This window comes from Vibrio sp. Isolate30 (assembly GCF_022397975.1).
In the GTDB taxonomy this organism is placed as follows: Bacteria; Pseudomonadota; Gammaproteobacteria; order Enterobacterales; family Vibrionaceae; genus Vibrio; species Vibrio fortis.
On sequence record NZ_JAKEUS010000001.1, the window covers coordinates 1326030 to 1383700 of the forward strand.

A 57671-nucleotide genomic window follows, 5' to 3' on the forward strand; every position below is an offset into this window, starting at 1 on the left:
TGATATAAAATTAAAAACAACAAACGCCAATATTTCCCCCCGACGAATTCAAAAAACGCTGCTAAATTTAGCAGCGTTTTTTCGTTGTATCGTCATCAATTCTGATAGATAAAAAACTACTTGGGTAGATTCTCTATCGACTCAACCATCGTCATTAGCTTCTCTAAAATACGTTCACCGTCAGCTCTAATGCCATTATGCTCGTATTCATTAGTGATCCAGGCTTTTGAATTCGGAATCTTCGCGAGTGTTTCACGGCTATAGTCGAGTTCAACATACATGTCGTCCGCATACACAGCACACGCCATCGGTACCTTATTCTCGTTCAGTTGTTTAGGTTCGTACAAGCGATCCCAGTCAGATTTCTCAGCCAATAGGTCAGCCGCTTGCTTCAATGGCTTCAATGTTTCTAATTGATCAAACATCCATGGATAAACCATTTCACCCGTAAACCAGAACTCTTCACCCGTTTGATAATTAAAATGCGGATACTCATCACGAACACGATGTGCAGACCATTTTGATGCCGTACCTTGGCAATAGATCGACTCATGCAAAATAGCGTAAATAGGATTGGTGAGGTAAGCCTGCTCTTGCTGCATCTGGTTTAGGAAGCTGTAACTCAGTTGCTTTTCTCCAGCTACATCAACAAAGGCATTTTCCAGAGTGAAGTACATTGGTAAGTTAGCTTCGCCACCACCAAGATTAATGCCGATCAATTGGAACTGTTCAACCGTGAAGATCTGGCCGTTTGGCAAACGTACTTCGTTAGCAAGCAGGTGGTCTGCAATCTCTCGACACAGAGCCTGTGCTTGTGGGAACTGAGCGAAGAGCGCCCTATTCTTATCCTCTACACGCTTATAAGTCGCTCGATATACGTCATCGGCTTCGCGCTCAATCGATGGGATACCACCGGTTACATAGCAACGTAACAGACTTTGAGGAAACAGAGACAAATACGTCAGTGTGCAAAAACCACCAAAGCTTTGACCAATCGTCGCCCACTGCTTAACACCAAAATGTTCACGAATAGCCTCAGCATCGCGCACTATGTTGTCTGCACGGAAATGAGACAAATACTCTGCCTGCTCATCTGAACTCAAATGCGACAATGTTTGATGGCTGATCACCGAGCTATTGCCCGTTCCACGCTGGTCTAGTAAAAGCACACGATATTGTTGTAATGCACGCTTAACCCAACCAGATTCACCACTCATTCTTGGCGAAGGAAAACCGGGACCGCCTTGAAAGTAGACAAGCCAAGGTAGCTCTTGATTATCTTTTTCTAGATCCACCAGCTCGCGAGCAAAAACTTGAATTTGCTCCCCTTGTGGATTCTGATAATTGAGAGGAAGTTGAAAACTATGTTGACTGTAGAGCGTCGTTCCATCAATGAATTGTGCCTGCACGCAAGTATCCTTTATCTGTGACTAGGGCGTGTTGATCTTTCGTAGTTAATTTACGTTCGAAAGATCAACACGCCTGAATATTTATCATTCTATTTATCAGTGAGCCAATGCTGACTCACCTTTTCAAGATACTCGCAAGCTACCTTATAGGAAACTGTAAATCGTCAATATTCGTAAAAATCTTTTACAACCGTATAGTTAGATCTTAAAAGTAACATCCACTCGCCACCCTTCAGGCGACTGCTGAGTTTGATAAGTCCATCCATATTGAGCAATAAGCCTTTGAGTGAGTTCCAGCCCTAAACCAAATCCGAGATCATCACTTCCTACTCTAGGCTCTACATCACGATTCACGATAGATAAGGTATCTACTGACTGAGTAATCTCGACATGACCGTTTTCAGTGTGCTGAAAAGCATTACGAATCAGGTTTGAGATAACGATTCGACACAAACCTTCAGGCAATTGCAGTGTGGTTTGATCAACCGTGGTCGTCACTTCAACTGATTTACCCTGTAGCAAGTAACCAAGCTCTCCAACAATTTGCTCAATACTCTTTCCCAGCGAGACTGGAAAGCTAGGCAATGATTTACCTTCTTGGCGGTTCAACCAAAGCAGCGTTTCAGTCAAGTCGGTCATCGTAAACCCAGCGCGCTCTATTCGATCGAGCACTTCTAACTGTTTCTCTTCTGGAATCTGCTTAGTGATCATCTTACGCAGCAGTTCAGAGTTGGTTCGCGTCACCGCAATCGGCGTCCGTAGCTCATGACTGGCATACCCAAGGAAGCGTTGCTCTCGTTCCAAGCTCTCTTGTACCGAGCTTAAGCTAGATTTAATCAACTCACCCAACGTATTGAGCTCGCTGTAGTGAAAATTAGGTACTGGTTTCGTCAGCTGTTCTTTATCCAACCCTTTTGCCCAGTCTTTTAGCTCTTCTACCGGAGAGGCTATTTTTCTCTGAACCAGAATGAGTGCGACAAGAAAAAAGACGATGGCTCCCAAGCCAATAAAGATGATGTAGATAAACGGTGGCGGCTCGTTTTCAAACTTATCACTCATATCCATTTGCTTAAGCAGCAACGAGATATAACGAGTTTTCCCATCTACGACGACCTTCATTGCGAAATAGCCAGCCTCAGGCTCAGATATGACAGGCACGCCGTCAATCCGTTTTAGGAGTTCATTTGGGATCAATTCATCAGGATTAAGGTTTTGTTGAATCTCTATCGGCAAATCTTCCCACTTAGCCGCTAACGTCACATCATCAAATTGAACTGGCTCGTCATTTTCACCCAGTGGAAGCTCAGTCGCTTGTGCTCGCATGAACTCGGTCATTGCGGTATCAAGCCCAGCGAAAAAATAGTGAATGCCCGTGATGGTTAAAACGCCAATGGTGGCGCTACCAACAAACAGCATGGCAACGAGAAAATAGAGCCTGATACTCGGGCGGATTTTCATTTAGGCTTCCTCATTCAACTTAAAGGAAAAGCCATAGCCCGTAACGGTTTGAATGAGCTTGGTGTCGTTTGTACCATCGACGGCTTTTCTTAGATTGAACATATGAACCTTCAAGCTATTACTGTCGGGCTGTTCATCGCCCCACACCGCTTGCATCAGCTTTTCACGAGACACGGCATTTGGGCTCTCTCGCATCAAGCACTCTAAGAGTTTGAATCCTGTCGGAGACACTTTGAGTGCTTTTCCTTGGCGTGTGACACTTTTGTCTTGGAGATCTAACTCAACACCTTCAATGCACAACTTATGAATTTGTCCACTGCGACGTCGCGAAAGAACTTGTGTCCGAACAATTAACTCCTCCATCGCAAAAGGCTTCACAAGATAGTCATCCGCACCTTTAGAAAAGCCTTTCAGTTTGTCATCGAGGGTGTCTCGCGCGGTTAGCATCAGTATGGGCACATCAATGCCTTGTGAGCGAATCTTCTCGCACACCTCTAAGCCATTGAGTTTTGGTAAATTGAGGTCAAGGATAACGGCATCGTAATGATTGGATTCAATCAAGTTATAACCAGAAAGGCCATTCGCTGCGTGGTCACAGGATATATCTTCGAGATCTAGGTAGTCGATGACCGCCTTGGCCAAATCAAGATCATCTTCAACCAATAGAAGTTGCAAATTATCCACCTATTCTCCTTCGTCCAAACACAGCCCCATAAGCATCCTTATGGGGCTCGATAATCACATCATATAATTGTAACTTATTACGCTAAGTCTAACTGTCTACTTGAGCTAAGAAACTTATGTTTTACTTTGTTAATCAGAGTATTGATGTCGTTATGAATCAACAGCAGTGACGGCGTTAATACTAGTGTGATGACAGTAGCAAACAAAATGCCGTAACCAAGCGCCGCTGCAGCTGGAATCAGAAACTGTGCCTGCATCGAGGTCTCGCTCAACAACGGTGCCAAACCTGCAAACGTGGTGACAGAGGTCAGCAATACCGCTCGCAAGCGTCCAGTACATGCTTGTTGGATCGCATCTTTAATGGTCAATGACTTATCTTTTACCAACTCATTGAACCGAGACACTAACAATAGGCTGTCGTTCACTACAACACCGCTCAGAGCCAAAATACCATTTAGAGATAAGATGCTGAGAGTCAGATCATTTAACCAGTGCCCTAAAATAGCGCCAACAATACCAAATGGTATCGCGACCATAATGATCAAAGGCTGTACGTACGATTTCAACGGAATAGCCAGCAGTGCAAAGATCATGATCAGCGCCAAAACAAACGTCGATTGCATGGAATCTGTTGACTCTTGTTGCTGCTCTGCTTCACCCGTAAAGTCGATTTTCACCGTCGGGTAGTCAGCATTTAGCTCTTTCACAATACTGTTTTTTAATTGGGCGACAAGTTCATTCGATGCGACCTGATCTTTATCTACCACAGCAGTAATGTATACCGCGCGCTGGTTATCAATACGAGTGATTTCAGACTGCTGATAGTCGGAATAAACCTTAGCGACTGTCGTTAACGGCACAACCGTACCATCAGGGGTTCTTACCTTTGACGCACCAATATCCGCCAAGGTTTGACGATCATTTTCTGGATAACGCACACGAACTTTCACTTCGTCTTTGCCACGCTGAAAACGCTGAACAATGTCACCACCAAAAGATTGCAGCACTTGTTGGGCCAGTGTTGCCGTATCCATTCCAAGGGCGCGGCCTTGGTCTGTTAATTCGAAGCGGTATTGAGGTTCACCTAGATCCAGGTTATCGTCAATTCCGCTCACCCCAGCGACCGTTTGCAACTCTGCCTTAAGCTTATTCGCCGCTTCTTTCAATAACTCTTCATCATTGGCTTTCAATTCCGCTTTAAAGGCGTCCACCATCTCCATCATCGACAACACTTTAAGCTTTTTGACGCCTTCCATGTTTTCTGAGTTTGCTAACCAAACATCGGCAAATTGGTTGGAGTCATAAGTCGCCTCATCACTAAGCTCAATCGTCACTTTGCCCGATTTATCTTCCTCTGCGATTACCTGTACACTTGAAATGCCCGATTCACCACCATGAATCGCTCGTAACTGTTTATCAACTTCTAGTGCGTTCGCCTCTAACTGCAACAAGTTAGTTTGAGTTTGACCAAAACTGCTGTCGTTATACATGCTAATTTCAGCGGTTACGGTATCGCCAGCGATGTCTGGGAAAAAGGCCACTCGGACACTTCCGGTAAATGGCATCCCGATAACCAAAATAAACAGTGAGATAAAGCCAAGAACGACCGCGTATCGGAAGTTTAATGCCTGCTTAATCAGTCTTGTGTAGATCTTATTGTTAACCCACTCTAAACCGTTATCTGCCCCTTGCTGAATGCGATTCCAGATGCCTTTTTTATCAGAGCGTTGCGTATTCACGTGTGCTAAATGCGACGGCAATATCAGTTTTGATTCCACTAAAGAGAGCATCAAACAGATAGCAACGACCGTGGCAAACTGAGCATAGATCTGCCCCATTTTGCCTTCCACCATCGCGATCGAGACAAACGCCACCACAGTAGTTAGCACACCAAATATGGTTGGTGCTGCGACCTTATGCGTGCCTATGATCGTACTCTTTAGAGTGTCACCTTCTGCTCTGCGTGTTGAATAAATGCTCTCACCGACAACCACCGCGTCATCGACCACAATACCCAGCGCCATAATGAAACCAAATGTGGTCATCTCATTAATCGTGAGCCCCATAAACGAATCAGTCATGAAGAACAGTGTGCCGCAGAATACAAACGGTAGGCTCGCTGCTACCCAGAACGCTACTCGAATATTAAGGAACAGAGCCAATACGATGAATACCAAGGCTATACCTGTCAGCGCGTTCTTCGCCAATAGAGACAGTCGCTCCTTAATGAGCGTACTTTTGTCGTACCAGCTTTCAATTTCGACATTCTCTGGCAGTAAATTACTCGATTTCCATGTTTCTACGACTTGTTCGGCCTGTTCAACAATGCTGATGACATCACTGTATTCATCCATCACAATCTGGATGCCCATCGAATTTTGTTGGTTGTAACGCGACAAACTAAAGGTATCTTCTTCAAACACATCGCTGACGTTCGCGATATCGCCAAGGACGATTTGACCACCATTGGTTGTGTTCAAAATTGGGATTGCTCTAAAGTCTTCCAACTCATAAGCCTGCTCCGACACTTTTAGGCGAACCGTCTTATCACCATTACGCAAACTGGTTGCGATACTGGTCGACGATTCTGCGTTTATCGCGTTGGACACATCCGTCAGTGTGAGGTTGTAAGCTTGCAGCTTGGCCTCATCAACCTCGACTGAGATCATCGGATCAATCTTAGCCTTAACTTCCAGATCACGAATCTGACTTTGGCTCAGTAGGTCAGCCTTTAACTGCTCAGCTAGGTCTTGCAAAGTCGCGCGGTCTGTATCGCCATAAAGCTGCACCCACAGCGCGTGCTCTTGCATTCGTGCTTTGTCGATAACAGGATTATCCGCTTCGACAGGTAAGTTATTAATCGCATCAACCTTGGTTTTCACATCATCCAACAAGGTATCCAGATCATAGTTCGTCTCTTTTTCGATAGAGACATGACTGCCTGATGAATCAGAAATGGATGTAATATGCTTAATGCCAGATACCGTTTCTAACGCTTCCTCTATCTTCATTGCGATCCCCTCTTCCGCCTGAACGGGATCGCCACTATCGTAAGTGACAGACACTGTGACGATGTCAGGTTCCAGACTTGGGAATGCCTCTTTACGTAAGCCATCTACAGAGAACAAGCCCACCAGAATCACACCAAACATGAGTAGATTGGCGGCGACTGAATTTTGAGCAAACCAAGCAATAATACCTTTCGGCTGGTAAGAGGGTTGCTGATTTGTTGAAGGTAACAAACTCATGTTAGCCCTCCTCTGACATCGCATTTTCTGCGATATGTTGAACAACGCTGACTTTACTTACTGCTTGCGACACGGCTGGACTCACTTTCATACCGACTTTGAAGTTGCTCAATGGACGCATCACCACTTTTACTGCAGCTTCACTTTGCGTGGGTTCAACGTAAATGTGATCATCTCGCTCAAACAGTGTGGTTGCTTGCGATTTCGTTAACATGCCTTGCGAGTCCACCGTCCAAATCTCACCTTGTTGCGACAATGCCGATGCTGGCAACTGCCACAAGTTATCCACTTCTGCACCCGAAATCGTCGCTGTCACAAAGGTGCCAGGGAAAAGTGGCTGAGCTTGATCAAGCGGGTTATCGACAACTAATACAACAGAGCGCTGACGCGTATTCTGGGCGACATATTGATAGCTACGTTCTACCTGAGCTTGCCATTCGACAGACCCCGTACTGTCAGTAATGGTCGCCTTCCAAGTGATGTCGCCTTGCTGCGTTGATTTAGGTAGGTTCGCCCACTGCTGTTCCGATAACGGGATTTCTATCTCAATGCGATCGGTGCTGTATAGTGTTGCGATGCTGCCCCCTGCGTTTAAGTAGCTGCCAGGCTGGATATCACGGCTTACCACAACACTATCAAATGGCGCTCTTACCTCTGTATTGGTCAAATCTTGCTGCGCTTTTACTAACGCTTGCTTGGCGTTCTCTAGCTTAGCTTTCGCACTGGCAAGTTGAGGTTCACGAAGCACAAGTGGAGAGCTCGGTTCTCCGGATAAACCAGATCGTTCCCATTCAGAGCGAGCCTGTTCGCCTTGTCTCTGCTCTTCTAATAACTCTTGAGTTGCGGTCGCAACATCCGACTTCGCTTGAGTAACCGCTTGCTCGTATGTCGTAGTATCGATCTTCGCAAGTAACTCACCTTTTCTTACGGTAGAACCGGCATCAAAGCTGCTAGACAACCACTCGACACGACCGCTTACTTCACTGGCAAAAGCAAGCTCGTAACGCGGTTTTGTCTCACCAAAACCAACAACCTCTGCACGATAGCTAGCCGCGTCTGTAACCTGAACAGCAACTTGTGGAAGTGAGCGCATATCTAACGCTTGTTCACCTGCCATCTCGACCTTAGTTTGCGGTTTTGCTTGAGCCGCTTGTGCCATTTGGCTACCGTTATAAGCGACGACGGCAAAAATAGAACCTGCTGCGGCTAAGGTAATAGCGAACGTAATTGCATTCTTTTTTAATGTGCTTTTCATGCTTTGTTTCCTAGATTTTCGACACCTAGGCCCAGTGCTAAGCCTAAATCAATTCGGTTAAGTAAACGTTGGTATGTGGTATTGGTGAGTTGAGACTCGACGTCATAGGCCTGCTGTTGAACCGTCAATAAGTCGAAGATGTCCACTAGTCCTTGGCGATATTTCTCTTCATAACTGACCACACTACGTTTGGCACTCACTAGTGAAGCCTTTAGATACAGTTGCTGATCAGCTAATGAATCTTCTTGTCCAATCGCGTTTTCCACTTCATTCACCGCAGTCAGTAGCGTTTCTTGATATGCCCAATAGCTTTGCTCTGTTGTTAACTCGGCAATCTCGGCGTTGGTTTTTAAGCGACCACCTTGGAATAGTGGCGCAGATATCTGACCAAGCGCATTCCACAAAGGGTTGGCAAACAAGGCTTCACTCGGCGTTTCCGCCATATCCTTTAAACTTGCCGAGAGACTAAAAGATGGCAGCATCGCCTTATAAGCGGCATCCGTTCTCAAGCTCTCAGCTTCGATATTAAAAAACGCTTGTTGTAGGTCGGGCCGACCCGCAAGGTTTTGCACGGACATGTTGTCAAGAGGGTTTAAGACTTCAGGAAACGCTTGAGCGACGTTGACGTTAGTCACCTTGGTATTGAACTCCCCAGTCAGAAGTAGCAAGCTTCGCTTACTCTTTGACACGTTCTCTTGATATTGCGCGACAGTTGCACGAGTGGACGCGGTACTCGTCTTGGCGTTATCTAGCTCTTCAAGCGTACCTAAACCCACCTGATAGCGGTCTAATACCAATGTTTCGTTGTTTTCAAGAATCGATAAACGGCGCTGTTCTATATCCAGAAGCTGTTGATTGACACTGATCTCTAACCAGCCACGCATAATATTTGCAGCAAGAAGGTTGGTGGCGTTTTGTAGGCTTGCTTGAGATGCAGCAACGTCTTTTCTAGAAGCGGCTGTGACGTCTGCTAAGCGCTGCCACAGGTCGATTTCCCAACTCACGGTAACATCAGCCGTGTAACTCTCGTCACTGCCTTCCGTTTTCTCTCCTGAAAAATTAGCATTCGCCGTTGGTAGTTGGTCAGCGAAACTTAAACCCTCTTGGGCATACGTGATCTTAAGCGCCACGATACTCTGCTGAAGGCTTGGATTAGCGCTTAGCGCTGTCGATAGGTACTCGTCAAGCTCTGGTACATTGACAAGGTCGGTAATTAGAGTCGTTGGTTGTTCTGTTTGATCTTTCTCAGCCGTTTCTACTCGATTGAGTAGCTGCTGAATAGACTCATTTTGTTGCTCTGTTGCCTGCATTGAATAATCGGCTTCACTGGTTGTTGCACAACCCATAAGACCAGATAGCATTAGCGCAAGCACTGAATATCGAAACGTCATTGGTGCTCTCTCCCCACTTAGATGCGGCAAAGATAGAGCAAGCAGGGTTAAGGAGGGGTTAACGCCTCAATATATTCAGCAACAAAATGATTGGTTGAAAGAATTATTACCACTAGAAAGGAAAAAGAGCCTAATGCTGAGAGGGGACATTAAGCTCTTTGGTTATCAATCAGACAACATCAAGTGACAGCGTCACTCAGTGTTAATTGTATCTATGAGTGGCATGTTGTTTGGGAATAGCTTATCGCTCTAGATCGTCTCCGGCTCCAACTCACCTGCGCCTTGAACGGATCTTTGGCTATTTTCCACCAAAATTGCCGTAGCTGTTTCTTTCAATATGCTCCACTCTTTCTCATCGACCTCGATACCATTTTGCCAAGCATTACTTTGGCTCTCATGGAGTGATGAAGAAGTAACGTGTTGTTCATACCCTTGTGATAGTGTGCTCACATCAAAATCCTCAACCGACAGTTCAATTGTCATATTGTGGAAATGCTCAGTGTGAGTTTCTACATCATCCGACAAGAACAGCTCTGGAGCTACGCAGCCTCGGTTAAGAACATACAAGGTGCGCTTAGGGTTTGATCCGTTAACCCAACTTGCACTGCACGCGATGCCCTTTGATGCCAGTTTTACGAGCTCGCTGTAAGCCAACCAGCGGTTATGGCAATTAATGAGCTCAATTTTTAGTGCCTTATTGCCTACCATTTTTTCTATGGCGTAATCCATAATCACGGGTAGATGACACGCAACGCTGCTTTTGTGTAGATCCACTTGAACCGTATTGTCACTGGTTATTGAAATGGCCACAGGCGTATCAGACTCTAGCCCGATGTAGTTGCTCGCATTATTGAAGTGGCGCACGCCGTCTAAACCAACCATTTGCAAGTCCGCCACCATGTTGGCAACCACATCCGCTTCGCCACAGCAGCGGCGCATACCAAGAAAGGCTTTGTTTACAGCCGCGACAAGTTCATTGTGAGAAACGATCATCATTACTTATCCCCTTCAAAGTGAGTGTGGTTAGCGGCGTTGACGCTATGTTGTATTGGTGAAGACACCTGCTCAGGTAACAACGGGAACAACGGGAACAACCACTCATCTTCATGGATTTCGTCTAATAGTGGTGCTCCTTGGAAGAAGGTAACGCGAACCCAACGGTCTGAACGTGGGTCGAACTTAGTCGCACCAAAAATCGCTAACTTACAACGCAACAAGTGCATCGGCAGTGACGATTTATGGAGTACGTTCATTTGAATGTCTCCCATCGCACTTTGACCTAGTGACCATACTCTTCTTGAAATCGCACGATATTGCGGGTTTTGCACTAAGAACTCAGCCAAGGATAGTTCTGGCGGGAACTGAAGCAGTGCATGATACAAACGGTACGCCTGACGACCGATGTCCAACGGCAGCTCACGCTCTTCTCCTGGCTCTTCTCCACGAATCCCAAGTCTTGGCTCTTCTTTGTCTTGCGAGCGATACCAGAACCAATAGTTATTTTCTTCCTTGGTGAAATCGGTCGTAATTGCCCAGCGATATTTGGCTTCTAACAGCACTAAAATATCCTGAACTTTTTTCCCACTTGGGAGTGACAGCATCTCGCTACAGTTCATCTCGTCTTGATGTGCATCCACTAAATCAGGGTATAACTCCATCAAGCAGGAAATGAGTATTTCTTGGGCTTCGAGACTCATTGTTTGAGACTGAGTAACGAGTTGCTGCCATGTTCCGCATTTAGCCACGTTGGTGCTCAACGAAGCATTAAACTGTTTCAAGTCTTCAACAGCCTGTTGGTTTAAACCTTGTTGATGATCGTTAATCGTGATCACCTGCTCTAAATGGCAAATGGCTTTATTCAATAGCTGTTCAAGCGGAGAGATTTTGTCTTCAGAGACAGGTTGAGCTAATACACCGGCTAGCGCATGCTCACGCGTCGTCATCCATTGATCAACAATACATGGGTGATTGATTAGGTAAGGTGCCATACCTAAGCCTGTAGCATTACCAACCCCGAGATATCTCTGCAGACCTCGGTCTAGCTTCACCGCAGTATCGCCACCTGTTTGCTGAGCAAGGTAGTGAACCCAATCCAAGCTGAACTCACGTAGCAGATACACCGCACACATTTGCGCGCTAAACGACTGATTAAAATCTGGATTATTTTCAAGCACTTTAAAATCAGCAATACCAAATTTACCGTTGCCGTATACAGCCGTCGTTCTTAGTATGTAGCCCACTTCTGCCAACTCAGCGGGTGTAGGTTGTTTACCTTGCGCTAGGTGACTCACGATGTGTTCAAATACTCTGACACTCTTGTTGGCACGCGCTAAAACGATCACGTTATTTGGGTTACGCCCCGCTTCCTGCAATGGAACATTCGCTCGCAGTCTTTCAAGAAGTGCTTGGTCGACATCACCAACAACCAGTGCAAATGTTACGTCCCACTTTTCAGCGATCACTCTGTCATTGCGCTCGTCATCTGCAATCTCATCGCAAAAGACAACCAAATGATAAACATGGGTTGGCGTCGCCAATTTATAGATCACATGACCAAAGCCTCTTGGGCACAATTGCCAATCATGCTTAGTGACCTGCCATTGCTGTTGTGCCATTTTTCGAATCAGCGTTCTCACAAAGCTGATACGAGTTTGGTGCATTGCGCCTAGCCTTTCTGGCGCCATAACATTCTCTGCATTACGTAGTTCGGATTCAGTGTAGGTTGAACGATGTGCATCCATTTTGCTCACCACCTTTATAGTTATTTAGTATCACTAACCGTTCCCAGCCGAGGGTTAGTTTTCACGTTATTGAATGAAATGGGGCGAGCTTTCCGCCCCTGATTATTATTATTTTGTTTATAAGCCCTGCTCTTTTGCCATCTTGATTGCGATTTGTGGTGCATTCCAAAGTGACGGTAAAAGAATCAAAGAAACCGGTACTGCTGTTATTACGATGAACGATTGCAGTGCAGATATCCCACCCGAGCCCAAAGAGATGAGGATCAAGGCGGTCACACCCATTGCAACACCCCAGAATGTACGAATGATGGCATTTGGCTCTGTCTCACCACTGATCACAACACTGATCGTGTAAGTCATTGAGTCACCCGTTGTAACAATGAAGATAGTGGTTAGAATCAGGAACAAGATTGACACTAACATCGGCATTGGTAGCTGCTGCGTTACAGCCAACAGAGCGCCCGGCAAGTTAAACCCTTCAAATGCCTTACTCACACTACCTGGGTCAGCAATTTCAAACGCTAGACCAGAGCCGCCTACGATAGTGAACCAGAAGCAGGTAACTAGCGGCGCAACAACACTAATCGTCGTCACAATCTGGCGAATGTTTCTGCCACGTGAGATACGTGCAATGAAGATAGCCATCATTGGGCCGTAACCTAGGAACCAACCCCAGAAGAATACCGTCCACCAGCTTAGCCAACCTTCATCACCACGATATGTCGCCATTGGGATGAAGTTGTCCAACATGCTACCAACGCCTTGGATGTAGCCGTTGAAAATGAAGTTGGTTGGGCCAAACAGTAGGATGTAAACCATCAGCGCCATCGCAAGAATCACGTTGTAGCGACTTAACATTTGCATACCACGGTTCAGACCACTCAGCGCAGACAACGTATACAGAGCAATAGCAAACAAGATGATAATAAGTTGAGTTGTAAAGCCATCAGGTATCTCGAACAAAGCATTCAATGCGTAGCTCACTTGTAGCCCTAAGAAGCCAATAGGACCAATGGTTCCCGCCGCAACCGCAACAATACAACAAGCATCAATCAGTGCGCCTGTATGTCCTTTTAGTGCGCGCTCGCCAAGCACAGGATAAAGCAAGATACGTGGTTTCAGTGGCAAGCCTTTGTCATAATGAAGATGCATCACGACAATCGAAGTCAAGCTACCAACAATCGCCCAAGCTAAGAAACCCCAGTGCATGAAAGATTGTGACAATGCGTTCACCGCCCCTTGTTGAGCGCTCTCTTGTGCGCCATACAAAGGTGGTGGGCTTACATAGTGTGCGATAGGCTCTGCCGCTGCCCAGAACACGCCGCCACCCGCAAGCAGTGTACAGAAGATGATCGCCATCCAACGGAAGCCATCCATTTCAGGCTTATCTGTTCCACCAAGAACTACCTTGCCTGTTCGCCCTGCCGCCAAGCCAAGACCAATAAGAAAAGTAAGCAAAAGAAGCAGCTGCCAATATGGACCAAAGACTTTCACTGACCATGCAAAGCCGCTATTTACTAGGCTAGATAAGAGTTCGCCATCATAAAGTGCTAGGGCAACAAACAGTGCGATGAACCCGCCGCTGTACCATAGAGCTGGGTTACTCAGTCCCAGTTTGTCGTTATTTACGTCCTTAGTATTATTCGCTGTATTCGAATCTGACTTCTGTTTGTCCTTCTTCGACGATGCATTCATGCTCGCGGCTTCCAGACCATTCGGTTTCACGCTATTGGTTAAATCAGACATACTCTGACTCCAGAGGTTTCTTTGCAGCTGTCATAACAATGATGACTGCAAGCGGTGTATTTAACACCTGCCCTGTTATTGTTGTCTTGGGCAGGCTAGTCCATGTTTAGGTCTATCTGGTATAAGGTTTCCTTTTGTTTCGTCCTACCTTTTAGCAAGTGGCTCTAAGCCGTCTTGTAAAAAGTTAAACCAGTTTTCACCTAGTATTTTTCCAGCCTCTGCTTCACTGAAGCCGTGGCTTATCAAACCGTTATAAATATTTTCCATGCCAGCACTTCCACAGAACCATGGCAGTGCATCTGGCCATCCTGAGTTGCTCGCTGACCCTTCTCCATAATCCATCGCTTTAGACCAGCGACCATTACGCATCCACTCCAATACCGATTGAGGTTGGTTCAGGCACAAATCGCTACCAATGCCTAGGTGCTCAACGCCGACCATATCTGCTGTTTTTGCAACCATCTGGCAAAAGTCTTCAAGGGTACATTGGCTGCCGTTTGGCAGATGGAATGGGTATAAACTGAAGCCAATCAAGCCACCACGTGCGGTTAGCGCTTTGATCACCTCATTAGATTTGTTTCGCAATGCATCATGCGCAAAGGTTGGGTTAGCATGGCTAATACAGATTGGACGTGAAGAGAGGTCAATCGCTTCAAGTGTTGAACGTTCTGCACTGTGCGACATGTCGATGATCATGCCGACCCGGTTCATCTCTTCTATCGCTTGCTTACCAAAGCGAGTAACACCCGTATCGTGCTGCTCATAACAACCTGTCGCTAAAAGGCTTTGGTTGTTGTAAGTCAGCTGCATGATCAAAAGCCCTTGCTGACGCATCACTTCGATCAAACCAATCTCATCATCAATTGGAGAGCAGTTTTGTGCACCCATGAAGACGCCCACTTTGCCTAGCTGTTTGGCTTTTTCGACATCTGCCATTGAGTGGATTGGCATTATAAGGTCCGTGTTTTGCTCAAACCTTAGGTTCCATTCAGCAAAGCGAGTCAGAGTTTCACGTGCATTTTCGTGATAGACAATCGTTGCGTGTACTGCCGTAATGCCGCTGGCTTTCAATGTTTGAAAATATTCGCGATCCCAATTGCAGTACTGTAATCCATCGATAACTATTCGTTGCTGGTACATAACCACTCCTGTTGAATAACTCAAAATCGAACGTTTGATTCAGCCCGAGCTACACTCGGGCTTGATCCTTGTTCAGTGACAAAGGTGTTAGTAAGGACGCTGGTAGGCAGTTTTAACCACGGTATAGAACTCTTTCGCGTATTGGCCTTGTTCACGAGGACCAAAGCTAGACTCTTTACGTCCACCAAATGGCACGTGGTAATCCGTCCCCGCGGTTGGAAGATTCACCATTACACACCCGGTTTGTGCTTGTTCTTTGAACATTGCGCTAGTGCGTAAGCTTTGAGTGATAATGCCGCCAGTTAAGCCAAAGCGTGTGTCATTGGTCGTCGCGATCGCTTCTTCTAAATCAGCCACGCGAATGACACTAGCCATCGGAGCAAACACTTCTTCTTGGTTCACTTCCCAGCTATTTTGAGTGTTCAAGAAAAGCGTTGGTGACATGTAGTAGCCTTCATGTTCTAAGTTCAGGCGCTCACCACCAAACGCAAGCTCTGCACCACTTTGACGAGCCTTCTCAATCCAATCGAAGTTCGCTTCCAGCTGCTTACCGTCAACCACTGGCCCCATGAAGATGCCATCTTGCAGTGCATGCCCTACTTTGAGTTCGCTCATGCGTTTAATTAGCGCTTCAACGTATTGATCGTGGATGCTATCCATTACTACCAAACGAGACGAAGCCGTACACTTCTGACCAGCGCCAGAGAACGAACCAGCAATTGTTGCTTCAACCGCGGTTTGGATATCGGCATCATCAGCAATAACCAACGCATTCTTTGAGCCCATTTCTAACTGGCAACGTACGAAGTTTGGCGCTGTCGCCGCAGCAACTTTACGACCCGTATCAACTGAACCCGTGAAGCTCACGCCATTGACATCTTTGGAATGAATCAGTGCATCGCCTACGGTTGAGCCGCTACCTAGAACAAGGTTGAACGTTCCTGCTGGAATACCTTGGCGATGAATGATTTCCGTTAACGCAACAGCGCTTGCCGGTGTTAAGTTCGCAGGCTTCCAAATAACGCTATTACCAAACGCCAATGCTGGCGCGATTTTCCAAGCCGCAGTCGCAGTTGGGAAATTCCAAGGAGAGATAATGGCGATAACGCCTACAGCTTCACGAGTCACTTCAACGGAGACTCCTGGACGAACGGAAGCAGCGTTATCACCAATTTGACGAAGTACTTCAGCCGCGAAGTACTGGAAGAATTGACCGGCACGATAGATTTCACCACGGCCTTCAGCAAAAGGTTTACCCTCTTCACGAGAGAGTAGCGTCCCTAGCTCATCACAACGTGCAATCAGCTCGTCACCAATCGCCTGAAGAACCGCTTGCTTGCGCTCAATAGGCGTTTTTTCCCACTCAGGTTGAGCGTGTTTTGCAGCAGAGATAGCCTGCTGTACTTGCTCTGAGCTTGCTTGCGCGAAATCACCTAGGTTTTCTGAAATATCAGAAGGGTTAATGTTAGCAACCGTACTGACGCCCGCCTGCCATTCACCACCAATATAGAGTGCATTTTCCGCTTGAACATTGTTTAGTTGAGTCATCATTCTATCCTTGTCACGTCTCAGCGACTGTTGAGTCTGGTCGCCCTGTATTGATTCGAAATTAAGTTTTGTTCAGTTTACTTGTTCAGCAATCGCGCTTTACGCTTGTTGCGAAGCCGACGCATACACCACAAATTCCACCAGCATCTCTTCTCTTGCGAGCCCTGCTACAACCATTGCTGCGCGGTTTGGATAAGGCGCCTCAAAGTACTCTGCATAAACAGCGTTAACGGTTTTGAGGTATTCGCGGTCAGTCACGTAGATGAGTACCTGCAGAACTGAGTCCAATGACTCACCTGCGCACTCCAATGTGTGTTTTAGATTGTTAAAAGTTTGTCGCGTTTGAGCTTCAATCCCACCTTCAACCACCGCTCCGGTGTCATCAATTGGGATTTGAGCGGTATAAAGAGTACCGTTGCTAACAATTGCCCACTCTAATGGCGCTTTAGAGGCGAATAGTTCCGTTTTTACTGGCTGCTTTTTAGTCTGTGTGTTCACGTTTTAATCCAACTTTGTAACAACTTTGTTTCAAGATGGTTAAATATTGCACCTTGACGCCTGATAAATCTAACGGTAAATTTCGTGCATTTGATAAATAAAACTTATCACCATGCACAAAGTAAGGTGAAATAAGGGATTGAGAGGAATTCAAACGGATGAGTATCAAACTGCAGCAGCTAAAACATTTCGTTTTTGTGGTAGAGGAAGGCGGTTTTAGAGCCGCAGCGAACCGCGCTAACCGCTCTCAAGCAGCACTATCGACTTCAATTAAAGAGTTGGAAAAGATACTTGGTCAGCCGTTGTTTGAAACAGGAAACAAATCAACCCTGACGCCATTTGGAGAAATTTGCTTACCCAAAATCGTTCAATTCTTAAACGTCTATAAAGCACTGGATAATGACTTGAGAGCCGCAGCAGCCGGCCAGCAAGGAAGAGTTAGAATTGCCAGTGTTCCCTCTGTCGCAGCGAAGTTGATCCCGAGTGTTCTGGGTGCCTTTTGTGAGCAGTACCCGAATGTAGAAGTGAGTTTGATTGATGATAACGCAGCAGGTGTAGAAGCAAGGCTGTTATCGGGAGAAGTGGATGTTGCACTCGGCAATAGTTCAAGCCTTGATGAAGATACTATTGACTTCACCCCTTTGATCTCTGATCCCATTGGTGTGGTGTGCTTGAAAGACAACCCAATCGCTAATCAGCCAGAAGGGATAGAGTGGCAAACCTTGCTACAGCAACCCTTTATAAGAAATGGAACATGCACGCTGCTCGACCCGACTCCTGCTCGAACACTCAGTGAACAAGCACTCTATTCTGTCGAGAACATCACCTCTCTATTCTCTGTATTGGAGCTTGGTATCGGAGTGACAACGCTACCGAAGCTAGCTTTTCCAACTAACGAAACCCGTTTGACCTGGATTCCATTAATTGACCCGCCGTTAAAGCGTCAAATTGGTATATTCAGGCTCTCAGATAGGACTATCTCACCGCAAGCACAGGCCTTTCATGACCTGTGCGTGCAGTATTTGAAGATTAACCAATAACGGTTCATTGGTTACGTTGGTTTTTCGTTTAACAAGGTTTACTGGCTAATCACGATTCAGCCAATCGCCCGAAATCGAGATAGAGTGCTGATCGAAATCTATGGTGCAATCCGAGCCTAATGGTAGCGTGAACATTGGGTGAGTGTGGCAGCAATCAAAGCCTGATAAGATCGGCACTTCTTGACCATTTAACACTTCAAGTAGAACATCCAGTGGTGCTCTACCTGTCCCTCTGTCATTAAATAACTCGTGTTTACCAAGAACAATCGCAGACACTCGATCAAAGATGCCACACGCTTTAAGTAGTGAGAAAGAGCGCTCTACCGTTTCAATTCCTAACATGCAATCTTCTACCAACAAGATATCGCCTTGTTTTATTTCAGGCATGTATTCACTGCCCCAAATCGCACCCATGGTATTTAGGTTGCCGCCAATAATACGACCTTTCACCACACCAGAACCCAAGTATTGCCATTCGTTCTGATAAACCGGTTTGGCTTTGTCTTGAGTTTCCCATTCAGCACGAAAGTCTGTCCACACGGCAGGCATTTGGTAAGTATGTTGTTCAAGGTCTTGGCATAAGATCTCATGGAAAGACGCGAAGGTTTCCTCAACCAGTGGCGCAAATTCACCGAATGATGCAACCAGCGCAGGACCGTAAAATGTTGGAATACCTGTTTTGGCGTGAATACCAAGTAGCAGAGCCGTGACATCGGAATAACCAATGATCACCTTTGGATCGTTTTTCAACGCATCGTAATCTATATAAGGGAGCAGTGCGTTACTGTTGTTGCCACCAATCGTAGACATAATGCAGCGTATGCTTGGATCTCGAATCAGCGCATTTAACTCATTAGCTCGCTCTTGAATTGACCCAGAACGGTAGCCATCCGATTTACCCGTCAACTGCCCCGCCACTAACTCAAACCCCTTACTTTCAAGAAACTGTTTTGCTCTTTCAAAACGTTTCGGGGCAAACACCGTCGCCGGAGATGAAGGAGAGAAAAAAGCGATCTTATCGCCTCGCTTAAGGGGTTTTGGTAGCAACATAACGATTTCCTTATTCTTTTTATTTAATAGCCAAACACTAAGCTATTGAAATATAGATAAGATTTCAACATATAAACGAAATTCAGTTTAACGTGTGAAATGTAAACTCAAGGAAACAGATAAAGAATAGAACGTAAAAAACGTCTGAATTGGAGATTAATCACAAGAATAAGGTAGCTATAGATCAAGCGCTACGCCTGAAACAGATGAACTGACATTGACTCATCTTACTTATCTCTTGCTACTTGCCGTTTTCAGCCTCATGTTCAGCCACAAAACGTTTGATGAATTGTCGAATCTCGCGTGCAGCAGAGGTATCCATATCGTCACACAGTGAAATAAAGTTATCTTTTAACTCACTATTAATTCTAATGATCAACTGGCTATCTTTTGCGTTCGCTTTGTTCTTTTTAGTGGCCATCACTGCGCACCTTAGATACTCGATTTGATTATTTCGATTCTAAGACACACTACAGCAGAGAGCCAATGTGAATCGTATATTCACTGTATATACATGATCCGGCTCTACAATTCATTACAACTTGAAAGTCATAAATAACAACGTAGCAGCGCTAAGTCACAGAAATAACTCACTTATCCGTACATGTAGCGCGACATAAAGAAGTTGACGTTTTCAATAACCGCGTCGTACTCATCTTCTGTTTTCTCCACATCCCAAAACAGTAGCTTGTCGTAAGTCGGCATCGGTGAAACCCTTTGGATTGCATTTAAGCTCACCGTGATTAAAAGATCGTAGTGTCCAGCACTAAAATCACCCTCTAGCTTTTCAAGACTACCAAAAGTCTGCAAGCTAGCCCTCTCTCCAACCGCAGACGTGGGGATGGAGTAACAGACGATATCAAAGTGCCCATAGCATTTGATATCGAGCTGCTGCGCTGCAAACAGTGCAAGGTCATTGCTGGTATCTCCTAACACAAAGATCCGTTTGCGTTTTAGAGGTGCGGTTGTGCGACCAGATAAGGCAGAGCGTTTTACTCTGCCATCCAGTTTATCGCTGCGTCCAATCGTATTACCCAAAGCGGCCACTGATATAGTCCCTAGTCAAACGGTGTTGTGGGTTATGAAACACTTCCTTGGTCTCATTCACTTCAATCAAATCACCCAAATGAAAATAAGCAGTTCGGTCAGACACGCGCAATGCCTGCTGCATAGAGTGCGTGACAATAACAATACTGAACTGTTTTTTGAGATCATGTATCAAGGCTTCAATGACTTCAGTCGCAATTGGGTCGAGCGCTGAACAAGGCTCATCCATCAAAATGACTTCTGGGCTAATTGCAATCGTACGCGCAATGCACAGACGCTGCTGCTGACCACCAGAGAGCCCCGTTGCTGGCTGATCCAGCCGGTCTTTAACCTCATCCCATAAACCCGCTTTGGTTAACGACTCCTCTACCACTAAGTCCATGTCCGATTTCTTCTCAACCAAACCGTGTAAGCGAGGGCCGTAGACAATGTTGTCGTAGATGGATTTAGGGAATGGATTGGGTCTTTGGAAAACCATGCCCACTTGAGAACGTAACTCTACGATCTCTTGCTCTTTGCCATAGATATCTTGATTGTCTAAGGTGATACTGCCATTAATCACACAACCATCAACCGTATCATTCATGCGATTTAGGCAACGAAGAAAGGTGGATTTACCACACCCAGACGGACCAATCATAGATAAGACTTCACGCTCGCCGATGTCTAAGCTGACATTTTTGATCGCTTGCTTTTGACCATGATCGTAAAACACATCCACATTGCGCGCTGACATACGCGCTTGGTCGATGAATGGTAGACCTACCGTCTCTCTCGATTCATCGATACGATGATGAACCGAATTTGCTGCTTGGACTTCAACTTGCAGTTGGCCAGATAAAGTTTGAATATTTTCAGTCATTTGAGAAGCACTCCTACCAACGGCGTTCTAAACGTTTACGCAGTAGTACCGCGCATGAATTCATAAAAGCTAAGAAGAAAAGTAAAACCATGATTGCGCCAGAAGTGTTCTCCGCAAAACCTTTCTCTGGGTTTTCAGCCCACAAATAGATTTGAACAGGTAAGGCACTCGCGGCATCGAATGGTCCCTGCGGAACATCAACAATGAAGGCCACCATACCAATCATAATCAGAGGTGCTGTCTCACCAAGCGCCTGTGCCATGCCTATGATCGTGCCCGTCAACATCCCCGGCATCGCCAAAGGCAAAACGTGGTGTGTCACCGATTGCATCTTAGACGCCCCTACTCCAAGCGCCGCATCCTTGATCGACGGCGGCACGGCTTTTATGGCTGCACGGCTAGAGATGATGATGGTAGGCAGTGTCATCAGCGACAATACCAAGCCCCCGACTATCGGCGCTGATCGAGGCAGTTCCGCAACATTTAAGAAAATCGCCAAACCAAGCAAACCGAACACGATCGATGGCACTGCTGCAAGGTTGTTGATGTTAATCTCGATCATATCGGTGATCTTGTTCTTAGGTGCGAACTCTTCTAAGTAAGTCGCTGCTGCTACCCCAATAGGAAAACTGATACAGAAACAGACAAGCAAGGTGTAAAACGACCCAACCATAGCACCCCAGATACCGGCCAATTCGGCATCACGGCTATCCCCGTTACTGAAGAAGTTTTCGTTAAACACCGTTCTCACTCTGCCTTGGTCATTAAGTTGCTCAAACCAAGCGATTTGATTGTCTTTAAACTTACGGGAATCTTCTGGAATCGATGAATCCACATTCCCCTTGTTGTATTGATTAAACAAGTCACCCGCTAATGCCCAGTAGGTGATTTCGCTGCCTACTAGTGAAGGATTTTCGACCACCAAGTCACGAAGATCGTATTCCGCACCTCTTGAAATGAAGGAGTACAACGCTTTGCGCTCTTTTCGACCATTGACTTCAATCTCTTCTCTAATCGCATTGCGCAGAGCTTTCATATAGTTAGCGCTAAACAGCTCCGTTTTATCGGGCGATTCATTGATGAGCCCCAGCGTGTCATGGTCTAAACTGACCTGCAGTTTTATCTCTGTGGTATAAAAAGCGGTGTATCCCTGAGAGGTAATCGAAGCAATCAATATTACGAGGAACAAGATTGCAGAACTGATAGATACAATTCCGTACCAACGAAAGCGCCCTTCTTTGGACTTCCGTTTTGCTAAGCTCGCCTTAACCTTGGCTTTCTTAGTTTTTGATATTTGATTTAAAACACTAGTCATATTGCTCTCGATATTTCTTAACGATGCGTAGTGCGACAAAGTTCAGCACAAGCGTTACCACAAACAGAGACAGCCCCAATGCAAATGCCGCTAGTGTTTTCGGGCTATCGAACTCTTGGTCACCTACTAGTAACGTGACAATTTGGACGGTAATCGTGGTCACCGACTCAAGTGGATTTGCAGTGAGGTTGGCAGACAAACCCGCAGCCATCACGACGATCATGGTTTCACCAATCGCACGCGAAACAGCCAATAACAAACCACCCACAATGCCCGGGAGTGCTGCTGGGAGTACCACGTTTTTAATGGTTTCAGACTCGGTCGCGCCTAAACTTAAAGAGCCATCACGTAGGGATTGAGGCACAGCGGTGATTACGTCGTCAGACAAAGAAGAGACAAATGGAATGATCATAATGCCCATGATTAAGCCCGCAGCTAATGCACTCTCAGACGATGCTGAAGTCAATCCGACAGCGTGTGCCGTATCACGAATCATTGGTGCGACAACCAACGCAGCGAAGAAGCCATAAACAACCGTTGGAATACCCGCGAGTACCTCAAGAACTGGCTTAACTACGTTTCGTACTTTTGGTGAGGCGTACTCTGCAAGATAAATTGCGCTCATCAATCCGACTGGCGCTGCAATACACATTGCAATAGCAGAAATCATCAGCGTGCCAACAAACAGCGGGATAAAACCAAACGCGCCACTCGCACCTTGCTGGTCTTCACGCAAAGCGACTTGTGGCGACCACTCTAAGCCGAAAATAAAATCCGTCACCGGTACAATATTGAAAAAACGAATCGCCTCGAACAGTACTGAAAGTACAATCCCTAGCGTGGTCAAAATCGCGATGACCGAGCAGATAATTAAAAACACCTGCAGGATGTTTTCGACATAAACACGCGCTTTGACTTTTGGTCGTACTAACTTCAAGCCCACGGCTAAGCCAGCAAATGAAATAGCGATCAATGTAGCGAACCGAAGATTATTGCCCGACTCCGTTATATAGATGTAGTAACGAGAGGCTTCGATTAGCCAACTTTTGTCGGTATCCGTAATCCCGTCTGCCACGTGCTTTATCTGGCTAAACAGTAGCGATGGTTCAGTCCCTCCAGCAAGAACACTGCTTGGTAGATTTGACATCACCATCGACTCAACGATGGAGGGATAAAAGACGCTCCAAACTGCAAAAATGATCAACGCAGGGATGGCTGATAGCATGGCTGCTAATGTTGCGTAGTAAGAGGGTCTAGAGTGAAGGTATCTTAATCCACCGTTGGAATGAGCCAGTTGCTTAGAACGACTTCTGGTCGCCACATAAGCGAACATTGGGATACCAAACAACAAGATCACAAGCAAAGAATTCATAGGGCCTCTGAAAATGAAAACGGGGTAACCTATTGGCTAGGCACCCCGTGAATTCGACAAGAATTATAGGTTTGGTGTTAGCTCTGTGCCGGCTGCGCGAACCAATTTCCAATCTCTTGCAGATAGAGGAATTAGACCGCGGTCAGCTAGATAGCCTTCATCACCAATTGCTTGTTCAGAAGTAAATGCCGCAACGTACTCTTTTAGACCTGGGATTGTATCTTTGTGAGCTTCTTTCACGTAGAAGTACAGTGAACGAGAGACTGGGTATTCACCAGAGCCAATCGCATCAAATGTTGGCTCTACGCCATTTACGATTGAAGGTTGAACCTTGTCAGCGTTCTCTTCTAGGAAAGAGTAACCAAATACGCCCAGTGCATTCGGGTTAGAAGCCAATTTCTGAACGATTAAGTTATCGTTTTCGCCCGCTTCAATGTAAGCACCATCTTCACGCACTGAGTGACATACCGCTTTGTATTTCTTTTTGTCTGTCTTCTTAAGCGCTTTAATTTGTGGGAAAGTTTTACAACCGCCCTCTAGAGCAAGCTCTGCAAAAGCATCACGTGTGCCTGATGTTGGTGGAGGACCAAGCACTTCAATCTTAATGTTTGGAAGTGTTGGGTTCACTTCTTTCCAGGTTTTGTATGGGTTTTCTACAAGATTACCATTTGCGTCCGGCACCATCTTCGCCACGCCTTTGTAAACGTCTTGCAGAGACAATTCAAATTGCTCAGCTTTTTTTGAATTTGCTAGAACGATACCGTCAAAGCCAATTTTAATTTCAACGATATCTTTAACACCATTTTTGGCACACAATTCAACTTCCGAAGCTTTAATTTTACGAGAAGCATTTGTGATATCTGGTGTATTTTCACCGATACCCGCACAAAATAGCTTTAAGCCGCCGCCTGAACCTGTTGATTCAATTTTAGGAACGGAAAAAGAAGATGTACGGCCAAATCGCTCTGCAACAACAGTCGCGAATGGAAATACAGTTGATGAACCAACAATATTAATGTAGTCGCGTGAAGCAGCATTAGCAACGCCACCTGTAGCCATAGTTAGAGCAACTGTTGTAGTAGCAATAAGCGCTTTAATTTTCACATCAACCTCCAAGTTGATAAATGAATTAATGGAGTTAAACACCTGTAATCATTAAGATGCTGAATAATCAGTTCGATTTATGTTTTGAACTCCAACAATTCAAACAGAGGCGTATGACGATTTTATTGCACAATAATTAATCATAAGTTACACATCTACAATCCCTGCTTTATATTCACACAGAAAACACCCATCGAATACACAAAACTTTAACTAATTGATATATAAGAAGGTTATACAAGAAACAACTATTTAAAATTAGGTTATCATCTCACAATAAGAATTTTCATGACTGTACGCTTCCAATTAACGCTAATCACAATAGTACGCCCTTTTACATCAATAGAAGCAAAAGCTCGAACATCAAAACATAGCCAGAATAGAGATATTTAGTTCAACCCCACCTATTCATTAAAGTTTCATATATATCAACTAACCTCCTAAAATCATAAGAGAGTAAGTAATAACCATACATCTGGTTATATTCGCTCTACATTCAAACACAAGTTAAATGGAAATAACTGTTGAGGTCTCAATGCACCTATCCATTATTCAACGAATCATCATTGGCTTTGGTATCGTTATTACTTTCGTGGTCGCCACCAGTGTTTTTGCTTATTTCAATCAGAGTAAAATGGCACAACAATTAGAGCTAACATCGGTAAAGATGACTAATCTGCTCGCAGGTTCGAATTTATTGGGTCAAAACTTACAAAATCTCAACCGAGCCGTTCTCGTTCACGCCAATACAGATTCGGTTGCCAATCGAAATAAGCTTGAACAAGAATTTCATGAAGAAAAGCAACGCTATTTAAACAACTATCAAGAGCTTTTTAACGACTTCAATCATTTCCCTGCACTGCAAACGCATATCGCGGAACTAGACACCATTGCTCAGCGTATTTTCATCAATGCCGAGCAACAGATAAAAACGAAGAACCATCGCATGAGTGCGCGTCATAAGACGTCTCAAGAACTCAATCAATTTGATGAGAAATGGAAATTCTTCGAGCAAGACATCAGCGACCTCGCAGCTGTAGCGAAGGCTAACCGACAACGCACCAATAACCGCAACCTCAACTACCTAGTCGCACAAGGAACAGGTGCCGACCGTTATCTACAGAAGATCTACGCAATGGAAGATGTTGAAGACGCAGAGGCTGTGAAGAAAGAGCTCATCGCTCATATTGAAAGGTTTAAAGATAAAGCAAAGCGAGTCCCGCTCTCGATGCCAGAAAGTAAAGAGAGCATCAGTTTCTATTTAAACCAACTTATCCGGGCGATTGAACAACCACAAGGCGTGCTTCAGCAGCACCTGACATACATTAAGCTGACCGCCACCAGCGACCAACTTCTGCGCCAGTTGGCTGTCGACATGGACAGTGCCATAAACAGCTTTGAGCTGATGGGGAATGACATAGGCGCATTGGTAAGCAAAACCGCAGATGAAGCACAGCAAGATTCAAATCGAGCACTTGTTCTTAACGCCTCACTTGCGGTGATTTCTACCCTTATCGCACTCGCGATTTCATCAACGATTGTATTCTCAATTAAGCGCCCACTTCGAAAAATTGTAGAGGCGCTCGACAAGCTCACATCTGGCGACCTTACCTATCGTATTGAAACAGGGTTTCAATCTGAGTTAGGTGCCATCGCTATGAATATCAATGCGTTAGCAACTCAATTAAGTGACGTCATCACGCAAGTTCAACAATCTGCAGACACATTGAGCGATGTGGCTAACGAAAGCCATATTTTGAGCAACAAGACCAATATTGACGTTGCCAAGCAACAAAAACAGACCGACACGATTCGTCAATCTGTTACAGAGATGAAGCTCGCTATCGATAGCGTTTCTAGCTCAGCAAAAGAGACCAGTGACGAAGTCGATAAGATCACTGTGTTGGCACACAGCAACATGGATAGTATGCAGCAAAACCTAACCTTCGTTAATCAACTGCAAAGCTCGTTAGTCGAAGCGACAGACGTTATCCACCAGCTCTCTAATGAATCTCGTCAAATCGGTGATATCTTGACTGTCATTCAATCGATATCAGAACAAACCAATCTATTGGCACTCAATGCCGCGATTGAAGCAGCTCGAGCAGGTGAACAAGGACGCGGCTTTGCAGTGGTCGCCGATGAAGTTCGCTCGCTCGCAACCCGAACTCAAAGCTCTGCCAATGACATTGATGGCATGATTAGCAATCTACAATCCCAAGCTGAACGCGCAGTCACTCTGGTTGAAAATAACCTTGAAAAGGCCGCCGCCTCCGTTAATCAAACTAATCTAAGCAATCAGTCACTGGATTCTATGGTTAAGAAGCTATCAAGTATTAACGACATGAGTCGTCATATTGCCGAAGAATCGATTAAGCAAAGCACGGTGGCACAAGAAGTGATGAACAATATCGCCTATGTATCAAAAAAGGCCGTCAGTATTGCCGAGGAAGTGAATGAGTCAGCGCGCAACAGCGAATCTCTCAACGCCTTATCAAGCCGCCAGAGCGAGTTAATTTCTCAATTTGTGATTCGCTAGCCTGAATATTAAACGCACCCTACCAAAGCATCGTTAGGCATTCAGCATAAAGCGGGCTGTCCCAAAACAGTCCGCTTTAAGCTGCTCTTTTCTACTCTAAAACTTGTCAAAAAAACGCAGCTACAGCTTCACATATCTGTCACCTTACGCCTGTAGATTACCCAGCGAAATTTAACTAACCTTCTGATAGAAAAAGATATGTCACAGGCAAAGCACCCTTTGGACCATAAAATCATCGCACTACTTCAACAACGCGGAATGATCAAAAGTGAAGCGAAAACTCGCCTAAAAAAGCAGGTTTATAAGTTACAGGCTTCGGAAGTGAATCAAATCAACAACTATTCCAACCACTTTGGCTTGAATGCTAAACAGAAGCTGATTGATGAGATATTGGATATCAGACGTGAGGCGATGATTTCAAGCCTCACATCTGAAAAAGGGAGGATCTAACTTAAGTAGTTTTACCCAAAACTTAATTAGAAGAAGTCGATCGAGTTACGACCACTCTTCTCATCACGTTGCGGCTTTGGCTTCTCGTTTTGAGCTTTAGGCTTATTAGCAGACTTGTTCTTCTGCTTGCGTGGTTCAGCAGAAGCACTCAAGTTTTGGCTTTGATTAGCACTCTTATTTTTCTGCTTAGAAGAACGTTTAGACTTATTCTGTTGCTTAGGCTCTTCTTTTTTCTTTGGTTTCTCAACCACTTCTTGAACAGGCTGATCACAACAAACCACGTAGTACTCTTGGTTAAACTCGAAGAAATCACCATCGTACATCTTGCGGCGCTTACGAGTTTCCAGCTCACCATTTACAGCGACATAGCCTTCTGAGATCACGTGCTTCGCCTCACCGCCGCCGCCAACTAGGTTAGCGATCTTAAAGACTTTATATAGCTCGATAGGTTGTGATGAGACATCAACGCCAATCGCTTCAATCTCAATCTCTTCGCCTTCTTCGCCATACTGATCCACTTCATCGTAATCAGCGTCTTCGTAGTATTCTTGGTCCATGATGAACTTACCTAAAACATGTTCTTTATCGTATGCAGCGCAGTGTAATGGCAAACCAACAAAATAACCATCTTCTATTTACCCATCAACGCGAGGGAAAGAGAGCGCAAAGCAAGCACCATCAAGGTAACTCTCTCCAACAGTGACATGAGCTTGATGACGTTCACACACCTGTTTGACAATAGCGAGGCCAAGTCCATGCCCTGTCTTACCTTTGTTTCTTGCAGCGTTAGCACTGTAGAAAGGATCAAACAAAAACGGCCAGTGCTCGGACTCGACACCTTTGCCGTCATCATGCACTTCAACTACCACTTCCCCATCGTTGTACCACAGTTCGATAACAATCTTCGAATCAGCGAACTTGAATGCATTACGGACGATATTGTCTACGGCACGATTAAACAGCTTGAGATCAACGTGCAATGGAACGGATTCTTTAAGAGGGACTTTGACTAAATCTAGCGTTGTCTCTTTTTCCCATATCGCGCATCGTTCATCCAGCCAGTTATTCATATCGACAGGTTGTAACTGGAGTTCAGAGCCTCCACGCTCCAATCGCGAGTAGTAAAGCAGCTCATCGACCATGTCTTCCATCTCTTCGGTATCAGCAAGAATGCGCGCGATTGCCTTCGACTGCTTATCCGTAGGGTCTAAATCACTCAATAGCTCCGCTTGCCACTGAATACGAAATATCGGTGTTCTCAGCTCATGGGCAACGGCGTTGGTTAGAGATTTATTACTGTTGATTAGATCGCGAATCTTATCTGCCATCACATTAAAACTGCGGTTAAGCGTACCGAGCTTAATGCTATTTTTCTCGGAAGCGCGCTGCATCAATTCACCGTTAGAAAACGCAACGGTAACCAACTCTAAATTTTTTAAGCGGCGCTTGATTCGCCAAACGAGAAACAGACCACTCAATGCAAAGCCAGTGATGGCAAATACCCAAATAAATCGGTTTTCTGTCTTTATCTGTTTCCTTAAGAAAGACTCTTTGTTGTCCGATAACTCGTACACTTTTTGGCTCCCAGGTAACCGCATCCAAAGGAAATCTTCTTCATGGTAATACACGTTTACATCGGAGTTACTAAACGCTTTCTGAACCATTTTAGGGGCAGCTTCAAACTCAACGATGCGCAGGTTCTGACGCGTTTTATCTGCATAGTTTGCCAAAATGGTTTCGGTTTCTATGACTCCCTTTTCGGTCGCAATCGTGCTAATCAGCTCTTGGTACGCTTCTGCTTGATGATCACGTAGGATGTATTCATAGTCGGTGCCTAACTTATAGACGACAAAAGCATACGAGTAGATACTGATGAGGAAGATTAGCGTCAGCCCCACCAAATATTCAAAATAGATTCTTCTCATTAAGAAAAGTCGCCTTTACCAGCGTTCAGGAACAAATAGATAGCCTTTACCACGTACTGTGATGATCTTTTTAGGTGGCATAGTGATGTCGTTAAGTTTCTTGCGAAGAATCACGATTTTGTTATCGATAAAGCGATCGACACCATCGTATTCAATCCCTCGAATCTCCTGAGTCAGATAGTTGCGCGATAAGACCTGCTCCGGCGAAGAGGCCAATAACCAAAGCAGCTCAAACTCACTCTCAGCAATAGGAATGTCTTGGCCCGCATGAACACATGATTTGGTCGCCTTGTTGAGCGAAAGCTTGCCAAAGTTCAGCTCATTACCATTACCCGTGGTATTTGGCTGCAGATCTTGAGTGCGACGAAGCAGCATACGCACCCTTGCCAACAAGACACGCTGTCGCACAGGCTTGCTAATAAAGTCATCTGCACCCGTTTCTAACGCCGCTACATGGTCAAAATCATCGTCACTGGCCGTTAAGATCAGAATCTTGCCATTGAATTGGCTTCGTATTTCGCGACAAATCGTCAGTCCATCAACCTCTGGCAACATTAAATCCAGAAGTACGATGTCAGGTTGAATAGTTAAAATTTGCTCGCAGGCGGTCGCCCCATCAGATATGGTGACAACATCAAATGATTGGCTCTCGAAATACTCTTGCAGCATTTCTCTTAGGACTGGATCGTCTTCCACGATCACTAATTTAGGGTTGGTCATAAATCCTTCTTACCGTGTTTCTTGCTACCCTTGTGAACCGCTTCCTTGAGTTTGAATTCAGCACATTCGTCTTACATAGCTGTGATTTTCTAAAATTAATTTGGTTTCATAAAAATGATAGATATATCTATATAACATATAAATAACAGATAATGCAGCTAAAAATTCAATGTAACGCATTAATTTGATGAATAAAAAAGCCGGTTATACTAGAAAGAATAACCGGCTCCAATTAACGACTGAGTTTATTGCTTCCTAGTTACTTTGTGTAACGCGGAAACTGTTCGAAAGCACGGCGGTATGTCACATACTCATTCGAACTCCAGAGTCTTAGTTCTTCTGGGTCGTAGTCGTAAACTTCTTTGTGAGACGCATTGAGAGAGCTTGTATTGTTCTCAGCAATTTGATCACCAAAGATCTGCGCTACATCAAACATCTTGTCTAGCTCTTCATCCTCAAACTTGCCAATTGCACTGTTTTGAGCGGTTTGTAGGCGAGCTTCAGAGTTACACTTACGCTTCATATGGTCTTCATCAGACTCACCATCGACTTTAAAACGCAGACATTCGTTACCGTCTTCTTCATACTTTTCAAACATTCTATCGAACATTGTCCAGCGAGCGAAACCAGTCGTATCACGGAGTGCAATCAGGGCATCTTTGTCACCAATCGCAATAATACGGGCTTCATTACGGTCACGTGTGTTTCTAAATACAGACAGCGCATTTCGAACTCGATATGGCAAGCCGTTTAGCTTCTCAACACGGGCTTTTTGCTCTTCTTGGTACAAAGCACGTGACGCAACAGCATTCGCAAGCGAGTTGCGTGAGTTAAGTGAGTAGTTCACCCCTTTCCACGTGAAGTTAATGCCGTCTGGGTCAGCGGTTGAACTGTTAGCTAAGTTAATCGCGATTGAATCACTCAGTCCACGAACCGAGTCACCAAGACCATATTCATTAGCACGATTGTACTTGGTTAAGTTCGCTAACAGCGTACCAAAATAAGGAACCACTGTGTCTTGTGTTGCACCTTCAGTCCAATATTCAAAGGCATCTTGTCCGCCCAATACAAAGTAACGCTTCATTGGCCATAGGTATGACGGTACCGCTTCAATCGTTTGAGTCATACTCGGCTGGTAACGAAGTACGGTTTCAACATAATCACCGTTGCCATCAACGAAGATCGCTTGACGCGCTTCAGGTCGACCAGCTAAATCTGACAGATGTGTGTACAACTTGGTGATCTTATCTGACAGATCAATCAACGCTAGACTTGAGTTTTCTGTTGCGATGTATGGTGAGTCGCGACGAACTAACATTTGCGCAGCAAGCAGTTTGTCTGGCCACACACCCAGTAGGTCAACTGAGTTAGACGCAGTTTGGTACGGGTTGTTAGCCTTCAGGCTTGACCAAATATGACCATCACGCGTCTCAGAGCGCATCACAATCTCATTAGCTTGGTTCTTCAGCAGTTGCACAAGCTCCTCATCGAAACAGCTCGTTGGAACGTCTCGGTTCAGAGACATACCACTTTGGTACGTTAGCCAAAGATCAGACAGTTTTGCAAAGCGATAACGGTTCGGCACACCCTCAACACCACTTAGCTCTTCCAACTCACATACTTTATCTGGCGCTGTGAGTACATCTAAGAAGAAGTCAGCCGCTAGATTTGCCGCATTGTACGTATCACAAATCGGACGTAAGCCTGCGGACATGTTGTCAAGTGGCACTGGGTTACCACGCCAATCTAAACAGTTGTTCTCTGCGATCTCTTCAAACACCTGCCCTTTGTTATTGGTTGTATCAGCACCAATGTAACGTGCGAAAATAAAATCGATTTCACCGACGTTTTCTACAATGTCACGTATCTTCTGAAATTCATACATACGTTGCCAGAAGTATTCATATTGGTGATATTGAGAGAACCAATCACGACCATTTCGGCGGTTCGCCGTTTCATAGCTATCATAGTAACGCTGAATACGGAACTCTGTAATCTCGGTTAGCGATGTACCTTCATCAAAACGATCACAAGTTAAACTTGTCGTCGTGTGCTCATCGGTACAGAAGCGGTAGCTCGCTAATTCAGGGATACCATCAGTACCTGCGTTAGCACGCAAGTGAGCAATAACACCGGTAGGATACGCATTGTAATCCTCGGTCATCTGGCGGTCGTATTCTGCCAATGAGTATGTCTTACGAACTTGAGCGCCCGTCTTATCACGGACTGATTCGCCAACAAATTCGTTGGTCTCGATTTCACGAGCGTAAGCAAACTTAAGTGCAGCTTTATCGTATTTACCAAAGACCAACAACTCATCAAAAATCGATGCACCGTAGTCCATGATCGAGCTGTATGCTGCAGGTTTGCCTTGGTGACCTAGGCTACTTTGTGCCAACTCTTCGGTAGTGTAGAAGTGCGTCTTATCCACTGAGCCCATGAAGTTGTGGCGCAAACCTAAGTTATGGCCCAGCTCATGAATCAACGTCGACTTAAACATATGCTCAGAGATCGCTTCACTTGCGAGCTTCTGCTGCTCTAAGCTCAACTCATTCCATTTTTTCATGGTGTTTTGTTCAGCATCAGCAAAATAACCACCATCAGCGTAGTCAATACCAGCGATCAGACCTTTCGCATTAGTACTTAGCCACATTGCGTCTTCACTGTAGACGTTCTGCTCAGAGAAACGTTTCAGCATATCTTGACGTTTATAGAATGCTTTTAACGCTGCATCTTGGTTAGTTACATCAAATTGATGATTTAAATCAGCCTTTGGTAGTTCATTAATGAACTTGCCTTGACCAACAAATTCCATCTCGCCTTCAGTAACTTGTGGAACGAATTGGTCTGGACCTCGGTCAGCCGCGATCATGTCATTAAACACATCAACGTCAGTGCGCTCAGCAACTATAGGTGCTGCATCACCATCAGCCTCACCACTATCGGATTCACTCTCCACTTTCGGTGCAAGCTTAGCGATTTCTTGACGGTTATAGCGCATCGCCAAGTCATCCCAGTAACGACGAGTGGTAGTACGAATAACGCCTAAGTACTGGTTAACATGAGCATGAATAATCTCGCCCGTTAGCGGGTTAGTTGCAGATGGGCCATAACCCAACAAGCCATTATCTACCGGCTCATCAATCAGATTGAAAACGTTGTAACGTAAGTCACCAGATTGAATACCCGCTTTTTCATCGGTATTCACAATCTTGATTGGCGGAACACCGGTGCCTTCAAGTGACGCGTTGACCTCTTTCATCGTATCGATAGTCAGTTGACGGTAAACTTCGTTACCCTCTTTAAAATAGCTATCGCTTAGGTAGTAATCGATCGACTCCAGATTCGGGTTAAAACGATTGATGTAAGCGAAGCGCGAACCTTGAACATCACTTTCGCCTGTGTGCGTTTTCACCGCCTTGCTGTCATTAAAAAAGCCGTAATACGCACTGTCTTGACCCTGATAATAAACTGGCTCGTAGTTTGAGCTCGCTAGCTTATCTAATTTAACTAGAGAGTAGAAAAAGCGAGTCTTGAATGACAAGTTTTCTAGACCACCAAACTCATACTGATCTTCCGGGTCAGCTGTAAATGTACGCTCTACCTCAACATTAATCACACCCTCTTCTGGGTTGTATTCATATGAGATAACACGTGGATCTGCGCTCTCTGATACGTTGCTCGCCGTGTACCACGTGCTAAGCGCATCTTCTGATAGCGTTTCGATGTTTTCATATTCAGGAACAAAGTGTGTCGCTGCAGTCCATTCGAGGTTCTCGTCCTTATTGATCTCTTCTTTGTTGGTACACTCACCGTAGGCGTTTTCAGCACAACGGTACTGTCTGAATTCGCCAGGAATTTTCAGTACTGGTACACGGTTAATTTCAGAGTCCCAACGGCTAGGCTCTAAAGAATCTACTTTGTCACGGTCTAACGCTTCAACGTAAATACCATTGGTTTCATCAAAGCGTAGCTTGACTAGCTTTGGGTCGCCTTGGAAGAAACCACGCTGCGTTAATGCGTAACGAGGAGCTTCACCTGTCGAAGGCATGTACATCCACAATGATTCTGTATCTAGAGATTTAACGGTCATCTCTTTTGCGGATCTTTTGACTGTGTCATAGGCACGATCCTCGGCCCCACACCCACTGAGTACAGCTGCGATGCTTGCTGCAATTATTGCTTTTCTAAACATAATGTCCCTGTATTTATAGTTATATCGTTTAGTAAATAACGATGTATTTTTATTAATTAACTCTCTCGCTAGAACTGGTAATTAACCACTGCGTAATAGGTCATCTTTTTTAAATCGATGAGATCATTAATTGGGTTTTGCCCTTTATCTGGATTGTAATAATCCACACTGTTCGTCATACCAACTGACATCGAGATACTCTCTGTCATTTGGTAGCCAATTTCTTCTCCATGTAAAATGGTTGGATGTAGTGAGTTACCTAGATAATTCCATGACTGCCTTGGCATTAAGAAAATATTTAAATAAAAGTCGTCTGCAAATGCATAGTCCACGGTAAATTGGTTGCTCAATCGGTACTCAATCAGTTGATTCCCACCAGCGGTTTTATATTCGTGAAAGTTCTTTCTTAGCAGTACCGTATTGCTTAGTGTTAGGCCATCTAACACCTCATCAAATGCCGCACTCCAGCGAAGTTTCACACGTGTTCCAAACTGCAGGTCGTTTCGTTTAGAAGTGTCTGAAGTTGGAAATATCGCCCTTATTTCACCACTTACCGAAGAACCTTCCGTCGGATTAAACAATCCGTTTTGAGCCCATGACAGCGAGGTGTCATTCAAGAATTGGCCGCGAGTACCATAAACATCACCATCTTGTCGGTGATACCCAGATACCACGAGCTGCAATCTCGATTTTTCGGTAACGGCATAACGCAAAACGCCCGTTGCGGAGGCTGAGCGGCTCGCTAAGTAAGCACTGTCTTCATAGCCGTTACGCGAGTAATCCGCGCTCACATAACCTGACCATGCACTCTTTTCATCGCCCTCTGCCCACTCATCCTGCAAATTATTTGCGAGCACAAGCGAGGGCGTTGCCAACAATAGAATTGGCAATCGTTTTGTTTTATTCATACTGTCCTTCTGCTATTTAAATCCGTCTCTCTTTTTAATAGTTATTCGCCGCCTGAGTTGTTTTACTTTTTATTCTTTGTGAAGGGTGCGTAATAGGAATCGCGGATAATAACTCCTTGGTATATTCATTCTTTGGTGATGAATACACCTCTTTTGCGGTTCCCATTTCAACAATTTTCCCTTTTTTCATCACCGCTACGTGGTCTGAAATATGTTTAACCACCGATAAATCGTGTGAGATAAATATGATGGATAGATTCATCTCTTTTTGTATCTTGAGCAGTAAATTCAATATCTGAGCTTGTACTGATACATCCAGCGCCGATACTGACTCATCACAGATAAGCAGTTTTGGTTTCAATGCAATAGCTCTAGCAATGCCAATGCGCTGCCTTTGACCACCGGAAAACTCATGGGGATAGCGATTTACCGCCGTGTGAGGCAACCCTATCTTATCCAGTAATTCCAATACCCACTGTTTTCGCTCTGCTGGTGTACCAATACCGTGAATCTTATAAGGCTCTTCAAGGATGCCACCCACTGTATGTCTCTGATTCAATGACTCTAATGGGTCTTGAAAGACAATCTGCATTTCACGGCGAAGCGGTCTCATCTGCTTTGTGTTCAAAGGCGTAATCTCTTTACCTTCAAAGAAGATTTTTCCTTCCGTCGGTTCATACAACTTAAGAATGGTACGTCCAAGTGTGCTCTTGCCGCAGCCAGACTCGCCCACTAGCCCTAAGGTTTGACCTTGTTCTAAGCTGAACGAAACACCATCGACGGCTTTAATCACATAACCTTTTTTGAAAACACCCTTCCCCGTAAGGTAATACTGTTTTAGCCCTTCGATTCTTAGTATCTCTGCCATTACGATGCCCCTTGGTATTCAGGAAAAAGTGACAGATCAATAGGGTCAATCTGTATTGCTTGCTTGGGCTCTGAATCTAAGCCAGGAATCAGGCCAAGCAACCTCTTGGTGTAAGGATGTTTTGGGTAATCGAAAAGCTCAAACACATCCGCTTTCTCTACAATTCGTCCGTCATACATCACCGCAACATCATCACAGATTTCAGCAACGACACCCAAATCATGGGTAATGAAGATCATTGCCATACCCGTCTCTTCTTGAAGCTCTTTCATCAACTTAAGAATCGAAGCTTGAACGGTCACATCTAAAGCCGTCGTAGGCTCATCACAAATCAATACGTCCGGCTTACAAGCCAACGCCATTGCGATCATCACACGCTGTCGCATACCACCAGACAGGTTGTGTGGATACTCTTGAAACCTAAGTTCAGGCATCGGAATTCTTACTTTTTCCAACAGACCAATCGCATAGTCGACTTTTTCAGCCTTGCTCATCTGGTCGTGGTGTAGATCAAGCACCTCAACGAGCTGATTTCCAACTGTCTGAACTGGGTTCAGTGCGGTCATCGGGTCTTGGAAAATGATCGAGATTCGATTACCGCGCATCTGATAAAGGTCCTTTTCAGCCATCTTTGTCAGATCCGTATCACGATACAAAATCTCTCCTGCGGTCACTTGCCCATATGGTTTAGGCAACAACCCCATGATCGACATTGATGTCACGCTCTTACCGCTACCAGACTCGCCGACTAGACCTAAGGTTCTCCCTGCTTTAACGTCAAATGAGACACCTTTTAATATCTTGATTGCGCCTTCATCGGTGCTAAATTCCACCTCTAGATCTCGAACTTTTAGTACTGTTTGTTGCTTCATTTAATATCGCGTCCTATAGCCTGTAACGGTCGTCAATCACAGTGACAGGCTCGAACGTTTCGCCCTCTTTGTAAGCCAACTGAGTTTGTTGTTTTAATTCGCTATCAATCCAGAAGTTACTGGTGCCTAAAATATTGAACATCGCACCGGTTTTCTTGGTCATTGGGTTATTCGGGTACTTAACCCAGCGCCAGTGCGCATCTCGCGTGTAAGGCACCATGTAGCCCGGAACAATCACGTAGGCGTTTGAGATTGATTTTTGTATCTCTTTAGAGAGTTGATGCTTTTTCTCTGCATCAAACTCAGATTTGAATGCCTCAATCTTGCGGTCCAATTCTGGGGAGCTGTAATTCGTGTGATTGTTAGTCTGTACTCGGTTTGCGTTACTAGAGTGGAAGTACTCTTTATAGGCTGGCAGTTCACCGCCACCCATATTCAGGAATGCCAGTTGATGCTTCTTCTCTAGGATGTATTTAAACGCGGCTGAGCCATCCACCAAGTTCAGATTAAGCTCTAAGCCCGCTAGCTTGGCTTGCTCTTTAAGATACGCAATTCGCGGTGTCCAGATGTTGTAGCCATAAGTGATCTTAAAGCTCAGGCGTTCGCCTTTTTTATTCACTCGAATACCGTCCGGACCAATATTGGTGAAGCCTGCAGCTTCGAAATAGCCGATGGCTAGCTCTGGTTCAAATGCTGGTGCTTTCGCATCTGGCAAGTCGTAATCACCGTGACCAAAGCCCATCGCATGAGGCTTGCGTGAGTAGTCACCGCGAAGTACGTTTTTGATCATGCCGTCAAAGTCTGTCGCGAAGGTGATCCCTTTGCGCACATTGATGTCATTTAGTAGCGGCATTGAGGTATTCATCCACAAGCCACCCGCTCCTTGTGGTGTTTGGTTAAAGCCCCAAAACTTTTGAATGTAACCTTTGGTGAAGGGTTCTGAATCTGTCTTTTCATGCCACATTTGTGGAAGAACCATGGCAAAAGTATCTAACTTACCCTTCTCAAAGTGTTTACGCGCAATGTCTGAATCACGAATCACCTTGATACGCAGCTTGTCGACATTAAAGCGATTCTGGTAATACTTATTGCCATATCCCCACCAATCGTCACCAACGTGTTTGAAGGTAATACTGCGACCTTTGTTGATCTTTGAGATGTAGTAAGGCGACGTCGTTGGCTCAGCTTTGAAGTTGTATTTACGAACAAAGTTGTCGTCCATACCATCGCCATTTTGGTCGTTGATATTGGCAAAGTAATGTTGCGGTCGCGGCTGTAAACCGTGACTTGGAGTGTTGAGTAACACCATCAGCTCATCATTACTCTTTGGCTCAGAGACAGTGATAGAGATGGTGTAGTCATCGAACTTTTCGACACTTTCAATGCTATTTCTGAAGAAATCGTTGTACCACGGGTCAATAATGTCCTTAGAACGGTAATACGTCAGCATGAACAAGTAGTCATCAGCCGTTACCGCTTCACCATCAGACCATTTCGCTTTGGGATTTAACTTAAAGTAAGCCGTTTTGTAGTCATCCGAGAACGCCCATTCATCAGCAAGCTGAGGGATCCACTTACCTGTGTTCGGGTGTCGCTGAGCAAGTTTCGGCGTGCCGTCCATAATGTAAAAGCGAATGCCAGAGTTAGCGTCAGGCCCGACAGAACGTAGAGTTTGCGGGAAACTCAACATATAACTGCGTAAGGTACCGCCACGTTTAGCCTCTTCCGATGCAAAAACAGGGTCTTGCCAGTTACTTTGCCATTGCAGTTCAGTAGGCAGTGAAGCTGCTTGAGCCAAACCGCTGAACAGCAGTGAAATAAGTGCAAATCTATACATGATTACTTCCTTGTTTCTATCTATATAGAGTGTATTTTTTCGGGTCAAAGGCGGTACGAATGGCTTCACCAATGAAGGTCACCATCACCAACACAGAAACGATCGCCGTAACCACAGACACCACGATCCAAGGTGAATCCAAGTTCGATTTCCCTTGCTGTAGCAGCTCTCCCCAGCTAGGCGTGGGCGGAACAAGACCAAGGCCAAGATAATCCAATGCAGTCAGCGCAGTAATGTTCGCGGCAATAGTGAAAGGTGCTAACGTCACTATCATCACCATGGTATTGGGCAAGATATGGTGGAAAATAATTCTTGCAGTGGAAGCACCTAAAGCTTTGGCAGCCAACACGTACTCTCGTGCGGACTCCTTATAAGTCATGGTTCTCATGTACCAAGTGATCCCCATCCAACTGAATGCCACATTGATCAGTACAAACAACATAAAGGTGGGCTGTGCTATTGAGACCAAAATCATAATTACGTAGAGGAATGGCACCATCGACCAAGTTTCAATCAGCCTTTGCACCACTAAGTCGAATTTGCCACCGAAGAAACCCATGGCACAACCTACCGTCACGCCGATGACATAAGCGATGCTCATGGTGAGTAAGGCAAAGCCCATCGCCGTTCGAAAGCCGTAAACCAAACGCGCGAGAATGTCTCGACCAATAACGTCGGTACCTAGGTAGTGTTGCGATGCAAAGTCCGGCGCATTAGGTGGAAAGTTGCCTGAGAAGTCCTGCTCAAACGCATTCCAAGGAACCAAAGGCATTAACACAAAATCGCCATTGTTCTCATATTCAAAGTCCTGTTGCAGATCTCGGTAGTTAGTTTCTGCCGCATAATCCAAGCCAAAAGTGCTGCCTGAATACACGTCCGAAAAAATCGGGAAGAAGTACTCGCCTTGGTAGCGCACCACAAGCGCCTTGCTATTGATGAGGACTTCCGCACACAGAGATAAAATCAGTAACGTAGATAACAACATAAGCGACCAGTAGCCACGCTTGATCTCTTTAAATCGCTTGATCTGTTTTCTAGTCAACGGGTTGATAGTGAACATATTTAATCGAGACATGATTACGCTCCAAACTTCACTCGAGGGTCGACAAGCGCAACGCACACATCAGATAAAATATTACCTAGCAGCAGAACCAGTGCATTAATTGCCACAATGCCCATTACCACTGGATAATCCCGTTCCACAATCGATTCGTAACCAAGCAAACCGATGCCATTGATGTCGAAGATCACTTCAATCAAGAAAGAGCCGGTCATAAAAAACAGTAAGGAATTACCAAAGTGGCTAGCAATCGGAATCAAGCTGTTACGTAGGGCATGTTTACGAATGGCTTGTCTAAATGGCAGACCTTTCGCAATAGCAGTTCGAATGTAATCCGATGAAAGATTCTCCATAAGGTTGTTCTTCATCGTCATCGTTAAGGTGGCGAAATCACCGATCAAATAACAGATAAGTGGCAGAACCGCGTGCCAAAGAATATCGGTCACTTGCTCAGAAAGTGTGGTGAAGTCGTCAAAATCATCATCGACAAAGCCCCCCATAGGGAACCACTCCAAGTGATAGCTAAATAGAGTGATAAGTAATACACCCACCACGTAACCCGGTAGCGCGTATCCAACGAAAATCATAATCGACGAAGCAGAGTCGAAAACACTGCCGTGCTTTAACGCTTTGTAATAGCCAAGTGGGATCGAAATGAAGTAACTAATGAAGAACGTGATACCGCCGTACATTGCGGACACTGGCAATCTTTCAAAGATCATCTCAGTCACTGGCTCGTAGTAACGTGTCGATTCACCCAGGTCGAATTGAACCAAACGCGAGAGCCAATCAAGATAGGCCTCTGTTACAGGTTTGTCCAAACCGTAAAACTTGTTTAGATCAGCCAACTGTTCTTCTGAAAGTGCGGAGTTTTGGCCCACTACTGCGCTAGCCGAAGCGCCATCACCTTGTGGCTGCATATTTGCTAACATGCGCTCTACCGGACCACCCGGCACAAAGCGGGTAATCGCGAAGATGAGTATTGTGATCCCTAGAAACGTCGGTACTACTAACGCGAAACGCTTCAATAAATATGCAACCATTTTATTTAGCCAAACTCCATTTATAACAACTGAGCATCAATATAATTAATGATAAAAAGTAGTCAAATGGTTACATTCGTGTACATAAGGTTACAAACAGCACAATAAAAAACGGTCAAAAATAACTAAGAATCAAACACTTATCATAGAATAAAAACTCAAACCAAACGTTTGCATTTTATTTTGCTACAAACAAAGAATTTGAGAATTGCGCTGTCATCTACAAAAGTAGCTTATGTATTGATCAACTTGATTTGTTAGTGGATGGATTAAGTAATTGAAAGAAATAGAAATGGATAGACGAAAAAGCCCGATATCTGACGAAATCGGGCTAGACAAACAACTGCAATAAGTAAGTTATAATTACGAGCCTACATTAGACAATGAGACCAACTGCTGAGTGTATTCATGTCGCGGGTTAGAAAAAAGCTGTTCTGTTTTACCCTTTTCAATCACCTCTCCTGCCTTCATTACAATCGTGTAGTGGCACAGCGATTTAACGACGTTCAAATCGTGACTGATAAACAGATAGGTCAGTTGATACTTCTCTTGTAACGATTTCAACAGTTCAAGCACTTGCGCCTGAACCGTTCTATCCAATGAAGAAGTCGGTTCATCTAATAAAATGAACTCGGGTTTGAGCACCAAAGCGCGTGCTATCGCAATACGCTGCCTCTGCCCACCGGAGAACTCATTCGGGTAGCGATGGCGCGTTTCAGGGTCTAAATCGACCTCCTTCATCACCTCACAAATGCGCTGGTCGAGTTTTGTTTCATCAAGCTCTTGGTGAACTCGTAAACCCTCACCAATCACTTGTGCAACGGACATTCTTGGGTTGAGTGCTGAGAACGGGTCTTGAAATACCACCTGCATTTTACTGCGGTATGGTAGCATCTCTTGGCGGTTCAGTCCTTGGATTTGGTTACCATCGTATTGAATTGAGCCTTCACTCTCCACCAACTTCAAGATCGCCATACCCGTCGTCGATTTGCCTGAGCCACTCTCTCCTACCAAGCCAATAGAGTGCCCTTGCTTAAGATCAAATTGCATGTCAGTAACCGCTTTGACGTGTGAAATGGTTCGCTTAAACAGACCGCCTGTGATTGGAAACCATACTTTTAGTTGTTCGACATTAAGTAGCGAGCTTGCATTTTCTGCCACAGGCACAGGTAAACCTTTCGGATCAGAATCAATCAGCTTTTTCGTGTACGGATGCTTAGGGGCAGTAAACAACGAAGTACACTCACCCTCTTCAACCAACTCACCATCTTTCATTACCGCAACTCGATCAGCAATCTTACGCACGATGCTCAAATCATGGGTAATAAACAGCATCGCCATACCTAGCTCTTGTTGAAGCTCTATAAGCAGGTCTAATATCTGCGCTTGTACTGACACATCCAGTGCCGTCGTCGGTTCATCAGCGATTAACAGCTCTGGCTCATTAATCAAAGCCATGGCAATCATCACTCGTTGGCGCTCACCGCCAGAGAGTTCGTGCGGATACGCGTTTATCTTCTGTTCTGGGTTACGGATGCCGACCTTAGAAAGCCATTCCACCGCTAGTGCCTGCGCTTTATTGGTTCGCATGCCTCTATGAATTGCTAAGGTTTCCACCAGCTGTTTACCCACTTTGTGTAGAGGGTTCAGAGATACCATGGGCTCTTGGAAGATCATACCAATGCGACCACCTCGGATACCCCTCAACTCTCGTTCAGAGCAACTCAGAATATCGGTACCAGAGAAGTTAACTCGCCCAGTTAAGTAGTGCGAAGAACCTTTTGGCAGCAGCTTCAGCACCGAGTTCGCAGTGACCGACTTCCCAGAGCCGCTCTCGCCTACTAAGGCTAACGTTTCCCCTTTACTAATCGACAAAGAGACGTTGTGCGTGACCTGTTCAATGGCATTTTTACGACCAAAACCCACAGAGAGGTTTTCAATAGTTAGAACGGTATTATTCATTATTACCTCTGCTGATGTGGGTCAAAAGCGTCGCGAACCGCTTCACCAACAAACACTAACAGTGTCAGCATCAGCGACAGCACGACAAACGCAGAAATACCAAGCCACGGCGCTTGAAGGTTAGCTTTACCTTGAGCAAGCAATTCACCCAAGGAAGGCGAACCAGCAGGCAGGCCAAAGCCAAGGAAATCTAAAGACGTTAGCGTAGTCACCGATCCAGATAGAATGAAAGGCATCATAGTCAAAGAAGCGACCATCGCATTGGGTAACATATGACGAAGCATAATACGTTTATCCTCAACACCCATCGCTTGAGCAGCTCTGACATAATCAAAATTACGACAACGCAAAAACTCCGCTCGCACAATACCGACTAGGCTCATCCAGCTAAATAGCACCATAATGCCAAGCAGCCACCAGAAGTTCGGCTCTATGAAACTAGAAAGGATAATCAGTAAGAACAGAGTTGGCATTCCCGACCATACTTCAATAAAGCGCTGACCAAACAGATCGACCCAGCCCCCGTAATAACCTTGGGTTGCACCAACGGCAACACCAATGGCACTCGATACTATGGTAAGTACAAATCCAAACAGCACTGAGATTCGGAAACCGTAAATTATCCGAGCTAATACATCACGCCCTTTGTCATCAGTACCTAACCAGTTCACCGAATCTGGCTTTGATGGTACTGCGCCTGAAATTTCAAAGTTAATGGTATCGTAACTGAAACGGATAAGTGGCCAGATCATATAGCCGTTCTCTTCAATCAGTTCGATGACATAAGGGTCTTTATAGTCGGCCTCTGTTTCGAACTCCCCACCAAACTCAGTTTCTGCGTATTCAGCGGCAACCGGAAAGAACCATTGGTTATCGTAAGAGACCAACAGTGGCTTGTCGTTCGCAATAATCTCAGCAAACAGACTCAAAACAAATAGAATGGAGAAAATCCACAGAGAGATAAAACCGCGCTTGTTGGCTTTAAACCTTAACCATCTTGCTTCTGCTAAAGGGTTTTTAAACTTCATTTAGAATTCACCATTAACGCGCTTCAAAATCGATTCGAGGATCCACCCAGGTATAGGTAAGATCGGAGATAATACTGAGAACAAGCCCCAGTAACGTCATAATGTAGAGCGAGCTAAACACCACCGGATAGTCTCGTTGAATGGTTGACTCAAAACCCAACAACCCTATCCCCTCCAGAGAGAACATCACCTCAATCAACATTGAGCCAGTAAAGAAAATACTGATGAAGGCGCTTGGGAAACCCGCAATAATGATCAGCATCGCGTTACGGAAAACGTGTCGGTACAAAATGCTATTTTCATCAAGTCCTTTCGCGCGAGCCGTGACAACATATTGCTTATTGATTTCGTCAAGGAATGAGTTCTTGGTCAGCATGCTCAACGTTGCAAAGCCACCAATCACCATCGCAAAGATTGGCAGAGCCAAATGCCAGAAATAGTCGATGATCTGCTGATACCAATTGAGCTGGTCAAAGTTGCTGGAGACCAAACCACGTAGTGGGAACCAACTAAAGTAGTTACCACTTGCAAACAGGATGATTAAAATTATTGCGAATAAGAAGCCAGGAACTGCGTAGCCGACTATCACCACTGCACTCGACCAAATATCAAATCTCGAACCATGATGAATCGCCTTCATGATACCGAGCGGAATCGAGATGATGTAGATGATCAAAGTACTCCAAAGCCCCAAAGAGATTGAGACAGGCAGACGTTCGACAATCAAATCGATCACGTTACCTCCTTTAAATAGGCTTTCACCAAAATTAAAGGTGGCGTAGTTCTTCAACATATCGAAATAGCGGACATGAATCGGCTTATCGAATCCGAACTGCTTTTTAATCTCTTCAACAACTTCTGGGTCTAGGCCGCGTGAGCCTTTATAACCGCTCGATGAAGCTTGCTCAGAATCACTTAGGTCGACCTCTTGACCACCACCAGAAAAACGCTCCATGATTCCTGAGTTGTGACCTTCCAGTTGCGCTACCGCTTGCTCTACAGGGCCACCCGGTGCAATCTGGATAATGAAAAAGTTAATTGTGATGATCGCCCACAGCGTGGGGATCACCAACAACAAACGTCTAAATATATACGCTGCCATGAGAGCCCCTAACGACGTTTTTCAGGCAGTAGTTTCGCTTTGTCTTGCGAGATCCACCATGTATCAACACCAAGGTCATATTTTGGCAAGGTATCAGGGCGCTCAAACTTATCCCACATTGCGACACGGTATTTACCCAAATGCCACTGAGGAATGGTGTAGAAGTTCCACTGCAATACACGGTCTAAAGCACGGCCTAACGTTAGCAGCTTTTCAGGGTCTTGCTGACTCTTAGAGATCTGCTCAGTTAGAGAATCGATAACAGGATCGATCACACCCGCAGTATTGTAAGTAGAATCAATATAGTTTGAGTTCCACGCAATCATCAGGTTCGGACTTGGGTAAGCATTCGCTGAATATGCGGAAGAAACCATATCGAAATCACGATCACGCAAGCGCTTGATATATTGAGTAGTATCAACAGTTCGGATCTTCATATCGATACCCATTCGCTTCAAATTTTTTTGCAATGGAATCGAGATACGCTCAGTAGTCGGGCTGTAGATCAGCAATTCGAAAGAGAGCGTCTGCCCTGTTTTCTCGTTGGTCATCACTTTGTTTTTCAGCACCCAACCAGCTTCCTTTAGAAGTTTAAATGCCGTTCTCATTTGTGTACGAATACGGCCACTGCCATCGGTAACAGGCGGCTGGAACTCCTCAGTGAATACACGTGGCGGAATTTGATCTTTAAACTCGGAAAGTACCGCCACTTCTGCATCAGATGGTAAGCCTGTTGCTTCGTACTCGGTGTTCTGGAAATAACTACGCGTTCGATCGTACTGGTTGTAGAACATGTTCTTGTTCATCCACTCAAAATCCATCGCATAGGTTAATGCTTCACGAACCTTGGGGTCTTTAAACACCTCTGATTGAGTGTTAAACACAAAGCCTTGCGCGGATTCTGGGCGTTCGTGAGCGATCTCCTCTTTGACGATGTAACCCTTATCGAAGTTACTGCCAGTGTAAGAGTTTGCCCAAAACTTGGCCGAGTTCTCCATACGGAAATCAAACTCACCCGCTTTGAAAGCCTCTAACATTACTGTGTCATCACGGTAGTAATCATACTGGACGCGTTCGAAGTTGTTGCGCCCGACATTGACTGGTAAATCAGCTGCCCAGTAATTCTCATCTAATCCATAGGTAACACTTTGACCCGACTTGTAGTTGATTACTTTATAAGGTCCGCTACCCACCGGAGGCTCACTTAACGGCTCAGAGAGTTTTTTATCTTGCCAGTAGTGCTTTGGCAGTACACGTGTGCTCTGGGCAAAACTAAACAGTTTCTCGCGATTTGGTGTCGCCATTTCGATGCGAACCACTAAGTCAGATACCGCAGTTACCGACTTAATGTCTTTGTAGTACACACGATACTGAGGTACGCCTTCTTCTGAGAACTTCTCAAACGTAAAAGCTACGTCGTGCGCGGTGATAGGCTTACCATCTTGGAAACGTGCTTTTGGGTTAATATCTATCTCTAGCCATGAAAAATCACTGGCATAACGTACCTTAGAAGCAATCAGCGGGTAATAGGCGTCAATTTCGTCGGCTGGTGAAAACATTAAGGTATCGTAGAGTTCACCGCTATAGCTTGCCGACACACCACGAGAGCCAAAACGGTTAAAGCTGTCAAATGTGCCTATCGCACCATAGGTGATTTTTCCCTGCTTAGGGGCATTAGGATTGACATAATCAAAGTGCTTGAAGTCAGATGGATACTTCGCTTCACCAAACCCAACCAACTGAGTTGTTTCGATGACTTGAACGCCATCTTCAGAAGCAAATGAAGAAATAGGCAAGAGCGCCATGAGAGGCAGTGCTAGTGTGCGTGAGTAGTGGGTTAAGCGAAAAAGTGTTGACCGTTTAATTGGATTAACTCGGCAATCTGTTCCCATTTGACTCTCCCTTCAAATGATTTGATGAATAGTGTGATTAAATACGCCATAAATTGGACACACGATAATAAAAATAAGTATAGAGAAAAATCTAACGCCATGTAATAACTAATAAAACAGTTAGCACATCGAAACACGCTTTTCTTAAGTAAAGTCTCAATCCAACGCATCAATCGAAATACGCCGGATTAAGCCGCACGCATCCCATAATGGATGGTTAAAACTGGAACGACGGAGCTACGCTCTTTACTTAAAGCGAGATAACTCTACTGTGAGTTAGTCAACCGCCCTTCTAACAAGTTCAAACTCTCTCCCGCCCTTTCAAACAGCTGATTACAAATCATCCATGCTTCGCGAGCGAGCCGACTATCGGCACCAATGATGAGATGACGTATACTAAAGCTAGCGCCCACGCTTTATTACAGCGTCTGACTTTTAGGAATCTACTTTTGAATACACCAAGTCGCCTAACTATTACGACATTCAATCTTTTCAATTACCTTGAGCCACCCAACGCTTACTACGACTTCGAAAATATCTACAGCTTCGAAGAATGGACAAAAAAACAAGGGTGGATCAAAAGCGCCATCGAAAAAGCCGACAGCGACGTCATTGGATTCCAAGAAGTGTTCAGCCCTGCGTCACTCGAAGCCTTAGTCAACGAAATGGGCTACCCTTTCTTTTCTGTGGTGGATAAACCCAATGTTGAGAGTGATTACCTATTTCGAGATCCCGTGGTTGCGATTGCCTCTCGCTATCCGATCAAAGAAACCCAATCAGTGACAATGTCACCTCAATTACTTGAGCAGTTTCAAAAGCCTTTATTGCGGGAGTTTAGTTTCAACCGTTTACCGGTACATGCCACGATTGAATTGCCTCACCTCGGACTAACAGATTGTTACGTGGTACATTTTAAATCCCAACGCCCTATTGAAGCAGAAAAACCAGAAAAAGATGCGCTGCGCTCAGCTGCATCACCGATTCATAGTGATACGTTAACTCAGTTTCATCAGCAAGAACTGGGATGGTGGCTGTCGAGTGTACAAAGAGGAATGGAAGTTCAAGTACTGCATGAATACATAACCCGTCAACGTCATCAAACTGAGCGACCAGTGGTTTTAATGGGCGACTTCAATAAGCCACTCACCAGTGATGAGTTTAAAGGTCTGCTCAATGACTCACTCAATAGAAATGAAGAGAGTCGGAACTGGTTAAAGTACTTTAGATTACGCGACAGCTGGGATCTCTATCATCAGCTTCATCAAGAAGATTTGTTGGTTCAACGTGCGCCTACCCACTATTACGGTGCATCAGGTTCTGTGCTCGATTACATCTTGCTTTCCAATGAGTTCGACTGCCAAAACTCTTCTAGCTTGATGGAGATCACCGACTATCAAGTGCAAGACCAACATCTTATTAATCCAAGCTTCGAAGTCGACCAATTCAGTACTGATCATGGCGTTGTAAGTGTTACCGCCCATATACGAACGTTTTGATAGGTCGAACTACACCTTTAAATGAAAAAGCCGCGATAGATATCGCGGCTAGCCTGTTCCCCAACGAGGCTTAACATCACACAGCGATTAGAAGTGGTAGCTCACCGCTGCGTAAAAAGAATTAATGGTCACAGTATCCGTTTTTTGGCTTGTGCCATTGTTATAACTCTGCACGATATCAAACGTATCTGATTCGTAAGCCACTCGAAACGACAAGTTGTCTAACTGGCGTGGCATGTACTCAATACCTAACCCAAACCTCAGGGCCTCACCTTTATCATCAAAGTTAGGGATATTGCTATCTAGGTCGATATAAGTCAGTCCGATCAGACCAAACGGGCGAATTCCATTATCAAACGTATAACCAATGTTACCGGCAATCGATAAAGCGGTTGGCTCCATCATAGTCACGTTAGTACCCTTGCCTTTAATTTCACCATAGTTCGCATACTGAAATTCAATAGATGAAATTCGGTTGAACTTAAGTCCTGCTATGCCGCGCAGTGTTAAGTCTTCCGCATCTAGGGCGTCAGCTGCTTTTGTATCTGACGATATTTCGGTATCCCCTAAGCCACCACCGACATACCAACCTCTATCCATCGCCGCCATAGCGTTAAAAGAAAGACCTGACATTAACATTGCGCCAAGAACTCGTTTTTTGTTCATTACTTAATAACCTTGCTTATCACTGCATATTTGGGGTTGCCTCTATGGCAAACACGAATCTATTTCGGGTAATTCCGAATTGGCGAAGAGATTAATGGCAGATAGCTAGGAAAAATAAACAAAATCATCACGACTTTATAATGATAAAAAACAAACAACATAAAGCTATGATTTTTAATGAAATATAATAAAACACACCAATCACACACGCGCCTAAATAAAAATAAAACCAAATCATCACCACTTACATCCGTTTACATTCGGTTTATCTTCGCAGGTCATAATTAGCGATAAGAAAAAAGATTGGTTTCACATCCACCTTAATCAAATTGAAGCGCAAACATAATGAAACACATACAGATCATCTCTAACTTAGTCATCAACACTAAGAACAAGACCATCGCCAACCAAGATGGAAAACAAGTGACCCTGCGCCCTCTCGCTCATGAAGTACTTCAAGTGCTGATTGAGAACGACGGGCTTGCTGTGTCTAGAGATGAACTATTCGCACAATGTTGGACAGGTTGCATCGTCTCTGATCAGGCTTTGACGAATGTTATTTCAAACATTAGACAAACACTGTTACGCCTTAGAGCTGACGGCGTTGAAGTATTAACGGTGAATAAAGTTGGATACCGCTTCTGCATTACTGAGCCTCAACACCCAGCTTTGCTAGAAAAGTTCAGTGCCGAGAATAAAGATACAAAGCCAGATAACGGAGACGCATCACTACTGAATAAAAGCGACATCGTCACAAATGATCGACCAAGCCACGATTCAATCACGACAAGCAAAAGCGTTCGCTTACCAGCTCAAGAGCCAAGTAATTTCGCTCAGTTTTTGCAAGGTTTAATGCGTTATATTCATGTAGGTTCGAGAATGAATGGCCACAATTACAACTTAAACCACTCTCGCGGGGCTGGAGTTTTGCAGATGCTGGGGTTATTGATCGCATTCAGCCTATTGGCTGTTACGACCTATTGTTCGATGATTCACGCTAAGGGAAAAGGAGACGTAGAGCAGCAACACTTTGAAAAACTGACCAGTAACAATAAAACGCTTTACGTGAATGACGAATCAGAATATCTATTGGCGTTGCAGATCTTAACCAATGCGATTTACGCAAATGAGCTGTTGCAGACAGAGTGTCCTGTCTCTTTATTGATTCAATTTAATGAGTCAACGACAAGAACTAACCACTACAGTTTAAAGGCGCAAATTTTTGACCGCGAAGATCTGGATGATTTGAAGTATAGCCACTCGTCCTTGAGTCAAAATCAGCTCATCCCTGCCATTAACACCATGATTAAGAACAGTATGTCGCTGTGCGCTTATTAAGCTCTTTTAAGATAAGCTCGCTTCATAATGAAACGTCACGCTGTCATCATCACCAAATGAGACAGCCGCTTTTCCGTCGGTAGTTAAGAATAGCTCCGGTAGATAATAGTAATCACTGTTGTGTTCACTATACACGCAGCTCAACCTTGCTTGCAGAAGATAGCCACTGTTGTATTTCCTATCTTGATCAGAGTAGTGTTCTGTCACTTTACTGTAGTAAGTACAATCGCCCTTTTGAGTCGCCTGCCAAGTGTCCATTTGATAAGCCTCTACGCTGATTTCCAGATTGTTCTCATTGTTAAACAATTGAACTTTTAACGACGAGGCAGACACTCCAAGCGACACTAAGCTCAATGTGCTAATCACAGTCAGGCGCAACATCCAGTTGTTCATAATCCTGTTGTTCATACGCTCACGCTACTCCTTTAGAAATTAACGCTTACCCCAAGGTACGCACTAGCGACACTGTATGATTCAGTCACTCCACGTTCGGTAATATCAAACTCATCTTTTTCATAAGCCAGCCTAAAAGTAACTTGTCGCAATGCAGGGTGAGTATATTCAAGCCCAGCTCCTAGTCTCATTAGAACTTCTTGCTCATCATTAGCTACCGCAGCACTACCGTTTCTAGCGGGTGCCTGTGCATTTATATCAACCATCCCCAAACCGACAGTCACGAAAGGTCGTAATCCAAAATCAAAGTGATAACCAACATTCGCCGCTAACGAATACGTTTTGATCTCAACAGTCGACAGCTTTCCTTTCGTAGGCGAAGAGTAAACGGTATCTCCATAACTCGTGTACTGCCCTTCAAAACCTATGTGCTGATTAAGTCTTACGCCACCATAGAGTTTGTATGCTTGACCTTCTGTGTTTGACTCCACTGGGTAAGGTGCTTTCTCGGCCTCTACACCATCATCTAAATCTGTCTCGCCGACACCAACACCCAGATAAAATCGTGAATCTGAAGCGTGTGCGTTAAGTGATAGCAAACCTGCCGCTATCAAGAGTTGAGTTCTCATTTGAGTTCCAATAGTTGTTTAAGTGAGCGCTGAAACCTAACAACAAACAGTTCTAAAAAATAAACGTCTAGCAAACCGTTTTATAACCAAACCCAGATTCAGGTTGAAATGCAAAGCAATCCTATGAAGTTAAAGGATTTATATTCTTTTAGGTTTCACCAACTTATTTCTCGCAAAGAGCGAATCAAAATACTCAGACGTGATAATTTGCGTCATCGTCCAATATCAAACAACCCTACAGCATACTGATACAACTATCACTTACGTGATCCAATTCAATGTTTACCGCCCCATCGAAACGTTTCGATGATCATCATCACACTCTTCTAGAATGATCCGTGCATTTAACAATTCAAACACTATTATTCCTATCGAAACGTTTCGATGCCATTTTCTTAACCCTGTTCCAGCATCGAAAAATTGCCCAATAGGTAGTGTTATGAAAAAAAGTACTCTCATTAATTCCGATCTTTCTTACCTTGTGGCGACTCTAGGCCACACTGACGAAATCACTATCTGTGATGCGGGCCTACCGATTCCTGATCACGTACGTCGCATTGACTTAGCGTTAACCCACGGTGTTCCAAGCTTTGAGCAAACGGTAAAAACCATGCTCGATGAATCTCAAATTGAAGGTGTGGTTATCGCAGAAGAGTTTGCTCAAGTGAGCCCTGAACATCACTCGGTGCTCATCGATCAAATCAAAACGGAAGAAGCACGCTGTGGCAAAACCATCGCTATCAACTATGTAAGCCATGAAGAGTTCAAACAGCGCACCAATGAAAGTCGTGCTGTGATACGCACCGGTGAATGCACCCCTTATGCAAATGTCATCTTCCAAGCTGGTGTGACTTTTTAAGCAAATTAAATAACCTGGCCCCGAGTAAAGGAAACCACATGACTCAAGCCATTTTAGAACTTAACTCAATTGAGAAAGCTTTTCCTGGCGTAAAAGCCTTGGATAAAGCGAGCCTCAACGTTTACCCAGGACGCGTAATGGCGCTGATGGGCGAAAACGGCGCAGGCAAGTCAACCTTAATGAAAGTGCTGACTGGCATCTATCATCTTGATGCTGGCACCATCCACTATCAAGGTCAGCCTGCGGCTTTTAAAGGCCCACGCGATTCACAACAAGCAGGTATCAGTATCATTCACCAAGAGCTGAATCTGATTCCTGAACTGACGATTGCCGAAAACATCTTTTTAGGTCGTGAAATCACAGGGGCTATGGGACGTATTCTATGGAATGAAATGTACCAAGAAGCCGACAAACTGCTAAAACGCCTAAACGTAAAGCACAGTTCTAAAACACCACTTGGTGAGCTGAGCCTAGGTGAGCAGCAGATGGTAGAGATTGCGAAAGCACTGTCATTTGAGTCTAAGGTCATCATCATGGATGAACCAACAGATGCCCTAACCGATACTGAAACCGAGTCTCTGTTTAAGGTAATCAATGAACTACGCGATGAAGGCTGCGGCATTGTTTACATCTCTCACCGCTTGAAAGAGATCTTTGAAATTTGTGACGACATCACCGTACTTCGTGACGGCAAGTTCATTGGTCAGTGCGAAGTAAAAGACACTGACGAAGATGGCCTAATCGAAATGATGGTTGGTCGTAAGCTCGACGAGCAGTACCCTCGTATCGAACCAAGCCATGGTGAAACCTGCCTAGAAGTGATTGGCCTTACTGGCTCTGGTGTGCATGATGTTAGCTTTACCCTAAAACGCGGCGAGATCCTTGGCGTATCAGGGCTAATGGGTGCTGGCCGTACTGAATTGATGAAGGTGATTTACGGTGCCCTTCCGAGTGAACGCGGCGTCATTAACCTAGACAACAAGACCATTAACCCAGCCAGTCCAAGAGATGGCCTTGCGAATGGCATCGCTTATATCTCTGAAGACCGTAAAGGTGACGGCTTAGTGCTTGGGCTTTCAGTGAAAGAGAACATGTCACTTTGTTCATTAGACATACTAACCAAAGGCGCACAAATCCAACACAAGGACGAAGTAATCGCCGTTGATGACTTCATCAAGCTATTCAACATCAAAACCCCTACTCGCGAACAGATCATCGGCAACCTTTCTGGCGGTAATCAGCAGAAAGTGGCTATTGCTAAAGGATTGATGACCAAGCCAAAAGTACTGATTCTCGACGAGCCAACCCGTGGTGTCGATGTCGGCGCGAAAAAAGAGATTTACCAACTCATTAATAAGTTTAAAGCCGACGGCATGAGCATCATTTTGGTGTCCTCTGAAATGCCAGAAGTATTAGGAATGAGTGACCGCATCATGGTGATGCATGAAGGCCGCATCAGCGGTGAATTTGACGCTAAAGAAGCAAACCAAGAATTATTACTGGCGTGTGCGGTCGGTAAAAAGATTAACGAGGACGCAGCATGAGTACCAAAACCATGAGCAAAACAACTGAAACTGAAGCGCCGAAGAAAAAGCCATTAATCAGCAAAGAGTGGCTGATTGATCAAAAGTCATTAATCGCTTTGATCTTCCTGATTGTTATCGTCTCTTTCTTAAACCCGAACTTTTTTACTGTCGATAACATTCTAAACATCCTTCGCCAAACCTCGGTTAACGCAATCATCGCAGTAGGTATGACGCTGGTTATCCTAACCGCAGGTATCGACTTGAGCGTTGGCTCTGTATTAGCGCTTTGTGGTGCATTCGCTGCCAGCATGATTGGCATGGAAATCCCTGTAATGGTCGCTGTGCCAACCGCTTTACTAGCGGGTACTGCACTGGGTGCTATCAGTGGTGTGATCATTGCAAAAGGTAAGGTTCAAGCCTTCATCGCAACGCTAGTGACCATGACACTACTTCGCGGCGTAACCATGGTTTACACCGACGGTCGTCCTATCTCAACAGGCTTTACAGACACAGCAGATGCGTTCGCTTGGTTCGGTACAGGCTACGCAATGGGTGTACCGGTTCCAGTTTGGATCATGGTCGTAGTATTCGCATCAGTTTGGTACCTACTTAACCACACACGCTTTGGCCGTTACGTATACGCGCTTGGTGGTAACGAATCAGCAACTCGCCTATCAGGCATCGACGTAGACAAAGTAAAAATCGGCGTTTACGCAATCTGTGGTCTGTTAGCAGCGGTAGCAGGCATCATCGTAGCTTCTCGCTTGTCATCAGCTCAACCAACCGCAGGTATGGGTTATGAGCTAGACGCTATCGCAGCCGTGGTTCTTGGCGGTACCAGCTTAGCTGGCGGTCGTGGTCGCATCATGGGCACATTGATTGGTGCACTGATTATCGGCTTCCTAAACAACGCCCTAAACCTACTAGACGTATCTTCGTACTACCAGATGATTGCAAAAGCAGTGGTTATTCTTCTGGCGGTATTGGTCGACAACAAAAACAAATAAGACTCTAGTTTGAGTCAATGTAACACCTTGCTTTTTTCAACAGAAAAGCATCGATAAATAACAAACATTAAATCTATAAATAATGTAACAACGAGCTAGGACTCACCTCCTAGCTCACCCTACACAAAGGACTTACACCATGAAAAAATTAGCGACTCTTATTTCTGCTGCTCTGCTTTCTACAACTGTTTCTGTGTCTGCACAGGCGCAAGATACAATGGCAATCGTTCTGTCTACATTGAACAACCCATTCTTTGTAACCATGAAAGATGGCGCGGAAGCGAAAGCTGAAGAGCTAGGCTACAAGCTTATCGTTCTTGATTCTCAAAACGACCCAAGCAAAGAGCTGTCGAACATTGAAGATCTAACCATTCGTGGTGTTAAGGCAATCCTGATAAACCCAACCGATTCAGATGCTGTGTCTAACGCAATTCGCATGGCAAACCGCTCAAACATCCCAGTACTTACCCTAGACCGTGGTGCAAGCCGTGGTGACGTAGTAAGCCACATCGCTTCTGATAACGTAATCGGTGGTGAAATGGCAGGTCACTTCATCATGGAAAAAGTGGGCGAAAAAGCGAAAGTAATTCAACTTGAAGGTATCGCTGGTACTTCTGCCGCTCGTGAACGTGGTGAAGGCTTCATGAACGCAGTAAACGGCAGCGGCCTTGAGCTTCTTGCAAGCCAACCTGCTGACTTCGACCGTACTAAAGGTCTGAACGTAATGGAAAACCTACTTGCAGCTAACCCAGACGTTGAAGCCGTATTCGCTCAGAACGATGAAATGGCTCTAGGTGCACTACGCGCAGTTCAAGCTTCTGGTAAAGACGTAATGATCGTTGGCTTCGACGGCACAGACGACGGCATCGCAGCTGTTAACCGTGGCCTACTTGGCGCAACCGTTGCACAACAACCAGACCTAATCGGTTCTTTAGGTATCGAGATCGCTGACAAAGTACTGAAGGGCGAGAAAGTAGACGAGTACGTACCAGTACCTCTAAAAATTGTATCTAAGTAATCGATATTAATCGTTATTAAAGTAAGCAATACAAAGCAGGGAGCCTCCCCTACTCCCTGCTTTATTTTCAACAAGATAGTGCATTGCTCTTTCTCATTGCGCGATACCTCTATAGCCAATTAGCAATGATGAGAAACAGCCATGCATTTTCAAATACGATATATCATAAGGCTCGTATCATGACTCAACTGATTGTTTTAGGTAGCGTAAATGCTGACCATGTACTGCAAGTCCCTTCTTTCCCTCGCCCTGGTGAAACTTTAATTGGCGGTAACTATCAGGTCATTCCTGGCGGTAAAGGCGCAAACCAAGCAGTAGCCGCAGCACGATTAAATGCGGATATCGGCTTCATCGCCTGTGTCGGTGACGACCCGTTTGGTATCAATATTCGCCAAGATTTCGCTAACGATGGAATCAATATCGATGGTGTAATCGTGGCAGAGAACACACCTACGGGCATCGCTATGATCCAAGTATCAGCAGCAGGTGAAAACAGCATTTGTCTTTCTCCAGAAGCAAACAACAAGCTGACTTGTGAACAAATCGAACCACACCTAGAGAAGATCCGCGGTGCGAAATACCTTCTAACTCAATTGGAAACCCCAATTGAAGGCATCGAGTACGCGGCAAAAGTCGCCAAAGAGTCCGGCACCAAAGTGATTCTAAACCCAGCGCCTGCTCGCCCTTTACCAGATACGTTATTAGCGTGTGTCGATGTAATTACACCAAACGAGACCGAAGCAGAAGTGCTGACAGGTGTTACCGTGACTGACAACGCGACAGCACATCAAGCAGCATTAGTACTGCACGATAAAGGCATTGATACTGTTATGATTACGCTAGGTGCCAAAGGAGTGTGGGTTAGCTACAAAGGTCAAGGTGGTGAAGAAAGCACAGGCGAATTAATTGCAGGTTTCCGCGTTGAAGCGACAGACACGACTGCCGCTGGCGATACCTTTAACGGCGCACTCGTCACTGGGTTACTGGAAGACATGCCATTAGAGCAAGCAATCAAGTTTGCACACGCTGCAGCTGCTATTTCTGTGACTCGATTTGGCGCACAAACATCAATACCATCACGCCAAGAGACAGACGCCTTTCTTGCTGAACAGTTAGGGTAATTACAAACTTCAGAACGATACGTATATCGACTGGTGCGTAATAAAATCTAAATAATTTGTTACGCACAACTCTCTGTTTTAAGGCAGAATATCGCCCAAAGTGGAACGAACAGCACCACAAGGAATAATTATGGCAACAATGAAAGACATCGCTAAACTTGCCAAGGTTTCGACCTCTACCGTTAGTCATGTAATCAATAAATCTCGATTTGTAAGCGACGAAATCGCAGAGCGTGTTAACAAGGCAGCTAAAGAGCTCAACTATGCGCCTTCAGCCCTTGCGCGTAGTCTTAAAATGAAGCAAACCAA

46 protein-coding genes and 1 pseudogene (1 of these 47 only partly in view) are annotated in these 57671 nt (G+C 45.0%); 11 read left to right on the plus strand and 36 right to left on the minus strand.

Annotated features, from left to right (window positions below):
* Positions 1-116: 116 nt before the first annotated feature.
* The 12 genes and pseudogenes from L1D60_RS05770 to L1D60_RS05825 form a co-directional block, all read right to left on the minus strand.
* A complete protein-coding gene (locus L1D60_RS05770; protein ID WP_239840150.1) occupies positions 117-1409 on the minus strand; it encodes an alpha/beta fold hydrolase in 1293 nt (430 codons plus the stop codon).
* A 198-nt stretch (positions 1410-1607) separates the two neighbouring features.
* Positions 1608-2867 carry a HAMP domain-containing sensor histidine kinase gene (locus tag L1D60_RS05775; protein WP_239840151.1) on the minus strand — a complete coding sequence of 420 codons (1260 nt, stop codon included), beginning with the start codon at positions 2865-2867 and terminating at the stop codon, positions 1608-1610.
* On the minus strand, positions 2868-3551 hold the full coding sequence (locus tag L1D60_RS05780) for a response regulator transcription factor (RefSeq protein ID WP_239840152.1): 684 nt from the start codon (positions 3549-3551) through the stop codon (positions 2868-2870).
* 77 nt (positions 3552-3628) lie between these two features.
* Positions 3629-6799, minus strand: coding sequence for an efflux RND transporter permease subunit (locus L1D60_RS05785; protein ID WP_239840153.1), 3171 nt, complete (start codon positions 6797-6799; stop codon positions 3629-3631).
* A 1-nt stretch (position 6800) separates the two neighbouring features.
* Positions 6801-8054: an efflux RND transporter periplasmic adaptor subunit gene (locus tag L1D60_RS05790; protein ID WP_239840154.1), complete on the minus strand. Its 1254-nt coding sequence runs from the start codon at positions 8052-8054 to the stop codon at positions 6801-6803.
* Positions 8051-9445 carry a TolC family protein gene (locus tag L1D60_RS05795; RefSeq protein ID WP_239840155.1) on the minus strand — a complete coding sequence of 465 codons (1395 nt, stop codon included), beginning with the start codon at positions 9443-9445 and terminating at the stop codon, positions 8051-8053. The genes L1D60_RS05790 and L1D60_RS05795 overlap by 4 nt, the downstream gene beginning before the upstream one ends.
* A gap of 249 nt (positions 9446-9694) precedes the next feature.
* On the minus strand, positions 9695-10438 hold the full coding sequence (locus L1D60_RS05800; RefSeq protein ID WP_239840470.1) for a DUF3726 domain-containing protein: 744 nt from the start codon (positions 10436-10438) through the stop codon (positions 9695-9697).
* Between the two features lie 74 nt (positions 10439-10512).
* Positions 10513-12220, minus strand: a pseudogene (locus L1D60_RS05805) (hypothetical protein); the annotation flags it as partial.
* 83 nt (positions 12221-12303) lie between these two features.
* Entirely contained in the window at positions 12304-13932 is a 1629-nt protein-coding gene (locus L1D60_RS05810; protein WP_239840156.1) for a BCCT family transporter, read from the minus strand.
* 144 nt (positions 13933-14076) lie between these two features.
* Complete coding sequence (locus L1D60_RS05815) at positions 14077-15072, minus strand: membrane dipeptidase (protein ID WP_239840157.1); 996 nt, start codon at positions 15070-15072, stop codon at positions 14077-14079.
* Between the two features lie 87 nt (positions 15073-15159).
* Positions 15160-16620 carry an aldehyde dehydrogenase family protein gene (locus L1D60_RS05820; RefSeq protein ID WP_239840158.1) on the minus strand — a complete coding sequence of 487 codons (1461 nt, stop codon included), beginning with the start codon at positions 16618-16620 and terminating at the stop codon, positions 15160-15162.
* 99 nt (positions 16621-16719) lie between these two features.
* Positions 16720-17118: a RidA family protein gene (locus L1D60_RS05825; protein WP_239840159.1), complete on the minus strand. Its 399-nt coding sequence runs from the start codon at positions 17116-17118 to the stop codon at positions 16720-16722.
* Between the two features lie 158 nt (positions 17119-17276).
* On the opposite strand from L1D60_RS05825, the gene L1D60_RS05830 reads away from it, so the two are divergent.
* On the plus strand, positions 17277-18158 hold the full coding sequence (locus L1D60_RS05830) for a LysR family transcriptional regulator (protein WP_239840160.1): 882 nt from the start codon (positions 17277-17279) through the stop codon (positions 18156-18158).
* A 45-nt stretch (positions 18159-18203) separates the two neighbouring features.
* Here L1D60_RS05830 and L1D60_RS05835 read toward each other — a convergent pair whose 3' ends face one another.
* From L1D60_RS05835 to L1D60_RS05865, 7 genes are all read right to left on the minus strand, one after another.
* Complete coding sequence (locus L1D60_RS05835) at positions 18204-19208, minus strand: S66 peptidase family protein (RefSeq protein WP_239840161.1); 1005 nt, start codon at positions 19206-19208, stop codon at positions 18204-18206.
* A 241-nt stretch (positions 19209-19449) separates the two neighbouring features.
* Positions 19450-19629 carry a hypothetical protein gene (locus L1D60_RS05840; RefSeq protein WP_239840162.1) on the minus strand — a complete coding sequence of 60 codons (180 nt, stop codon included), beginning with the start codon at positions 19627-19629 and terminating at the stop codon, positions 19450-19452.
* A gap of 173 nt (positions 19630-19802) precedes the next feature.
* Positions 19803-20255, minus strand: coding sequence for a hypothetical protein (locus L1D60_RS05845; RefSeq protein ID WP_239840163.1), 453 nt, complete (start codon positions 20253-20255; stop codon positions 19803-19805).
* Positions 20239-20991, minus strand: a complete 753-nt coding sequence (gene pstB, locus L1D60_RS05850; RefSeq protein WP_239840471.1) for a phosphate ABC transporter ATP-binding protein PstB — start codon at positions 20989-20991, stop codon at positions 20239-20241. Before pstB ends, L1D60_RS05845 begins: the two co-directional genes overlap by 17 nt.
* Positions 20992-21130: 139 nt before the next feature.
* Entirely contained in the window at positions 21131-22432 is a 1302-nt protein-coding gene (gene pstA / locus L1D60_RS05855) for a phosphate ABC transporter permease PstA (protein ID WP_239840164.1), read from the minus strand.
* Positions 22425-23804 carry a phosphate ABC transporter permease subunit PstC gene (gene pstC / locus L1D60_RS05860; protein ID WP_239840165.1) on the minus strand — a complete coding sequence of 460 codons (1380 nt, stop codon included), beginning with the start codon at positions 23802-23804 and terminating at the stop codon, positions 22425-22427. The genes pstA and pstC overlap by 8 nt, the downstream gene beginning before the upstream one ends.
* Before the next feature lie 63 nt (positions 23805-23867).
* Positions 23868-24908, minus strand: a complete 1041-nt coding sequence (locus L1D60_RS05865; protein ID WP_239840166.1) for a PstS family phosphate ABC transporter substrate-binding protein — start codon at positions 24906-24908, stop codon at positions 23868-23870.
* Positions 24909-25443: 535 nt separating this feature from the next.
* On the opposite strand from L1D60_RS05865, the gene L1D60_RS05870 reads away from it, so the two are divergent.
* The gene (locus L1D60_RS05870) at positions 25444-27447 is read left to right on the plus strand and encodes a methyl-accepting chemotaxis protein (protein ID WP_239840167.1); all 2004 of its coding nucleotides are present in this window, start codon (positions 25444-25446) and stop codon (positions 27445-27447) included.
* A gap of 198 nt (positions 27448-27645) precedes the next feature.
* Positions 27646-27897: a hypothetical protein gene (locus L1D60_RS05875; protein WP_239840168.1), complete on the plus strand. Its 252-nt coding sequence runs from the start codon at positions 27646-27648 to the stop codon at positions 27895-27897.
* Positions 27898-27923: 26 nt separating this feature from the next.
* Here the strand turns inward: L1D60_RS05875 and L1D60_RS05880 are convergent, their stop codons facing one another.
* The 14 genes from L1D60_RS05880 to L1D60_RS05945 all read right to left on the minus strand — a co-directional run bounded on the left by L1D60_RS05880 (position 27924) and on the right by L1D60_RS05945 (position 47309).
* A complete protein-coding gene (locus tag L1D60_RS05880; protein WP_239840169.1) occupies positions 27924-28454 on the minus strand; it encodes an RNA-binding S4 domain-containing protein in 531 nt (176 codons plus the stop codon).
* Between the two features lie 78 nt (positions 28455-28532).
* Positions 28533-29822: an ATP-binding protein gene (locus L1D60_RS05885; RefSeq protein WP_239840170.1), complete on the minus strand. Its 1290-nt coding sequence runs from the start codon at positions 29820-29822 to the stop codon at positions 28533-28535.
* 15 nt (positions 29823-29837) lie between these two features.
* Positions 29838-30542 (minus strand): response regulator transcription factor, encoded by a 705-nt coding sequence (locus L1D60_RS05890; protein ID WP_239840171.1) that lies wholly within the window; start codon positions 30540-30542, stop codon positions 29838-29840.
* A 259-nt stretch (positions 30543-30801) separates the two neighbouring features.
* Positions 30802-34737, minus strand: coding sequence for a zinc-dependent metalloprotease (locus tag L1D60_RS05895; RefSeq protein ID WP_239840172.1), 3936 nt, complete (start codon positions 34735-34737; stop codon positions 30802-30804).
* Between the two features lie 68 nt (positions 34738-34805).
* Complete coding sequence (locus tag L1D60_RS05900) at positions 34806-35645, minus strand: hypothetical protein (RefSeq protein ID WP_239840173.1); 840 nt, start codon at positions 35643-35645, stop codon at positions 34806-34808.
* Positions 35646-35679: 34 nt separating this feature from the next.
* A complete protein-coding gene (locus L1D60_RS05905; RefSeq protein WP_239840174.1) occupies positions 35680-36513 on the minus strand; it encodes an ATP-binding cassette domain-containing protein in 834 nt (277 codons plus the stop codon).
* Complete coding sequence (locus L1D60_RS05910) at positions 36513-37385, minus strand: ABC transporter ATP-binding protein (protein WP_239840175.1); 873 nt, start codon at positions 37383-37385, stop codon at positions 36513-36515. The genes L1D60_RS05905 and L1D60_RS05910 overlap by 1 nt, the downstream gene beginning before the upstream one ends.
* A 13-nt stretch (positions 37386-37398) precedes the next feature.
* Positions 37399-39222, minus strand: a complete 1824-nt coding sequence (locus tag L1D60_RS05915; RefSeq protein ID WP_239840176.1) for an extracellular solute-binding protein — start codon at positions 39220-39222, stop codon at positions 37399-37401.
* A gap of 16 nt (positions 39223-39238) precedes the next feature.
* Positions 39239-40282: an ABC transporter permease subunit gene (locus L1D60_RS05920; RefSeq protein ID WP_239840472.1), complete on the minus strand. Its 1044-nt coding sequence runs from the start codon at positions 40280-40282 to the stop codon at positions 39239-39241.
* 17 nt (positions 40283-40299) lie between these two features.
* Positions 40300-41325 carry an ABC transporter permease subunit gene (locus L1D60_RS05925; RefSeq protein ID WP_032552373.1) on the minus strand — a complete coding sequence of 342 codons (1026 nt, stop codon included), beginning with the start codon at positions 41323-41325 and terminating at the stop codon, positions 40300-40302.
* A 363-nt stretch (positions 41326-41688) separates the two neighbouring features.
* Positions 41689-43287: a microcin C ABC transporter ATP-binding protein YejF gene (yejF, locus tag L1D60_RS05930; protein WP_239840177.1), complete on the minus strand. Its 1599-nt coding sequence runs from the start codon at positions 43285-43287 to the stop codon at positions 41689-41691.
* 2 nt (positions 43288-43289) lie between these two features.
* Complete coding sequence (locus L1D60_RS05935) at positions 43290-44315, minus strand: ABC transporter permease (protein ID WP_239840178.1); 1026 nt, start codon at positions 44313-44315, stop codon at positions 43290-43292.
* A 13-nt stretch (positions 44316-44328) separates the two neighbouring features.
* Positions 44329-45417 (minus strand): microcin C ABC transporter permease YejB, encoded by a 1089-nt coding sequence (locus L1D60_RS05940; RefSeq protein ID WP_032552367.1) that lies wholly within the window; start codon positions 45415-45417, stop codon positions 44329-44331.
* A gap of 8 nt (positions 45418-45425) precedes the next feature.
* A complete protein-coding gene (locus tag L1D60_RS05945; protein WP_239840179.1) occupies positions 45426-47309 on the minus strand; it encodes an extracellular solute-binding protein in 1884 nt (627 codons plus the stop codon).
* Between the two features lie 449 nt (positions 47310-47758).
* Here L1D60_RS05945 and L1D60_RS05950 point away from each other — a divergent pair, with 449 nt between their 5' ends.
* Positions 47759-48805, plus strand: a complete 1047-nt coding sequence (locus L1D60_RS05950; RefSeq protein ID WP_239840180.1) for an endonuclease/exonuclease/phosphatase family protein — start codon at positions 47759-47761, stop codon at positions 48803-48805.
* Positions 48806-48892: 87 nt separating this feature from the next.
* On the opposite strand, the gene L1D60_RS05955 is transcribed toward L1D60_RS05950, so the two are convergent.
* Positions 48893-49471, minus strand: a complete 579-nt coding sequence (locus L1D60_RS05955; protein WP_239840181.1) for a porin family protein — start codon at positions 49469-49471, stop codon at positions 48893-48895.
* A 345-nt stretch (positions 49472-49816) separates the two neighbouring features.
* On the opposite strand from L1D60_RS05955, the gene L1D60_RS05960 reads away from it, so the two are divergent.
* Positions 49817-50809, plus strand: coding sequence for a winged helix-turn-helix domain-containing protein (locus L1D60_RS05960; RefSeq protein ID WP_239840182.1), 993 nt, complete (start codon positions 49817-49819; stop codon positions 50807-50809).
* 6 nt (positions 50810-50815) lie between these two features.
* On the opposite strand, the gene L1D60_RS05965 is transcribed toward L1D60_RS05960, so the two are convergent.
* Both L1D60_RS05965 and L1D60_RS05970 read right to left on the minus strand, forming a co-directional pair.
* A complete protein-coding gene (locus L1D60_RS05965) occupies positions 50816-51217 on the minus strand; it encodes a hypothetical protein (protein WP_239840183.1) in 402 nt (133 codons plus the stop codon).
* Positions 51218-51234: 17 nt separating this feature from the next.
* The gene (locus L1D60_RS05970) at positions 51235-51831 is read right to left on the minus strand and encodes an outer membrane beta-barrel protein (RefSeq protein ID WP_239840184.1); all 597 of its coding nucleotides are present in this window, start codon (positions 51829-51831) and stop codon (positions 51235-51237) included.
* A 439-nt stretch (positions 51832-52270) separates the two neighbouring features.
* Here L1D60_RS05970 and rbsD point away from each other — a divergent pair, with 439 nt between their 5' ends.
* From rbsD to L1D60_RS06000, 6 genes are all read left to right on the plus strand, one after another.
* Positions 52271-52690: a D-ribose pyranase gene (gene rbsD / locus L1D60_RS05975; RefSeq protein ID WP_239840185.1), complete on the plus strand. Its 420-nt coding sequence runs from the start codon at positions 52271-52273 to the stop codon at positions 52688-52690.
* Between the two features lie 38 nt (positions 52691-52728).
* Complete coding sequence (gene rbsA, locus L1D60_RS05980; protein WP_239840186.1) at positions 52729-54234, plus strand: ribose ABC transporter ATP-binding protein RbsA; 1506 nt, start codon at positions 52729-52731, stop codon at positions 54232-54234.
* Entirely contained in the window at positions 54231-55223 is a 993-nt protein-coding gene (rbsC, locus tag L1D60_RS05985; RefSeq protein WP_239840187.1) for a ribose ABC transporter permease, read from the plus strand. Before rbsA ends, rbsC begins: the two co-directional genes overlap by 4 nt.
* 139 nt (positions 55224-55362) lie before the next feature.
* Entirely contained in the window at positions 55363-56241 is an 879-nt protein-coding gene (rbsB, locus tag L1D60_RS05990; protein ID WP_239840188.1) for a ribose ABC transporter substrate-binding protein RbsB, read from the plus strand.
* Between the two features lie 179 nt (positions 56242-56420).
* On the plus strand, positions 56421-57362 hold the full coding sequence (rbsK, locus tag L1D60_RS05995; RefSeq protein WP_239840189.1) for a ribokinase: 942 nt from the start codon (positions 56421-56423) through the stop codon (positions 57360-57362).
* 130 nt (positions 57363-57492) lie between these two features.
* On the plus strand, positions 57493-57671 hold the 5' portion of the coding sequence (locus L1D60_RS06000) for a substrate-binding domain-containing protein (protein ID WP_239840190.1). The gene runs 823 nt beyond the window's last position; only the first 179 of its 1002 coding nucleotides appear in the window; its start codon is at positions 57493-57495; its stop codon lies beyond the right edge, outside the window.

Coding starts and splice junctions, on each gene's coding strand:
- rbsA (WP_239840186.1), top strand. CDS start 52,729: ATGACTCAAGCCATTTTAGAACTTAACTCAATTGAGAAAGCTTTTCCT.
- rbsD (WP_239840185.1), top strand. CDS start 52,271: ATGAAAAAAAGTACTCTCATTAATTCCGATCTTTCTTACCTTGTGGCG.
- rbsB (WP_239840188.1), top strand. CDS start 55,363: ATGAAAAAATTAGCGACTCTTATTTCTGCTGCTCTGCTTTCTACAACT.
- yejF (WP_239840177.1), bottom strand. CDS start 43,287: ATGAATAATACCGTTCTAACTATTGAAAACCTCTCTGTGGGTTTTGGT.
- L1D60_RS05885 (WP_239840170.1), bottom strand. CDS start 29,822: ATGAGAAGAATCTATTTTGAATATTTGGTGGGGCTGACGCTAATCTTC.
- pstA (WP_239840164.1), bottom strand. CDS start 22,432: ATGACTAGTGTTTTAAATCAAATATCAAAAACTAAGAAAGCCAAGGTT.
- L1D60_RS05925 (WP_032552373.1), bottom strand. CDS start 41,325: ATGGTTGCATATTTATTGAAGCGTTTCGCGTTAGTAGTACCGACGTTT.
- L1D60_RS05935 (WP_239840178.1), bottom strand. CDS start 44,315: ATGAAGTTTAAAAACCCTTTAGCAGAAGCAAGATGGTTAAGGTTTAAA.
- L1D60_RS05905 (WP_239840174.1), bottom strand. CDS start 36,513: ATGGCAGAGATACTAAGAATCGAAGGGCTAAAACAGTATTACCTTACG.
- L1D60_RS05795 (WP_239840155.1), bottom strand. CDS start 9,445: ATGACGTTTCGATATTCAGTGCTTGCGCTAATGCTATCTGGTCTTATG.
- L1D60_RS05840 (WP_239840162.1), bottom strand. CDS start 19,629: ATGGCCACTAAAAAGAACAAAGCGAACGCAAAAGATAGCCAGTTGATC.
- L1D60_RS05835 (WP_239840161.1), bottom strand. CDS start 19,208: ATGTTGCTACCAAAACCCCTTAAGCGAGGCGATAAGATCGCTTTTTTC.
- rbsC (WP_239840187.1), top strand. CDS start 54,231: ATGAGTACCAAAACCATGAGCAAAACAACTGAAACTGAAGCGCCGAAG.
- L1D60_RS05810 (WP_239840156.1), bottom strand. CDS start 13,932: ATGTCTGATTTAACCAATAGCGTGAAACCGAATGGTCTGGAAGCCGCG.
- L1D60_RS05800 (WP_239840470.1), bottom strand. CDS start 10,438: ATGATCGTTTCTCACAATGAACTTGTCGCGGCTGTAAACAAAGCCTTT.
- pstB (WP_239840471.1), bottom strand. CDS start 20,991: ATGTCAGCGCGCAATGTGGATGTGTTTTACGATCATGGTCAAAAGCAA.
- L1D60_RS05915 (WP_239840176.1), bottom strand. CDS start 39,222: ATGTATAGATTTGCACTTATTTCACTGCTGTTCAGCGGTTTGGCTCAA.
- L1D60_RS05910 (WP_239840175.1), bottom strand. CDS start 37,385: ATGAAGCAACAAACAGTACTAAAAGTTCGAGATCTAGAGGTGGAATTT.
- L1D60_RS05880 (WP_239840169.1), bottom strand. CDS start 28,454: ATGGACCAAGAATACTACGAAGACGCTGATTACGATGAAGTGGATCAG.
- L1D60_RS05815 (WP_239840157.1), bottom strand. CDS start 15,072: ATGTACCAGCAACGAATAGTTATCGATGGATTACAGTACTGCAATTGG.
- L1D60_RS05940 (WP_032552367.1), bottom strand. CDS start 45,417: ATGGCAGCGTATATATTTAGACGTTTGTTGTTGGTGATCCCCACGCTG.
- L1D60_RS05790 (WP_239840154.1), bottom strand. CDS start 8,054: ATGAAAAGCACATTAAAAAAGAATGCAATTACGTTCGCTATTACCTTA.
- L1D60_RS05960 (WP_239840182.1), top strand. CDS start 49,817: ATGAAACACATACAGATCATCTCTAACTTAGTCATCAACACTAAGAAC.
- L1D60_RS05965 (WP_239840183.1), bottom strand. CDS start 51,217: ATGAACAACAGGATTATGAACAACTGGATGTTGCGCCTGACTGTGATT.
- L1D60_RS05875 (WP_239840168.1), top strand. CDS start 27,646: ATGTCACAGGCAAAGCACCCTTTGGACCATAAAATCATCGCACTACTT.
- L1D60_RS05785 (WP_239840153.1), bottom strand. CDS start 6,799: ATGAGTTTGTTACCTTCAACAAATCAGCAACCCTCTTACCAGCCGAAA.
- L1D60_RS05970 (WP_239840184.1), bottom strand. CDS start 51,831: ATGAGAACTCAACTCTTGATAGCGGCAGGTTTGCTATCACTTAACGCA.
- L1D60_RS05870 (WP_239840167.1), top strand. CDS start 25,444: ATGCACCTATCCATTATTCAACGAATCATCATTGGCTTTGGTATCGTT.
- L1D60_RS05775 (WP_239840151.1), bottom strand. CDS start 2,867: ATGAAAATCCGCCCGAGTATCAGGCTCTATTTTCTCGTTGCCATGCTG.
- L1D60_RS05920 (WP_239840472.1), bottom strand. CDS start 40,282: ATGTTCACTATCAACCCGTTGACTAGAAAACAGATCAAGCGATTTAAA.
- pstC (WP_239840165.1), bottom strand. CDS start 23,804: ATGAATTCTTTGCTTGTGATCTTGTTGTTTGGTATCCCAATGTTCGCT.
- L1D60_RS05820 (WP_239840158.1), bottom strand. CDS start 16,620: ATGACTCAACTAAACAATGTTCAAGCGGAAAATGCACTCTATATTGGT.
- L1D60_RS05900 (WP_239840173.1), bottom strand. CDS start 35,645: ATGAATAAAACAAAACGATTGCCAATTCTATTGTTGGCAACGCCCTCG.
- L1D60_RS05890 (WP_239840171.1), bottom strand. CDS start 30,542: ATGACCAACCCTAAATTAGTGATCGTGGAAGACGATCCAGTCCTAAGA.
- L1D60_RS05955 (WP_239840181.1), bottom strand. CDS start 49,471: ATGAACAAAAAACGAGTTCTTGGCGCAATGTTAATGTCAGGTCTTTCT.
- L1D60_RS05895 (WP_239840172.1), bottom strand. CDS start 34,737: ATGTTTAGAAAAGCAATAATTGCAGCAAGCATCGCAGCTGTACTCAGT.
- L1D60_RS05945 (WP_239840179.1), bottom strand. CDS start 47,309: ATGGGAACAGATTGCCGAGTTAATCCAATTAAACGGTCAACACTTTTT.
- L1D60_RS05830 (WP_239840160.1), top strand. CDS start 17,277: ATGAGTATCAAACTGCAGCAGCTAAAACATTTCGTTTTTGTGGTAGAG.
- rbsK (WP_239840189.1), top strand. CDS start 56,421: ATGACTCAACTGATTGTTTTAGGTAGCGTAAATGCTGACCATGTACTG.